Below are 57671 nucleotides of genomic sequence, written 5' to 3'. Positions count from 1 at the left end.
AAAAGCAAGCTGAAAGCCACTTTAAAGAACAGGTGGTTAACTGCCAAGATTACTGGTTAAACATGCGTAAAGAGCGTATGTCTTATGAGTGGATGATCGAAAAGCGCGAGAAGGAAAAGCAAATTGCGGAAGCCAAGCGCGAACAAAAGCAGATGGATGAGTTTTCTACCTTACTGTACAGCCGGAAACCGCAACGATTCTAAATGTTCTTACTCTCGATGTTGGCGTAGATTACATTTCTACCGATTCCAACAAGGTCACTTTGACGGAATCTTGCTCAATTAACTCAAACACTTTTGGTCGAATTTCTCGAATCCACCACTCGTTGTAGGTTTCGGCGTAAAGTGATTGGCGTGCTTGTTCACTGTCAAATTCGCGCAGCCAAACAAAGTAGTCATGTCCATCTTCGCCTGTATGAACATACGTGTTTAATACGCGCATGCCTTTGGAGCGTTGATAGGGAAGTAACTCGTCCTTCATCCACGTTAACCATTGCTCTGTTTTGCCAGTTTTGATTTTGTATTGGCGTAATTCTGTGACTTTCAAAGCGATTCCTTAAAGGTTGAGCGAGGTTTTTTATTTACTCCTCAACGACTCCGCAGTCAAATTAATAAAGTCACTAGATTTACGGCAAGTTTGATCTTTGTTCCATCCGTATCCCTTCTTTGCTCCGTCAGAAATTCCACACTATAGGTTGGCGTGATTTTTGCAATTTAACCGATAGTATCGGGTCTCATGACCCAAGTTTGCCGCCAATGAGCAATCCGACAGCGCCATGCTCAGCGCTGCCGATAACGAGAGTTTCTATATGAATGTGAATTTATCCAATGTTTCTGCAACCAGTAAGGTATCGGTTTCCGATTCTTCGAATAAAGTTGCTGCAGAAGACCCTGAAAGCAAAGGTTTTTTTGAAACCTTAGCAGGGGTGTTTACCGATTCACAAAAATCAGAAAAAGCCGTCGCAAAACCTGATGCGTCAGAAGCTTCGGCAGAAACCACAGATGACGCTGCAAAGGTAGCATCGGTAAGCTCAGAAGGTGAGAGCCAAGAAAAAGTCGTGGCAGACGGTGAAAAAACAACATCGTCAGAGTCCACCGATGCGCTGCTGACACATAATCAGTCAACGAAGTCGTCAGAGTGGGCAGATAATGAGCAAGCTGCCAATTCAGAAAAACCTGGCTCGGCAGCAACAGTGGCTGCGGTAAATTCGTCGGTAGACGGGCATGTTGTGAAAAGTGAAGACGGGTCTGAGTCTGTATCGGCTCCGGCTACATCATCAACGACAAGCCAAACTCAAAACGTAAAAGTTGCTGATACAGAACAAGCTCAAAGTGCTCATGTAAAAAACGCGATGGGAGAAGGTGAGCAACTTCTTGGTCGTATAGAACAGGCCAACCAGACTCTTAAACCTACTGAGTCTTCAGTTGATAGCGGCAAAGCCTTGCCACCAGAACTTAATGTTACACAAACAGGGAACGATAAGGCGCAAAGTGTACCACTCACTCCTGAGCAGCAGGCGATTCTTGCTGCTAAGTCTGTCCAGCAAGGGGAAGCAGTTTCTTCGACTGGTAATGAGAAGGTCGTATTCGATGCTAATGGTAAGCCTGTCGTCGTTGCTTCTAAAGACATGACTGAGCAACAAGCCTCAAACCTAGTGCAACAACAAACAAGTGCTCAAGCTCCTGCGCAAATTGATTGGAATTCACCTAGTGCGCAAGCTGCCCATACGGAAGCAACGGTGAATGCAACTACGCAAGCCGCAGTGAATGGTCAAGTCGTTGCGCAAGGCGTGCAACCTCAAACAATGCAAGGCGCTGAAGTATTTGCTGGTGCTGAAGCACTAACCGCTTCGGCTGCACTACAACAAGGCTTATCTGGTGACGCAGAAGCGGTACCTGTTAAACGAATTACGCTTGATGAATTACACATCATCGATACCAAACTGGCACAAGGTAAACCACTTTCAAAACAAGAAATTAATGTGATTGAAGGGTTAAAAACGGGTGAGTTGGTTGCGGATATTCCAGAACAAGATCTTGCTCAGTTTGTCGCCTTGCCAAGTGATGTTAAAGCTGCGATGGTGGAGCATCAGGTGGTCCACACTCCGACTCGTGTTGCAGCATCAGCAGTGGCGGCTCAGCAAGCACATCATATTGTTGCTCAGGACCCTAAACACGCAGCCGCACAAGCCACTGCGCAGCCAGCCGTGGCGACCAATGTTGATAAAGCTGCTATGCCAGAAGCTTTGGTTGCTGCAAGCATGAATCCGACCGCGCACGCAACATCAAGCGCAGAGTTAAGTAAGAAAGTTATGAACGCGAGCCTTGCGGCCGGTGCGCTAAAAGGAGCAAGCAGTAAACAAGATAAGCCAGAACCACAACATGGACTGGCGGGGCAACTTCAAGCAGCAGCAGGTCAACAAGGTGTGACGGCTCAGCAACAAGCGCGAGTGGATGCCGCTCAACAAGCCCAACTGCCTTTGCAGCTTACCAAAGAGCTCGCTAATGACCAGGTGGCAGAAAAAGTACAAATGATGATGTCGAAGAACTTGAAAAACCTCGATATTCGTCTTGACCCTCCTGAGTTAGGGCGCATGCAAATTCGCATGACAATGAACAACGATCTCGCTAACGTGCATTTTACAGTGGCGAATCCACAGGCACGTGATTTGATCGAACAGACAATGCCACGCCTTCGAGAGATGCTGGCACAACAAGGTATGCAGTTGGCGGATTCTTCTGTACAGCAGCAGAGCAGTGGACAGCAGCAAAGTGGTTACGCAAATGCTGAACAGAATGGTCAAGGCGGGCAAGGTCGTGGATTTTCTGGTCAGTCAGATGAAAACTTTGATGCCGACACGAATCTTGATTTGAATGTCGTTTCAAAGCGTGATGGAATTAGTTTTTACGCATAAAATAGCGGTCTAGAAAAAGCAGAACAATAAGAGACAGTAATGGCAGAAGAACAGTTACAAGGTGCGGATGCGCCTAAAGGAAAAAGTAAATTACTGATCATCATTATCGCAGTGGTGGTTTTGCTGGTTGGTGGTGGTGCCGCCGCTTTCTTCTTAATGGGCTCTGATGAGCCAGCGCAAGCGGAGCAGACCGAGCAAGCACAAGCGCAAACAGCGGCTGAGCCGATCGCTTATGTGAATATCGCGCAACCCTTTATTTTTAACGTGACGGGCGACCGTCGTGACAGACTGGTACAAATCAAAGCGCAATTGATGGTGCGTGGCAGTGAAAATGAGCAATTAGCTCGTTACCACTCTCCGTTGATTGAGAGTTCATTGTTGTCAACTTTTGCATCGGCAACCGTTGAGCAGCTTCGTTCCCCTACGGGACGTGTTGAGCTGCGTGACCGCGCTTCTGACGATATCAAAGCTGCACTCAATGCTGCTGTTGGTAAGCCAGTGATTGAAAAAGTACTGTTTACAGATTTTGTGATTCAATAGGTAAAACGTGACCGATCTATTAAGCCAAGACGAGATTGATGCGCTTCTGCATGGGGTTGACGATGTCGATGACGTTGATGAACCCATAGATAACGACACCGAAGGTGCCGTCAATTTCGATTTCTCGTCTCAAGACAGGATTGTACGTGGTCGAATGCCGACGCTCGAACTTATCAACGAGCGTTTTGCACGACACATGCGTATCAGCCTGTTTAACATGTTACGTAAAACCGCTGAGGTCTCGATTAACGGCGTACAGATGATGAAGTTTGGTGAATACCAAAATACTCTGTACGTTCCAACCAGTTTGAACATGGTGCGTTTCCGTCCACTAAAAGGTACGGCATTGATCACCATGGAAGCGCGTTTAGTCTTCATCTTGGTAGAAAACTTCTTTGGCGGTGATGGTCGCTTCCACGCCAAAATTGAAGGTCGTGAATTTACCCCAACTGAACGTCGCATCATCCAGCTTCTATTGAAGATTGTTTTCGAAGACTACAAAGAAGCATGGTCACCGGTCATGGGGGTGGAATTTGAATACCTTGATTCAGAAGTAAACCCAAGCATGGCGAACATTGTCAGCCCAACTGAAGTGATTGTCGTAAGCTCATTCCATATTGAAGTGGATGGCGGCGGTGGTGACTTCCATGTGGTGATGCCGTACTCAATGGTTGAGCCTATTCGAGAATTGCTCGATGCTGGTGTTCAATCTGACAAGATGGAAACCGACGTTCGTTGGAGCTCTGCACTGCGTGAAGAGATCATGGATTGTCCGGTTAACTTCCGCGTCAATCTGCTTGAGAAAGACATCTCCCTACGTGACTTGATGGAGTTGCAACCGGGTGATGTGATCCCGATTGAAATGCCAGAACATGCGACCATGTTCATCGAAGATTTACCGACTTACCGCGTGAAGATGGGACGCTCTGACGACAAGCTTGCGGTGCAAGTTTCTGAAGAAATTGAACGCCCACACGTAGTGAAAACCGATTTAGCCTTCTTAGGTAAAGACATTATGTCTGAGCTTGAGAATGACGACGATACAGACGATTAAGAAATCCTTACTCCCTAAGTCGCAACAGCTGCTAGTACTCACAACAGGGACAAAGCAAGCTCACAGTGCGCAAGTAAGGTTTAACACAGGACAGAAAAATGGAACCGAGTGACGATCAAAAGCTAGCAGACGAATGGGCAGCCGCTCTTGGCGAGGACCCGTCTGCGCCTTCAATTGATGTTGATGAAGTATTGGCAGCGCCACTGGAAGAGTTGAAAGACACCTCTAGCCCAATCTCTGATGATGAGCGTCGTAAACTCGACACCATCATGGATATCCCCGTGACTATTTCGATGGAAGTTGGTCGTTCGCAGATCAGCATCCGTAACCTATTGCAATTGAACCAAGGTTCGGTTGTGGAGTTGGACCGATTGGCTGGTGAGTCGCTCGATGTATTGGTTAACGGTACTTTGATTGCTCACGGTGAAGTCGTGGTCGTCAACGATAAGTTTGGTATTCGTCTTACTGACGTGATCAGCCAAACTGAACGCATTAAAAAGCTACGCTAATATGAGTAGTTCAATCAAAACTCGATTGAAGCAAATCACGGGAGCACTTGGCTTAATGCTAAGTGCTCCTTATGCATTTGCTGCCGCGCCAAGCAACTTAGATTTGGCGACGACACTGGGCTCTTTGGTGCTGGTTATTGGTGTGATTCTTCTGCTCGCTTGGATGCTAAAACGCATGCAAGTACCAGCATTGGGTCAACAAAAAGGGCTGCGTATTATTAGCCAGTTACCGGTTGGTACTAAAGAACGAATTGCGGTTGTTCAAGTAGGGGAAGAGCAGTTCTTGGTTGGTATTACTAGCCAATCCATTCAAACGCTTGCCAAACTTGAAACGCCACTGAAAGAGGAAGAGTTGGCCACCGGCGCTTTTGCTAGCCAGTTCAGCCAGCTAATAAAAAAACATGACAAAGGATAATTCAATCCGCCTGATGTTCAGCGTGTTTGTGCTGATGGTCGGAATGCTGTTTTCTTCACTTTCGTTTGCTCAGGCAGAAGAGTCGCCGTTGCCAGCTAACCTCTCTCAAGGTGACAGCGTGACCGTGAAAGCGATGGAAAGTGAATCAGGCTCAAGTCGCACTATGTCGGTGACCAATGGGGGCGGTATTCCTGCTTTCACTATGACCACCAACGCCGATGGCAGCGAAGATTACTCGGTTACCTTACAAATCCTTGCGTTGATGACGATGCTTGGCTTCTTGCCAGCGCTGGTGATCTTGATGACCTCGTTCACTCGCATTGTGGTCGTGATGTCGATCTTACGGCAAGCCATGGGTTTACAACAGACGCCTTCCAACCAAGTCATCATCGGTATTGCGCTCTTTCTTACCTTTTTTGTCATGTCACCGGTGTTAAATGAGATCAACGATAAAGCGGTTCAGCCTTATTTGAATGAACAAGTGACAGCGCGTGAAGCCTTTGATGCGGCTCAAGTGCCGATGAAAGCGTTCATGCTCAAGCAGACTCGAATCAAAGATTTGGAAACTTTCGTCAATATGTCTGGCGAAGAGGTGACAAACCCAGAAGATGTATCGATGGCGGTGTTGATTCCTGCTTTCATTACTTCTGAGCTTAAGACCGCTTTCCAAATTGGTTTCATGTTGTTCTTACCATTCTTGATCATCGACCTTGTTGTTGCGTCGGTGTTGATGGCAATGGGTATGATGATGCTATCACCAATGATCGTATCGCTACCATTTAAGCTGATGCTGTTTGTTCTGGTGGATGGGTGGAACCTGATATTGTCGACACTCGCCGGCAGTTTTGCCCTTTAGATTGGCGCAGAGAGAAGAGGGTAAGACATGACTCCTGAAATGTTTGTCGAGCTTTTCCGTGATGCACTTTGGATGGTGCTGATCATGGTCTGTGCCATTATTATCCCAAGCTTGCTTATCGGTCTTGTTGTCGCGATTTTCCAAGCGGCAACCTCTATCAACGAACAAACGTTGAGTTTCTTACCTCGTTTGATTGTGACTTTATTGGCGTTGATGTTATTTGGTCACTGGATGACGCAGATGTTGATGGAATATTTCTTCGGTCTGATTGAACGTCTTCCACAGGTGCTCTACTAGAGGCGCATATGGAGTATCCTACCGATATAGTCCTCGACTGGATCGCGAATTACTTCTGGCCCTACACACGTATCTCTGCCATGTTGATGGTGATGACGGTGACAGGGGCACGTTTTGTCTCGCCTCGAATTCGACTCTACCTCGGTTTAGCGATCACTTTTGCCGTTGCTCCGGCGATTCCAGCTGTGCCGCAGGATATTGAGCTGCTCTCTTTTCGTGGTTTCATGACCATTGCGGAACAAATCATAATTGGTGTTGCGATGGGCATGGTGACCCAGTTTATGATTCAAACCTTTGTTCTACTTGGTCAGATCTTGGGTATGCAATCGAGCTTGGGTTTTGCGTCCATGGTCGACCCAGCGAACGGCCAAAACACCCCTTTGCTTGGTCAGCTGTTCATGTTTTTAGCGACCATGTTCTTCCTTGCTACCGATGGGCATTTGAAAATGCTGCAATTGGTGGTGTTCAGTTTTAAAACCTTGCCGATAGGTTCTGGCTCGCTTAATGCGGTGGATTTTCGCGAAATGGCGGGCTGGCTTGGCATCATGTTTAAGACCGCTTTGAGTATGTCGTTGTCCGGCATTATCGCGCTGCTTACGATTAACTTATCATTTGGTGTAATGACCCGTGCCGCGCCTCAGTTGAATATCTTCTCGCTTGGTTTTGCGTTTGCCTTGATGGTCGGTTTATTGCTTTGTTGGTACATTTTGGCGGGTTTGTACAGTCATTATGAATTGTTCTGGGCAGTGGGTGAGGAGCAGATTTGTAACCTCATTCGCTTAGATTGCTAGGAGGCTGGATTGGCAGAGTCAGACGGTCAAGAACGCACCGAAGAAGCCACGCCCCGACGGTTACAACAAGCTAGAGAAAAGGGGCAGGTTGCTCGGTCTAAAGAGCTCGCATCAGCATCGGTATTGATTGTTGGTGCTATCGCCTTAATGTGGTTTGGCGAGTCTTTGGCACGCTCGTTGTTTTCCATTATGAGCCGCTTATTTGATCTCAAACGCGATGAGATTTTCGATACGGCTAAGTTGTTCGACATTGCATTTGGTGCGATGGGCGATCTGCTGTTTCCGCTTTTTCTTATCCTCATTACCTTGTTTATTGCTGCAATGATTGGCGCGGCTGGTGTGGGGGGCATTAGCTTTTCTGCTGAAGCGGCGATGCCAAAACTCTCCAAAATGAACCCGCTTAGCGGCTTAAAGCGTATGGTGGGCATGCAGAGTTGGGTAGAGCTTATCAAGTCCATCTTAAAAGTCGCACTTGTGACGGGAATGGCGATATACCTCATCCAAGCCTCACAAGCGGATTTGATTCAACTTAGTATGGACGTGTATCCGCAGAACATATTCCATGCGCTGGATATCTTGCTTAACTTTATTTTACTGATCAGTTGCTCGTTGCTTATCGTTGTTGCGATCGATATTCCGTTTCAGATTTGGCAGCACGCCGATCAACTAAAAATGACTAAGCAAGAAGTCAAAGACGAATACAAAGAGACCGAAGGTAAACCGGAGGTCAAAGGTCGTATTCGTATGCTGCAACGAGAAGCGGCTCAGCGTCGAATGATGGCTGATGTCCCTCAGGCGGACGTTATCATTACCAACCCGGAGCACTTTTCCGTCGCACTGCGTTATAAACAGAAAACCGACCGTGCGCCTGTAGTGATCGCCAAAGGTACCGACCATATGGCGATGAAGATTCGAGAAGTGGCGCGCGAACATGACATTACTATTGTTCCTGCTCCACCTTTGGCGCGTGCGCTTTACCACACCACAGAGTTGGAACAAGAAATCCCAGATGGACTGTTTACTGCCGTAGCACAAGTGCTCGCGTTTGTGTTCCAACTTAAGCAGTATCGCAAACGTGGCGGTCAACGACCTAAGATTCAAGATTATGACCTGCCTATCCCTCCTGAACATCGCCACTAATGAAAATAATTGCATTGATGGATTAGACAAAAATTCACATTAGATCAAAGGATTGTAATTTCTTTGAGCAACTAGTCATTATTTTGGCGTTAATCATGGTACACACATTGCTTATATCGCCCTAATCAACAACAATACCTAAACTTTTAGGCGAAAGCTGTCGCGTAATACTAATAGTATGTTTGTACTAACGTGATGCTCCAGACCGATTGAGACACCTCGCAGTATGAAGTTAAGCCTGCCTTTTGCAGATAAATTACCACGAATTCCACAGCGCTCCATGCCTGCCATTGGTGCGCCTGTTATGGTATTGGCCACCCTTGCAATGGTGGTACTACCCATACCAGCGTTTCTGTTGGATTTGTTCTTCACTTTTAACATCGCCTTAGCCATGGTGGTGTTGTTAGTGACCGTTTACACACGTCGTCCACTCGACTTTGCGGCTTTCCCAACGGTGCTGCTTATTGCAACCTTATTACGTCTGGCGTTGAACGTTGCATCTACTCGTGTGGTACTGCTTTATGGTCATGAAGGGGGTAACGCTGCGGGTAACGTTATCGAAGCGTTTGGTAACGTAGTTATCGGTGGTAACTACGCCGTCGGTCTTGTGGTCTTCCTCATCTTGATGATCATTAACTTTATGGTTGTTACCAAAGGTGCTGGTCGTATTTCTGAGGTAAGTGCTCGCTTTACCTTGGATGCCTTACCGGGTAAGCAGATGGCGATCGACGCGGACTTGAACGCTGGTTTGATTGACCAAGACCAAGCGCGTTTACGCCGTTTTGAAGTTACCAAAGAAGCCGATTTTTACGGTTCAATGGATGGTGCGTCAAAATTCGTAAAAGGTGATGCGATTGCAGGTATCTTAATCCTGTTTATCAACATCATTGGCGGTCTGTCGATTGGTATGGCGCAATACGGTTTGGGCTTCTCTGAAGCGATGCAAATCTACACCTTGCTGACCATTGGTGACGGCTTGGTAGCGCAAATTCCATCGCTATTACTTTCTATCGCAGCGGCGATGATGGTAACGCGTCAAAATACCGATGAAGATATGGGTGAGCAGCTGATTTTTCAGATGTTCGACAACCCAAAAGCATTGATGATTACTGCTGCTATCCTTGGCGTGATGGGTATCGTTCCGGGCATGCCGCACTTCTCGTTCTTGTCACTGGCGGCAATCGCGGGTGGTGGTGCCTATTGGCTGGACAAAAAACAGAAACAAAAAGCCAAAGAGCCAGCATTACCAGCGAAAGCTGAAGATGGCAGTGAGCCGATCTCTCAACGTGAACTGTCTTGGGATGATGTGCAACCCGTCGACATCATCGGTCTAGAAGTCGGGTACCGTTTGATTCCTTTGGTTGACCGTGACCAAGGCGGAGAGTTGCTAGAACGTGTAAAAGGGGTACGTAAGAAGCTTTCGCAAGATTTTGGTTTCTTGATCCCTGCGGTTCATATTCGTGACAACCTTGAGCTGACACCTAATAGCTATCGTATCACGCTAATGGGAGTTGCCGTTGGTGAGGCAGAAATTCGCCCAGACCAAGAGCTGGCGATTAACCCTGGACAGGTTTACGGCATGATCGAAGGTGAGCCAACCATGGACCCGGCATTTGGTCTGGAAGCGGTTTGGATTCGTGAAGAGCAGCGTGAACATGCTCAAGCGTTAGGTTACACGGTGGTTGACTCTTCAACCGTGCTAGCGACGCATTTAAGCCAATTGCTTACCAATAACGCGTCGCAATTGATTGGTCACGAAGAAGTACAGAACCTATTGGAAATGCTAGGGCGCAGTGCACCTAAGTTGGTTGAGAATTTTGTCCCAGACCAACTTCAGCTTGGTGTGGTAGTGAAAGTACTGCAAAACTTACTTAACGAAGCCATTCCGATTCGTGATATTCGAACCATTGTGCAAACCTTGGCGGAGTACTCAAGCAAGAGTCAAGAACCTGACATTTTGACTGCTGCCGTTCGTATCAGTTTGAAACGTCTAATTGTTCAGGAAATCAATGGTATAGAGCCAGAGTTACCAGTGATAACGCTTATACCTGAACTGGAACAAATATTGCATCAAACAATGCAGGCATCAGGTGGCGAATCTGCCGGTATCGAACCGGGATTGGCAGAGCGACTTCAGTCCTCTCTGAGCCAAGCGACACAAGAGCAAGAACTGAAAGGGGAACCTGCGGTTCTGCTGACATCTGGTGTATTGCGTTCAACACTGGCTAAGTTCGTTAAGAACACAATACCTAACCTCCGCGTACTGTCTTACCAAGAAATACCGGACGAGAAACAGATCAGAATTGTGCAAGCGGTGGGCAACTAAGCCCTTCGCATCATTAATGGATTCATAGTTTGAAAATTAAACGATTTTTTGCCAAAGACATGCGAACTGCGTTGCTCCAAGTGAAAGAAGAACTTGGCGCAGAAGCGGTGATCATGTCGAACAAGAAAGTGGCGGGCGGTGTAGAGATCGTTGCAGCGATTGACGGTGAGTCTAACGCAGCACCAACTTCACAAGCGCAATCGCTTCCTAACCGTGGCGCAGCTCAATCAAATCGTTATAGCGAACAACGTCAAATGCCGTCATCTGCTTCAGAGCGTTTCCAAGATCGCCGTTTAGATGATGACAGAATTAGCCTAAACGCGAACAAAGATAAATCAGGCTCAATGACGCAACGTTTCGCGAACATGCTCAAGCAATACAGCAGCGGTGCAGCCGAGTCAGATGACCATGTCGCAGAGAATGAAGATTCTTTGTCCGCATTGCTGCAGCGCCAAAATAAGCACCGTGAAAGCTATAACCAAGAGAAACCTGCGCCTTACCAACCAGACTCGCCACTGGCGAAACTGATTGCGCAAGACAACCGATTTGACCGCCCAACTCCTAAGTTGGATCCAACGCGCTATGACCGTCGCCGTCCATCGGATGAACGCGATGACTCTGCCGATGAGCTAGAGAACATGCGTGAAGAGATGACGTCGATTCGTCGTTTGTTGGAACATCAAGTGTCGGGTTTGATGTGGCAAGAGGTAGAACGCCGCGAGCCATTAAGAGCAATGCTGATTAAGCGTTTGGAGCGTATGGGTGTTTCACCTGAACTTGCCGACCAAATGGCTTGCTACATTCCAGAAGATACGAAACCAGCGCGAGCGTGGAAAGCACTGCTGTCTCTTGTGGCGGATCAGATCAACATTCCGAAACAAGACATTCTGAAGCGTGGCGGTGTCGTCGCATTACTTGGTCCAACTGGAGTGGGTAAAACGACTACGGTGGCTAAGTTAGCGGCACGTGCGGCAATGGAGTTTGGTGCCGATAATGTTGCCCTTGTGACAACGGACACATATCGTATAGGTGCACATGAGCAGCTCTCAATTTATGGAAGAATTATGGGTTGTCCTGTAAGAGTTGCTAAAGATTCTAACGAGTTAGCCGATGTTATATATCAGCTACGAAACAGAAGACTGATTTTGGTCGATACGGCAGGGATGGGGCAACGAGACGTAAGACTCTCTGAGCAGCTCGATACCTTAATGCAAGAAAGCGGAGAAGTGATTCACAGCTACCTTGTTTTGCCAGCTACTGCACAACGTCGAGTTCTGCAGGAAACTCTGGATCACTTCCGACGCATTCCGCTGTCGGGTTGTATTTTGACTAAGCTTGACGAGTCGTTAAGTCTAGGCGAATTCATCAGCGTGGTGATTCAGAACGCGATGCCAGTGGCATACATTGCCAACGGTCAGCGCGTACCAGAAGACATTGTGATAGCACAACCAAAATACATGATTGCGAAAGCAAATGAACTGTTAGAGAAGTCGACAGAGAACGAACCTCACTTTTGGAATAGTGATAACGAAGGACTCTAGCGCGGCGGACTACTATGACTGAGAATATGATACACGATCAAGCAAGCGGCCTCCGTCGCTTAACACAACCATCATTGACTAAAGTAATCGCTGTTACTGGCGGCAAAGGTGGTGTGGGTAAATCAAACGTAACACTGGGTCTGGCGATCTGCATGGCACGCCAAGGCAAAAAAGTGATGGTTCTCGACGCAGATTTAGGTCTAGCTAATGTGGACGTTATGCTCGGAATTCGTTCAAAACGTAACCTAGGGCATGTCCTTGCGGGTGAATGTGAGCTAAAAGATGCGATTGTTGAAGGCCCTTATGGTATAAAGATAGTCCCTGCAACTTCTGGCACACAAAGCATGACTGAGCTGTCTCACGCTCAACATGCTGGACTCATCCGTGCATTTGGTAGTCTTGAAGAGGAAATGGACGTACTGTTGATTGATACAGCTGCGGGCATTTCTGACATGGTGATTAGCTTTTCACGAGCAGCTCAAGATGTTGTGGTTGTGGTTTGCGATGAGCCAACTTCAATCACTGATGCATATGCATTAATCAAGCTGTTGAGTAAAGAACACCAGGTTCAGCGCTTCAAAGTTGTTGCAAATATGGTCAGAAGCTACCGTGAAGGCAGAGAATTATTCGCAAAGTTGACTCTAGTCACAGAGCGCTTCTTGAATGTCAGCCTTGAACTCGTAGCATGTATTCCATTGGATGACAAAGTACGTCAAGCCGTGAAAAGACAGAAGATCGTTGTGGACGCATTCCCACGTTCTCCTGCGGCTTTAGCGATCAGCTCATTAGCGAACAAAGCACTAACGTGGCCACTACCTAAAACACCAAGTGGACACCTAGAGTTTTTTGTGGAAAGGTTGCTAAATCGTACTGAATTCGCAGAGGACCCTTTTGGTGAATAAAGCGATTACCTATAACCAACATGGCAAATTTAATAGCCAGCAGGCGTTCATTGAACGTTACTCGGTGTTGGTTAAGCGTATTGCTCACCACCTGTTAGGCCGTTTACCGCCGAGTGTTCAGGTAGAGGATTTAATTCAGGCCGGCATGATCGGTCTTATCGAAGCTCAGCAGAATTATGATGGTTCTAAAGGTGCGAGCTTTGAAACTTATGCGGGTATCCGTATTCGCGGTGCAATGTTAGATGACATTCGCAAAGGCGACTGGGTACCTCGTTCTGTTCATAAGAACAATCGCGAAATTAACCAAGCGATCGCAGAGCTGGAAGGTGTACTAAATCGCGACCCATCTGATGCTGAAGTAGCAGCGCATCTTGGTATGACACTAGACCAATATCATAGTGCTCTTACCGATATAAACTGTTCAAAATTAGTGGGAATTGAAGATTTAGGCGTCTCTGATGATGTGATTTCACCGGCTGATGAGACCGATGACAGCAATCCGTTTAAGGGCGTAGCTGATGAATCGTTCAGAAAAGCACTGGTTGAATCAATAAAACAGCTTCCAGAGCGTGAAGCTTTAGTACTTTCGCTTTATTATGACGAAGAACTCAATTTGAAAGAGATTGGCGATGTGTTGGGTGTGAGCGAATCTCGCGTAAGCCAAATACTGAGTCAAGCGATGCAACGTTTACGCACCAAGCTCAGTGCGTGGACACAAAATGACTAAACACACTGATTTTACGATTCAGTGGAGGCAATTTTGAATAAAAACATGAAGATCCTTATTGTTGATGATTTCTCAACAATGCGCCGTATTGTTAAAAACCTGCTTCGTGACTTGGGTTTCAATAACACTCAAGAAGCGGACGATGGTTTAACTGCATTACCTATGCTGAAAAAAGGTGACTTCGACTTTGTTGTAACCGACTGGAACATGCCAGGTATGCAAGGCATCGACTTGCTGAAACACATCCGTGCTGATGCTGAACTGAAGCACTTGCCTGTGCTAATGATCACAGCGGAAGCAAAGCGTGAGCAGATCATCGAAGCAGCGCAAGCAGGCGTTAACGGCTACATCGTTAAGCCATTTACAGCTGCAACGCTTAAAGAAAAATTAGATAAAATTTTCGAACGTTTATAACTCTCTCTTTCTCTTTGTTAATCGAGTCATCACTTCTAATACCTACTACTAAAGGGTGGCTCGCTTGACGTTTAAAAAGCGATAAGAAAGAACTAAACGTAAAAAAGGGTCTATTCAGGATGATCTCACTAGAGCAGGCGAAGTCGCTCGTTCAGATGCTAGAAAACGGGGAACAGGACCAAGCCAATGAGCTTGTTGCCTCGATATATGAAAGCGATGGGAATCCGATGCTAAAAGAAATCGGAACATTAACCCGCGACCTTCATGATTCACTTAAGCACTTCAACATCGATCAACGCATGACAGAAATTGCGAAAGCAGAAATCCCGGACGCAAGGGACCGTCTGCAATACGTGATTGATAAAACTGAGTTGGCAGCGAATAAAACGATGGATGCGGTTGATTGCTGCTTACCTATCGCCGACAACCTGCATGAGTGCCTTCAACAAGTTCGCCCTCAGTGGAACGAACTCATGCACGGACGCATCGAATTAAGCGATTTCAAAGCACTTTGCCACCGTATCGATGGGCTGTTAGTTCAAGTCGAAGGTGATAGCACTGAATTGCGTGGTCAGTTGACCGAAATTCTTATGGCACAAGACTTCCAAGATTTAACGGGTCAAATCATTCGCCGCGTGATCACGCTTGTCAATGAAGTGGAAGATCGCCTGGTTGAGATCTTGACCGTGTTTTCTGGAAATAAACCAGAAGAACAGACTCAAGTTTTGCCAGAACCGTCAGATAAAAAGATTAAACAATCAAGCGAAGCAGAAGGCCCGATTCTTCACCCTGAACTCAGGGAAGATGCGGTTTCATCGCAGGACGAAGTCGACGACTTGTTGTCCAGTCTTGGATTTTAAAGGTAACGTATGAGCTACGATTTAGACGAAGATATTCTTCAGGACTTTCTAATTGAGGCTGGGGAAATTCTTGAGCTGCTGTCTGAGCAGTTGGTTGAACTGGAAAATAATCCAGAAGACAAAGATCTCCTAAACGCGATTTTCCGCGGCTTTCACACTGTAAAAGGTGGTGCAGGCTTCCTATCATTGGCAGAGCTGGTTGACACTTGTCACGGTGCTGAGAACGTGTTCGACGTATTGCGAAACGGTCAGCGTTCAGTCACGCCAAGTTTGATGGACACCATGCTAAAAGCGCTTGATACGGTTAACCATCAGTTCCAAGCGGTTCAAGACCGTGAACCACTGGATGCAGCCGACCCTGCACTGTTGGAAGAACTTCATCGTTTATGCAAACCTGAGTCTGAAGACGAAGTCGTTGCGGCGGTTGAAGTGCCAGTTGCTGAGCCAGAACCAGTTATTCCAGAGCCAGTTATCGAACAACCAGCAGCGTCAGTAGAAGCAGCACCTTCTAGCGTGGGTTCTGTTGATGAAATCACTCAAGACGAGTTTGAGAAACTGCTGGATGAGTTACACGGTAAAGGTTCTGCTCCGGGTGCATCTGCGCCAGCAGCACCAGTGGCTCCAACGCCAGTAAGTGCACCTTCATTAGACAGTGGTGATATCACTGATGATGAATTTGAACGTCTTCTTGACGAGCTGCATGGCGTAGGTAAGAGCCCATCGGCATCAGAAGTGGCACCAGTAGAAACGCCTAAAGCGCCAGAGCCTGCTGCTCCTACTGCGTCAGCATCAACTGACGGCGATCTGATGACCGATGAAGAGTTTGAAAAACTTCTCGACGAATTACATGGTTCGGGTAAAGGTCCATCTATCGAAGAGTTAGATTTTGCGACTAAACCAGCATCAGAAAATATTACGCCTGAAGCGCCAAAAGCAGCTCCAGCACCTCAGCCTGCTCCAGTAGCGGCTGCGCCTTCTCCAGCGCCAGCTCCGGCACCTAAGCCAGAAGCAAAACCGGTTGCAGTAAAAGAAGAAGCAAAAGCAGCAGCGCCTGCGGTTAAGAAACCACAAGCAGAAGCCACAGTGCGTGTTGATACTTCAACTCTAGACACCATCATGAACATGGTGGGTGAGCTTGTATTGGTGCGTAACCGTCTACTAAGTCTTGGTTTAAATAGCAACGACGAAGAAATGTCGAAAGCAGTAGCAAACCTAGATGTTGTTACCGCAGACCTTCAAGGTGCGGTAATGAAAACGCGTATGCAGCCAATCAAGAAAGTGTTTGGTCGCTTCCCACGCGTTGTTCGTGACTTGGCGCGTAACCTAAATAAAGACATCGTGCTTGAAATGCGCGGTGAAGAAACCGATCTTGATAAAAACCTAGTAGAAGCACTTGCAGATCCATTGATCCACTTGGTGCGTAACTCGGTTGACCATGGTATCGAAATGCCAGACGACCGCGCGAAAGCGGGTAAATCTCGTACTGGTAAAGTGATTCTGTCTGCATCGCAAGAAGGTGACCATATTGAACTGGCTATCGTTGACGATGGCGGCGGTATGGATCCCAATAAACTCCGTGGTATCGCAGTAAAACGCGGCATGATGGATGAAGACGCAGCAGCACGCTTGTCGGATAAAGAGTGTTTCAACCTCATTTTTGCACCAGGCTTCTCGAGCAAAGAGAAGATTTCTGATATCTCTGGTCGTGGTGTAGGTATGGACGTGGTTAAGACGGCGATCAACACCTTGAACGGTTCTATCGATATCGATTCAGAATTAGGTAAAGGCACTAAGATCACCATCAAAGTACCACTGACGCTTGCGATCCTACCAACACTAATGGTTGGTGTTGGCGGTCATCCGTTCGCACTGCCTCTTGCATCGGTTAATGAAATCTTCCACTTAGATCTTAGCCGTACCAACGTTGTTGATGGTCAACTAACCATTATCGTACGTGATAAGTCTATCCCACTGTTCTACCTACAAAACTGGTTAGCTTCTAAGTCGCCACGTGTAGAAGAGCGCATTGGTCATGGTCATGTTGTTATCGTTCAAATTGGTAGCCAACGTGTCGGCTTTGTGGTGGATACATTGATTGGTCAAGAAGAAGTGGTTATCAAACCACTGGATAACCTATTGCAAGGCACGCCAGGTATGGCAGGTGCAACGATTACCAGTGACGGTCACATCGCATTGATTCTTGATGTGCCAGATCTACTTAAGCAATACGCTGCAGCTTCGCGCATTTAAGCGAAGCTGGAGTTTAAAAAAGGAATAAGATGGCGATTAAAGTACTAGTCGTTGATGATTCGAGTTTTTTCCGTCGTCGCGTTAGCGAAATCATCAACTCAGAATCGCGCCTAGAAGTGATAGACGTTGCGGTTAATGGCAGAGAGGCGGTTGAGAAAGCCAAAACTCTAAAACCTGACGTCATCACTATGGATATTGAAATGCCAGTCATGGACGGTATTACTGCCGTGCGTGAAATTATGGCTACGTCTCCTACGCCAATCCTAATGTTTTCGTCCCTGACTCATGATGGGGCGAAGGCTACGCTTGACGCACTAGACGCTGGTGCATTGGACTTCTTACCGAAGAAATTTGAAGATATTGCTCGTAACCGTGATGAAGCGGTATCGCTACTCCAACAACGTGTCATTCAAATTGCTTCTAAGCGCGCATTTATGCGTCGCCCAATGGCGAAACCTGCTGCGACTGCACCGAGCTCAACAACTCGTCCATTAGCATCACGCAATACTGCGCCTGCCGCAGCAACTGCAAGTCGCCCTGTGGCAGCAAAATACCGCGCTTCAGGTAAGAAATATCAGTTAACAGCTATCGGTACTTCCACTGGTGGTCCTGTTGCTCTGCAAAAAATTCTGACTCGTTTACCCGTAAACTATCCGCACCCAATCGTGTTGATCCAACATATGCCAGCTACTTTTACTGCTGCTTTTGCAAGTCGTTTAAATACGCTTTGTAAGATCCAAGTAAAAGAAGCTCAAGATGGTGATGTATTGCAAGCTGGCGTTGCCTATTTGGCGCCAGGCGGTAAGCAAATGATGATCGACGGTCGTGCAGGTGCTGCTCGTCTGCGCATTATCGATGGCGGCGACCGCATGAACTACAAACCTTGTGTGGATGTTACGTTTGGCTCTGCTGCAAAAGTATACGGTGACAAAGTATTGTCGATGGTACTGACAGGTATGGGGGCTGACGGTCGTGAAGGCGCACGCATGTTGAAATCAGCAGGCTCAACAATTTGGGCTCAAGATGAAGACAGTTGTGTGGTTTACGGTATGCCACAAGCGGTTGCGAAAGCGGGCATCTCTACAGAAGATTTACCTCTCGACCGCATTGCGGAACGCATGTTGGTAGAAGTGGGCTTAGCGTAGGAAAGATCATGATCGTTTGGAGTGTTGCTAACCAAAAAGGTGGGGTAGGGAAAACGACATCAACTGTGACGTTGGCTGGGCTATTGAGCCAAAAAGGTCATCGTGTATTGATGGTTGATACAGACCCTCATGCGTCACTGACGACTTACCTTGGTTATGATCCGGATGCAGTAACGTCGAGCTTGTTTGATTTGTTCCAATTGAAGACGTTTTCACGTGAGACAGTAAAGCCGTTAATCGTCGAGACTGAACTTGAAGGAATGGACATCATCCCGGCACATATGTCACTTGCAACGCTTGACCGTGTGATGGGAAACCGCAGCGGCATGGGCTTGATCTTAAAACGAGCGCTTCAAGCCGTAGCAGAAGATTATGACTATGTGTTGATCGACTGCCCGCCAATTCTTGGCGTAATGATGGTCAATGCGCTAGCCGCGAGTGATCGTATCCTGATCCCTGTTCAAACTGAGTTCTTAGCGATGAAAGGTCTTGAGCGTATGATGCGCACTTTGACCATTATGCAGAAGTCTCGTCCAGGTGGCTTTAAAGTGACGATCGTACCAACCATGTACGATAAGCGCACAAGAGCTTCGTTGCAGACACTGACTCAGCTTAAGAAAGATTATCCGAATCAGGTATGGACTTCTGCGGTGCCGATTGACACGAAATTCCGTGATGCAAGCTTAAAGCATTTACCAGCATCACACTTTGCTTCTGGTAGTCGTGGTGTGTTTGCTTACAAGCAACTGCTGATTTACTTGGAGAGGTTGGCGTTCGATGAGCAATAACGACGTACTTTCCAGTGAACAGGCGCTTGATGATTACTTCAGCGCATTACTTGGCGAAGAGGTCGAGGTCATTGAGCAAGAGGAAGAGCTTGACTTACTCGCTCAAGAACTATCATCTGCAGAGCCAGAGCCAGAGCCAGAGCCAGAGCCAGAGCCAGAGCCAGAGCCAGAGCCAGAGCCAGAGCCAGAGCCAGAGCCAGAGCCAGAGCCAAAATTACAAATACAATACGCGGAACCAGAGTCGTACCAATACAGCGATACTTACTCACCTGAGTTAGAAGCGCCTAATTTGGAAGACGTTCAACGATTGTTAAGCCAGCTGGAATCCACCAATGTAGTGGCTGAGTTGGATATCGATGACATTTTGGATCAAAACACGATTGATATCGCAGCCGAAGCTAAATCAATCGAACCAGAAATTGAAATCGAAGCTGCGGCAGTTGCCGTGGATGAAATTCAAGAGTGGGATATCGAAGAAGAATTGATTCCTGCTGTTGAGACCGAGCAGCCAGAACCAGTTTGGACTCAACCTGAAACTGAAGCGTTTGAGCCTGAAGTTGACGTTGAAGCCGATGTGGAAGTCGAACAGCACATTGAGACAGAAGCCGAACTGGAAACGGAAACAGGCTCACTGTTGCCAAACACTTGGGAAAGCACGCAACGTAGCGAAGATTTTCAGGTGCTGTACTTTGATGTTAATGGTGTGACGTTTGCCGTTCCACTTGATGAGCTCGGTGGTATCCATCAAATTACGGAACTGAACCATTTGATTGGTCGTCCTGCATGGTACCTAGGTTTGCAAACCAGTCGTGAGCAACAATTTGATGTTGTCGACACTGCGAGGTGGGTGATGGCTGATAAGCTTCATGACGAAGAGTACAAAGATAACTACCAATACGTCGTTATGCTTGGTGAAAGCATGTGGGGGTTGGCAAGTAACCAATTAATGGGTACTGAGACACTCAATATCGACAAAGTCCGTTGGCGTGAACAAGCAGGTAAGCGCCCTTGGCTAGCGGGCATGGTGAAAGAAAAAATGTGTGCTTTAATTCATGTCCAAGCACTTATAGACATGCTAAACGCTGGTTTAGATGTAAAATCACTGAATTAGATTTTTGGTCGGGAACGACAATTACGAGGATTAACTATGTCTCAAGCTTTTGAAGTAGAAGTGAAGAAAGATACATCGAACGACGAAGTTCTTCAGTGGGTGACGTTCCAACTAGAAGAAGAAACGTACGGCATTAATGTAATGCAAGTTCGCGAAGTTCTTCGCTACACAGAAATCGCTCCGGTTCCAGGTGCGCCAGATTACGTACTGGGTATTATCAACCTACGTGGTAATGTCGTAACGGTTATCGATACACGTTCACGTTTTGGTTTGATGGAAGGTGAAGTTACTGACAACACTCGCATCATCGTGATTGAGTCTGAGCGTCAAGTTATCGGTATCTTAGTAGATAGCGTCGCTGAAGTTGTTTACCTACGTTCTTCTGAGATCGACACTACGCCTTCTGTAGGTACGGACGAAAGCGCGAAATTCATCCAGGGTGTAAGCAACCGTGATGGCAAGCTACTTATTCTTGTTGATCTGAACAAGCTGCTAACTGATGACGAATGGGATGAGATGGCTCACCTATAATTGGCTGATGAATCATGGCTGACGAAACCTTCCTATCTTTACCGCTCTTAGTGGGCGGTCTAGCATTTGCCTTCTTGATTTTGCTTTTGTTGCAAATTCGCGTTCGTGCGGGTCTGCAAAAGCAAATGGACCAGCAGCGTGCGCAAGCACGTCACGCAGAAAAAGAAGTGCAAAAGCTAAACAAGCAATTGTTGGAAGTGCGTTCAGTGGTCGTTGGTTTAGGTCAAAAGGTCACTGAGCAACAAGATGTGATTCAACATCTTAATGAGCGCATTCGTGAACTTGAGCACGCAGATACCGATGGTCGTTTGTACAGCCGTGCTTCTAAAATGGTTCAACTTGGCGCTGACATCAATGAGTTGATTGAAGAGTGTGAATTGCCAAAAGCAGAAGCAGAATTGATGCTTTCTCTGCAGAAAAAACTGGCAGGTCAAGAGAAGATCCCTCCACTTAGCGGTCAACCATCAGATGATCCGACATACCCACCTCGTGGACGACGTCGATAAAGAATGAAAAAAGAAGCTTCGGCTTCTTTTTTTATTTTTAAAATAAAAACTTATAATCACTTATGGTTATTTTTATTAAAATGTGACTATAAGTTAACAAAAACTCACGAACTTACATACATCATCGCTTTCTTATCCTGTTTTGTCACAACTAAGCTGTGCTAATATAGCGACTCGTTCATTTTTTAGTTGAAGCCCTATGTTAGAAGTCTCTAACCTAACTGCGATCCGTGATGACAGGGTCCTGTTTGAAAACCTGCAATTCGAAATTAAACCTGGAGAGTTGGTCCAGATTGAAGGACGTAACGGTACAGGCAAAACCACATTGCTGCGTATTGTGACAGGGTTAGGGGACAGAGAAGAAGGCATCATCAAATGGAAAGGCGAAGAGGTTGAAAAGTCTCGTGATGTTTTCCATCAGGACCTTTTGTTCCTAGGGCATCAAACTGGCGTTAAACGCGAACTTACTGCGTTTGAAAACCTGCGCTTTTACCAATCTATCCATAATAATCGTTCCTCAGATGAAGAAATCTTTGCTGCTTTAACCCAAGTGGGTCTTGCAGGCAGAGAAGATGTGCCTGTAGCACAACTTTCTGCAGGACAGCAGCGTCGCGTTGCATTGGCAAGACTGTGGCTAAGTAATCAAATTTTATGGATTTTGGACGAACCGTTAACTGCAATCGATAAGCAAGGTGTGAAGGTGCTTGAATCGTTGTTTGCAAATCATGCAGACAATGGTGGCATTGTGATTTTAACGACACACCAAGATATGTTTGCAGACAGCCCGAAACTTAGAAAAATAAAACTGGGTGACTAATATGATTTCGGCAATGTCGACCATTATCCGCCGCGAGCTTTTGATTGCATTTCGCCGTCAAGCAGACATCTTGAACCCTTTGTGGTTTTTCATCATTGTTATCACACTTTTCCCTCTTAGCATCGGTCCAGAGCCTAATTTGTTAGCACGTATTGCAGCAGGCATTGTTTGGGTTGCTGCGTTGCTATCCGCCTTATTATCATTAGAACGTCTATTCCGTGATGATTATCAAGATGGTGCGCTTGAGCAAATGATGCTAATGCCGATCCCACTGCAACTTGTTGTGATTTCCAAGGTCATAGCTCACTGGTTGTTAACGGGATTGCCTCTGATCTTAATCAGTCCATTGTTGGCGATTCTATTATCTCTTGATTTTAATACTTGGCTGTCTGTTGTACTGACATTGGTCATCGGTACACCGACGTTGAGTTTTATCGGTGCTATTGGTGTAGCACTGACTGTTGGGTTACAAAAAGGCGGCGTTCTTTTAAGTTTGCTAATTCTCCCGCTTTACATCCCAATTCTAATTTTCGCTACGTCCGCGATTGATGCCGCAGCACTGGGTATGGCGTATAACGGGCAATTAGCGATTTTAGGCGCAATGTTGATGGGGGCTGTCACTCTCACACCATTCGCCATCAGCGCAGCATTGAGAGTTAGTGTTAACTAACTCAGTAAAGTGCGCGTTTAGCGACGTTTGATCAAAGAATTATTATTAAAGCACTGCTACGGTCTCGACCCTCTGGACAGTGTCCCTGAAGTAAGAGTGAGAACTTAACATGTGGAAATGGCTACATCCTTATGCCAAGCCAGAAGCAGCTTATCACCTGAGCGGTAAGTTTCTTCCTTGGTTTTCTGTATTGGCCCTCGTATGCCTATCGGTTGGTACCGTCTGGGGGCTCGCATTTGCACCTTCGGATTACCAGCAAGGCGATAGTTTCCGAATCATTTACATCCACGTACCTTCGGCTATTTGGTCTATGGGCGTGTACATGTCGATGGCTATAGCTGCATTTATCGGCTTGGTTTGGCAAGTACGTCTATCTGACATGGCAGCACTGGCCATGGCGCCTATTGGTGCGGTATTCACCTTTATTGCTCTGTTAACGGGTGCCGTTTGGGGTAAACCTATGTGGGGCACTTGGTGGGTATGGGATGCTCGTCTAACCTCTGAACTTATTCTTCTATTCTTATACCTTGGTGTTATTGCACTTTACCACGCGTTTGACGATCAAAAGACAGCGGCAAAAGCGGCGGGTATTTTGGCAATCGTTGGTGTGGTCAACCTACCGATTATCCACTTCTCTGTTGAGTGGTGGAATACGCTTCACCAAGGCGCGACAATCACCAAATTTGAAAAACCATCCATCTCATCCAATATGCTTTGGCCGTTGCTGCTAAACATTTTTGGTTTTGCGTTCTTCTTTGGCGCGGTAACGATGGTGCGCTTCCGTAACGAAATTATCAGCAAAGAGAGTCATCGCCCTTGGGTGCAAAAACTCGCGGCTGAAAAAACTCAGTGAGGTAATTGAATATGCATTTTGAATCTCTGAGCGAACTCTTTGCCATGGGTGGCTACGCAGGTTACGTATGGAGCGCGTTTGGTATTACTTTCTTATCTATGATCATTCTTTTAATTTCGAGTATCCGCCGTGGGGATGCGTTGTTAAAAGAAGTGAAAGCGAAAATTGATCGTCAAGCGCGAGTCGACGCGGCGAAGAATATGGAGAACACGTTATGAACCCGAGACGTAAAAAGAGGCTAGGCATCGTTCTGGCGATCTTTATCGGTATTAGTGCAACCATCGGTTTGATGCTTTATGCGTTGAACCAAAATATGGATCTATTCTACACGCCGACGGAATTGGTAAATGGTAAACCTGACGGTACTAAACCAGAAGTTGGTCAGCGTTTGCGTATCGGCGGCATGGTGGTTGTAGGCTCAGTTCGCCGTGACCCAGAGTCACTAAAAGTGAGCTTTGATCTGCACGACGTGGGCCCTAAAGTGACGATCGTGTACGAAGGTATTCTTCCTGATTTGTTCCGCGAAGGTCAGGGTATTGTTGCTCAAGGTGTTCTTGAAGACGCAACAACCGTAAAAGCTTTTGAAGTGTTGGCAAAACACGATGAAGAGTACATGCCACCTGAAATTGCAGAAGCAATGAAGAAGACTCACGAGCCTCTGCAGTACACATCAGAACAGAAACAAGGAAGCGGCCAATGATTGCTGAAATCGGTCACTTTGCCCTCATACTTTCGCTAGCAATGGCATTGTTGCTAAGCATATTGCCGTTATGGGGCGCATCAAATAACAACACTATGCTGATGAACACAGCACGACCACTTTCATGGTCGATGTTCGTCATGCTGTTTTTCTCATTTGCGATTTTATGTTGGGGATTCTACACCAACGACTTTACGCTCCAATACGTTGCAAGTAACTCAAATAGCCAACTGCCTTGGTACTACCGCTTAACGGCTGTTTGGGGCGCGCACGAAGGCTCACTACTGCTTTGGGTACTTATCCAAGCTGCGTGGACAGTCGCGGTCGCTACTTTCAGTCGTGGTATGCCACAAGAATCCGTTGCGCGTGTACTTGCTGTTATGGGCATGATCTCAGTGGGCTTCCTACTATTTATCATCCTGACTTCGAACCCGTTCCTGCGCACTTTGCCGTTCTTCCCGGTAGATGGTCGTGACTTGAACCCGCTTCTTCAAGACCCAGGTTTGATTGTTCACCCACCTATGCTTTACATGGGGTACGTAGGCTTCTCGGTTGCCTTCTCGTTCGCGATTGCGTCTTTGATGACTGGTCGTCTTGATACGGCTTGGGCTCGTTGGTCTCGTCCTTGGACAACCGCTGCTTGGGTATTCCTAACACTAGGTATCGCACTAGGTTCTTGGTGGGCATATTACGAACTTGGCTGGGGTGGCTGGTGGTTCTGGGATCCAGTAGAAAACGCATCATTCATGCCTTGGCTAGCGGGTACAGCACTGATGCACTCTCTAGCGGTAACCGAAAAACGCGGTACATTTAAAGCGTGGACGGTACTTCTTGCTATCTCTGCATTCTCTTTGAGTTTGTTAGGTACCTTCTTAGTGCGTTCCGGTATTTTGGTATCGGTACATGCGTTCGCGTCTGATCCATCACGCGGTATGTTTATCCTAGGTTTCCTAGTCTTTGTTATCGGCGGCTCACTCCTGCTATTCGCAGTGAAAGGGGCAGCGGTTCGCGTACGTGGTAATTTCGATTTGGTGTCGCGTGAGAACGCGCTGCTTGCTAACAACGTGCTTCTGATTGCTGCGCTAGTCGTAGTATTGGTTGGTACCTTGTTACCATTGGTTCACAAACAAATTGGTCTTGGTTCAGTATCTATCGGTGCACCATTCTTCGACATGCTGTTTGCGTGGTTGATGATGCCGTTCGCCTTCCTACTAGGTATTGGTCCTATGATTCGTTGGAAGCGCGACAATCTATCTAAGCTTATTAAGCCAATGATTGTTTCTGGTGTGCTTGCTTTCGCACTAGGTGCTGTGTGTGTATTCCTGTTCGCCGATTTCTTCTCAGCGATGGCTTACATCGGTTGGGTAATGGCAATCTGGATCATTGCAATGCATGGCTTTGAACTGTACGAGCGTGCTACTCACCGTCACAGCTTCGGCGAAGGTGTTCGTAAACTTCAACGTAGCCACTGGGCAATGATGCTTGGTCACATTGGTCTAGCCGTTACTGTGATTGGTATTGCGATGGTGCAAAACTACAGTATCGAACGTGACGTGCGTTTGGCTCCGGGTGAGCACTTCAAGATTTACGGTTATGATTTCTACTTCTCAGGTCTACGTGACAAAGATGGTCCAAACTACGATGGTTACATCGCGGACTTTGAAATCACGAATGATGGTAAGTATGTGAACACGTTGCACGCTGAAAAACGTTTCTACCGTACAGCGAAGTCGATGATGACTGAAGCGGCAATCGACCGCGGTATCACTCGCGACCTATATATTGCGATGGGTGAACGTCTAGAAGATAACCGTTCTTGGGCGGTTCGTATTTACTACAAACCATTCGTTCGTTGGATCTGGGCTGGTTCATTGATCATGTCTTTGGGTGGTGCGCTTGCTATCTCTGATAGACGTTACCGCTTCCGCAAAACGGCTAAGAAAGGCGATAAGTCAAAGCTAGCGGAGCAGGAGGCAAAATAAATGAATAAGAAAGTCTTATTTATCCCGTTGGTAGCTTTCATGGTATTGGCGGGTATCTTCGCAACTCAGTTGGTTCGAAACCAAGAGGGTGACGATCCAACAAAACTTGAGTCAGTACTGGTTGGTAAGCCAGTACCTGAGTTCCATCTAGAGGATTTAGCTGAACCTGGTAAACAGTACGATCAGTCGATCTTTAAAGGCGAACCACTGTTGCTTAACGTTTGGGCGACTTGGTGTCCGACTTGTTACGCTGAACATAAGTACCTCAATGAGCTTGCAGGGAAAGGTGTGAAGATCATCGGCATGAACTACAAAGATGATCGCAATAAAGCGGTAGGTTGGCTGAACGATTTGGGTAACCCATACCTGATCAGCTTGTTTGATGGTAGTGGCATGCTAGGTCTAGACCTTGGTGTGTACGGTGCACCAGAGACATTTATCATCGATGCAAACGGTGTGATCCGTTACCGTCATGTTGGTGATGTAAACCCTCGCAACTGGGCGGAAACGTTGGAGCCGCTGTACACCAAGTTGGTTGAGGAGGCGAAGCAATGAGAAAGTTTTTCTTAGCGGCTTTTGCTGCGATGACATTTTCTCTTGCTGCTCATGCAGCGATTGAAGTGTATGAGTTTGACAATCTAGAACAAGAACAGCAGTTCAAAGAGCTTGGTCATACTCTTCGTTGTCCTAAATGTCAGAACAACACCATCTCTGATTCGAATGCAGAATTGGCTCAAGACTTACGCCATAAGGTGTACGAAATGACCAAAGAAGGTAAGTCGAAAGATGAGATCGTGGACTACATGATTGCTCGTTACGGCAACTTCGTAACGTACAATCCTCCGTTTACTTTTGCTACTGCAATTCTGTGGCTAGGCCCACTAGCAGTGGTATTAGGTGGCTTTGGTTTAATCGTGCTGCGTAGCCGAAAATCAAAAGCAAAAGCAGTTCAAGCAAGTAACGAACAATGGGACGAAGAAAAAGAAGCGCGTCTCAAATCATTGCTTGATGAAGAGAACAACGGAGATAAGAAGTAATGACACTATTTTGGGTTTCTACCGTTGTTCTTACGCTGATAGCTTGTGTCTTAGTTGCACTGCCGCTGCTTAAGCAAAAAGCCAACAACGATGAAGTGTTACGTGATGAGCTTAACAAAGCGTTCTATAAAGACCGCCTATCTGAGCTTGCTGAAGAAACAGACGAAGGTCTAGTCGAGAGCCAAGATGATTTGATTTCTGATCTGAAGCAATCTCTTCTGGACGATATCCCTGGTGATAAAAAGCAAAAGGAAACACATGTTTCTCCGATTGCTGTTTTGATCCCATCAGTGATTTTGACAGTGGTATTGAGCTACGGTCTTTACTACAAGTTTGGCGCATCTCAAGACGTTGTGAAGTGGCAGGAAGTAAACGATAACCTTCCTGAACTTTCTAAAAAGCTAATGTCTGCAGCATCTGAGCCACTCAGTGATGATGAAATGGCTGATCTCTCTTTGGCTCTGCGCACACGCCTGCATTACCAACCTGAAGACTCAACCGGTTGGTTGCTATTAGGTCGTATTGCTTTGGCGAACCGAGATGTGACGACTTCCATTGATGCAATGGAAAAAGCGTACAAGCTAGAACCAAAAGATCCAGATGTTCAACTTGGTTACGCACAAGCTCTGATGCTTTCCCAAGACGAGATGGATCAAGCTACGGCTCGTTCTCTGCTTGGTAAACTGATGCAACAAGATTACGTTGACCTACGTGTCTTCTCTCTACTTGCGTTTGATGCATTTGAGCGCCAAGATTTCCCAGCCGCGATTAAGTATTGGGGTATCATGCAACAAATGATCGGTCCTGAAGATAGCCGCTATGAAATGCTAGGTCGCAGTATCGAAAGTGCACGTAAGCAAATGGGTGAAGCGGTTTCTCCAGACAAGAGTGTGGCAGTGACTATTAACGTAGCTCCAGAAGCTCAACTTGATCCAAATGCGGTATTGATTGTGTCAGTACATCGCGCAGATGGTTCTCCGATGCCTGTCGCGGCAGCTCGCTACCCATTAGGTATATTCCCTCGTACAGTTGTACTAGATGATGGTAATGCGATGATGGACGGTCAGAAGCTATCTTCTCTAGATAAGTTGATGGTTCGCGTTCGTGTTGACTCGGATGGTAACGTTGCAACTCGTGACCAAGATTGGCATGGTGAAAGCCAAGTCGTTGATTTTGGTCAGCCAGTAGAAGTGATGATCGATAAACAGTATCAATAATTCATGAACGTCTCTAATAATTGACACTTAAGGATTGTTAGGACGGTTTTGTGGTATGACTACCAACTATCGAGTAGAATAATAAAGGCCAGCACATGCTGGCCTTTACTTATATACCCAAATGACTTTTTCCAAAGTACTAAACGTACGTAAAACACAGGTCATTTAGGGGTATTAATCGTCGTTATGGAACGTAGAATGTATAACAAGGGTAAATCCATCTTCTTGTTGCTGTTCGCTGTTGGACTGGTTGGCTGTTCAACTGCACCCGAGGAAGCGGTAACAGAAGAAAACGAAACTAATCAAACAACTTCTGATGTTTATGACCCATTGGAAAGTTTCAACCGCACAATGTGGGAACTGAACTACGATTATCTTGACCCGTATTTAGTTCGCCCAGTGTCTCTTGCGTATGTTGATTACACGCCTGTGCCAATTCGCTCTGGTATTGCTAACTTCCTAGCTAACTTAGACGAACCTGCGAGTGTGGTGAATAACCTAGTTATGGGAAATGGCACTAAAGCCGTTGATCACTTTAACCGCTTCTGGATTAATTCGACATTCGGTATCTTAGGTCTGTTTGACGTTGCAACGGCTGCTGGTATCACCAAGTACGACAACAAAGAGTTTAGTAGTGTGGTTGGTCACTATGGTGTAGGTAACGGTCCATATTTTATGGTACCGGGCTACGGTCCATATACATTGCGTGAAGTGACAGACACTGTGGATGGTATGTACTTGCCACTTTCATACCTAAACTTCTGGGCAGGCTTAGGTAAATGGGCGCTGGAAGGTATGGAAAAACGTGCTCTGTTAGTACCACAAGAAGCACAGCTTGAAGCATCGCCTGATCCATATGTATTAACTCGTGACGTTTACATTCAACGTCAAAACTTTAAAGCAGAAATCAGTACGATTGATGAAGTAGATGCGGAAGAAGAAGCGTACTTAGATGAGTATTTAGAAGAAGACTTTTAATCGCTTTATACAGAAAAACAAAAAGGCTTGGTGAAAACCAAGCCTTTCTTTTTATCGGTAACTTTCTTTTATCGATAAATAGCGTTCAGATTAGAACTTGTAGTTCGCTTGAACACCGATTAGCCATACGTTACCTGTTGTTTCACCGACAAATTTACCACCAACATCTTCCGCTTTGTCGTCAGACTCGTAACCGCGAGACTCGGTGATCGGTGCATCTTTTGCGATAATGTAAGTAAAGCCAGCATCTAAGCTGAAGTTTTTAGTCCAATCGTAAGTTGCACCAATGCTTAACCATGTGCGGTCGGTTTCTGGAATAGTGATAGTACGGTTCTTGTCACTCACAGCAGAAGTGTCGTACGCAATACCTGTACGAAGTGCTAGTTTTGGCTGAAGCTGGTAAGTTGCACCAACAGCGAAGCGGTAGTTATCTTCCCAGTTTTCAACTTTAACCATTTGGGTGCCAGCAGTCTCCATATGAGCTTCAAGCTTTTCAAAAGAGCTCCAATCGGTCCAGTTGATGCTTGCATGCAATGCCAATTGGTCAGTTAGTTGGTGGAAACTTGCTAATTCCGCTGTCGCAGGCAAACTTAGGTTCATGTAGCCGTTATCACGAGATTTTAGACCAAAGCCTAGACCTTCTGCGTAACCTTCTAGTTTTAGATCAACTTCTGACTTGTAGGTGAAACCAATACGGTTATCTTGGTTAATCTGCCAAGCTGTACCAACTTGCCAACCCCATGCGGTATCGTCACCTTCCATGTATTTTAGTGTTGTGCCCTGAGGTACGCTTATAGGACCTAATGTCGGGTGTACAGCCACGACATTGTTTTTTGGAGCTGTCGCACCAAAGCTACCTTCACCCATGATGTAACGAATACCACCACCAATGCTTAAAGCATCATTTAGTTTGTATGCAGCGTTTAGGTTTGCTTCCATCGTGGTTACGCTTGCTTCGTTACCAAAATGAGACGCACCAAAGTCTTTACCTAGATCTGTTTCCATACCGTAGTTGGTACCGAACGCTAGGCCAAGCGCGAATTTCTCGTTGTATTGGTGAGAAAGGTAGAAGTTTGGAATGATCGCATCGTGAGCGAAGTCGTCTGAAGATGCAGGGATATCCTTACCATAGAAATTTACATTGCCTTCTACATCAATGTTTGGGTTTACATAGATAGCACCAACAGACACTTGTGTGCCTTCTAGGTAAGTTAGCATAGCTGGGTTACGCCATTGTGCACTTGCGTTATCAGCCATTGCCGCTTCACCAGCGTATGCACGACCTAGACCAGTCGCAGAGTATTCTGCAAGTTGGAAACCTGCTGCGTTTGCAACGCCTGAAGTACTAAGTAGACCGAATGCCACTGCTGTTGATAGGAGAGTCTTGTTGGTTTTCATTGTAATGTTCGCTGAGTTATTTATAACGTGGGGCGAAAGTTTACGTCTAGAGTTATTACTTTAAAAATGAAAAGCCAATAAAACAGTGTTTTCAGGTAAATTATCTATATATTTTAATCTATGCAGAATATCTAACTAACTGTAATGGCGGTGTGAAAAAAACTCAGCGAACACTTGTGAGTCATAATTGTGAGTTTTGATTACACGTGTGCGCCCAAATTGGGTGAATGTAAAACGATAGATAAGAAAAAAGGCTGGAATTCCAGCCTTTTATATAGAGAGTGTTTATATTAGCTTGCTACGTGATGCTTAGAAGCTGCGGCTGTATTGTAAGCCGAATAGGATAGCATCTGCATGCGTTGTCGCTGACAATGATGAAATGTTTTCTGGTCCAGTTAAAGGGTTGCCCGGTACATGTGCTGGGTTTGGTGTTGACTCATTAACTTTCACATCTTTACCCATCAAGTAAGTAAAGCCGAAGTCGACGTTAGACTTGCTATCGATATGGTATGTGAAACCTGCAGAGAACCATTGACGGTCTGAGTCAGGTACTGATACTGAAGTTAGTGAATCTTGAGCACTTGTGTCGTACATGTAACCAGTACGAAGTGTCCAGCTATTGTTTAGGTAGTAAGTACCACCGATTGAGTAGTGCCAGCCATCTTGCCATGCATACTGCTTGTCGTAGCTTGAGCCAAGTGGAGAACCTTTAAGGTTGCGGAACTCAATTTGGTCAAAGTCGCTCCAACCAATGTATTGGATAGAGTAGTGAACTGCAAACTTAGTGTCGGTGATTTTGTGGAAACCTGAGAACTCAGCCATATCTGGTAGAGGCAATGTGATCTTCTGACCTTTGTCGTCTTCTGCTTCCATTTCTGGGCTGTAGCGGTAAGACAAACCAAAACGGTTGTTCTCATCTAATTCATACACAGTGCCTAGGTTGAAGCCTACAGCCCAACCATCAGCTTTATCTACGTCTACAAGTGTACCAAGCATGCCATGTTCACGCTTCATCGTACCTTCACCATAGATTAGGTCCAGACCAGCACCAAAGCTCCATTGATCGTTTAGGCGGTAAGAACCCGCAACGCCGAAGTTTGCACTTTTAACGTCGGTAAGACCGCCGTATTCTTTTGCAACAAAACTATCACCGAATTCTGTTTTAGTACCAAAGTTAGAGTATGCGTTTACACCCCATGCAAACTTGTCGTTAACTGGCACGATAAGGTGGATATTTGGTGCAATAGAAGTATCGCCAGCATCGTCATAGTTTGAAGCGGTTGGTGGAACTAACCCTTGTGTAGCTTGACATGCGGTCCCACAGTATTTCGCATCTTTTACTTCAATCATTGAAGTAATGCTTTCAAAGCCTACTGACAGTTCCATTTTGTCAAATAGAGCCATTGCCGCAGGGTTGCGAGCCATTACAGAAGCGTTATCTGCAATTACCGCATCACCGGCGAATGCACGACCGATACCAGTCGCTGATTGTGCGTTTAGCTGGAAACCAGCCGCCATTGCTTGACCAGATGCCATTGCAACCGTCACTGCTAGGAGAGTCTTTTTAAACAGACGCGTATTCTGAGTCATTTTTTATTCCTTATTAGTTTCGTCTCTTTGGACGATAAGTTGAGCTTTTGCTCAGTGGCGCAGATAGTAGTATTAAGAGTGGACCATACAAATCCGACCATTGGATAAATTTGAATAAAAATTGCAGAAATGATGTCTAAATGTCGGGAAATTGCATCTAAAGTGCATAATTTAGAGTTTTGACTCTAAACTCAATAGTTAGCGTGAATGCTTTTTGTATTATTCATAAAAAAAAAGCCGCTAAATTTCGAAATTTAGCGGCTTTTTAGTAGCTAGTAGTGTCGTTTCGCTGAAGTTATTACATCGGCTCCATCATTGGAGCAAGTTTTGCTGCAATCGCATCGATGTCTTCACCGCTGTTACCAACAAGAATCATGCTGGCTTTACCCACAGGCTTCACAACACCGCTCATACCATCTTTATCAAAATCGACTTTCTGGTCGCTCTTCACGTCAGTAACAAACATGGTTACTTTGCCTTCTTTACCTTGAAAAACCATATGAAGGGCGTTTGACTCACCAAAGCCGCAATGGTTTAAGTAGTAAACATGGTACGGAAAGCTACCGTTAAGTTGATAATGGAACGGCATCATTTTCGCGTTTACTTGCTTGCTTGAAACATCCTCATCGAGGTTGCGTACAAATGACTCTTCCGCCACCACGTGTTTCATTGCGGTATCTGCTAGGCTCGCTTGAGCTGGAGAGACAATAACGTTCCCCCAGTTGATTTGACCTACCAATAAACCAGCAGTAAAAGCAACCGATGCAGCCAACGCCATTGCTTTGCGAGCAAAGTTCGGTCTAACCACATTATCGTTATCAAGCGCATTCGACGTTTGATTAAACAGAATTTTGTCGGCTAGATCTTCAGGCACATCCACATTCATGGCTTGCTTGATTTTAAGGTCGAGATCCAAAACGTCATCAACAAACTTACTGTTAGCGTCGTTCTCAGCTAAAGCTTGAAGAATCTCTTCATCCTTCTGTTTTGGATCCGACAAAATACGACGACGAAATTCTAAATCATCCATTTTTTTGTCCTCTCTGAGTATCTTGAGAATCCAACATCTCTTTTAATTGATTACGGGCGCGGAAAAGGCGCGTCATTACAGTGTTCTTGTTTAGATCAAGAATGCTGCCGATTTCTTCTCCACTGAAACCACCAACAACTTGAAGAAACAAAGGCTCACGGTATTCGACGTCAAGCTTCATTATCTGAGCTTGTAGCCATTCCTGCTGATGATGTGGGTCATCGCTAACTTTAGCATCATTGCCGTAGTCATCGATATCAACCAAATCAAATTGTTTACGCTCGAAGCGGCGCGCGTTTTCTCGTCTCAATATAGTAATAAGCCAAGATTTTGCTGCCTTTTCATCTTGAAGACTATCCAGTGACTTCCATGCGCGCAAACAGGTTTCTTGAACCAAATCTTCTGCAATCGCCTTGTCTTTGCATAACCAGTAAGCGTAGCGATACAAGTCTCTGTGATAGCCCCGAACAAGAGCTTCGTATTTTCTTTGTCTGTCCATATCAGAGTTGACCGGACTGTTGGAATTTTTCTTTCCAAACATTTTAAATATTGCCACAGGAGCCTCCATCTTGCTCTGTGAGGTCATATATACCGATTGTATTTATGAACGATCCGACTACATCGAGATGTAGTGTCGCAGCAGCACAATATACTTCTTCAATGATCAAGCACTTATTTGAAGTGATGATAAATTATTCTATATAGTTTTAATAAGCGTTTTCATGCAACTATTTTAGAGTGATCAAGACTCTTTCGTACTTTGATACGTTCAGAAACTATAAAATCACCATAAAATTGATCTATTTCAAAATCTGATGCAGTGAAGGGGCTATAGTACATCTTGTCATCTAGTTAGTCATTGACGACTAACATGTTGAGCAAGATGACACTTCCTTTTGAAGGCTGACTTTACTTTCTCCTAATCAGGAAACTGATTAATTTTACAATTGGCGTATGTTAATTGTTTTATAGATATTCCGACCACACAGTTTTGTGTGGTTTTTTTTTGCTTCAATTTTACCTTCCGCACACTTCTCTTCATTTTAACTCACTATAGTTAATCATTCTTAATCGCCTAAGAATCAATGAACTAGAGCAATAGATCTACTCGCTTCACGTTTATTTAAACGCATGTTTGATAAATTTAACAAACTGATTACAATGCATCAGGTCAGACCTCTTGTATTTAAGGAGAAACAATGGGCAAGCAGGAAGTGAAAACACGCCACGGTGAACGTGTTGCTATTGTCGCAGGGCTACGAACCCCCTTTGCTCGTCAAAGCACTGAGTTCAGCCAGGTGCCAGCGGTCGATTTAGGCAAAATGGTAGTGAGCGAAATGCTTGCTCGCACAGACATCGATCCGAAACTCATCGAACAAGTGGTATTTGGACAAGTAGTTCAAATGCCAGAAGCGCCAAACATTGCTCGTGAAATTGTGCTTGGCACAGGAATGCACATCCATACTGATGCCTACAGCGTTACTCGCGCGTGCGCGACTAGCTTCCAAGCTGCAGTTAACGTTGCTGAGAGCATTATGGCGGGCAGCATTGATGTTGGTATCGCGGGTGGTGCGGACTCTTCATCGGTTTTACCAATTGGTGTTTCTAAGAAACTTGCCGCGAACTTGCTTGCGCTAAGTAAAACCAAAACGCTGGGTCAAAAGCTCAACATTCTCAAAAAACTCAGCTTTAAAGATTTAATGCCAGTACCGCCTGCGGTAGCTGAGTACTCGACTGGGCTTTCAATGGGTCAAACTGCTGAGCAAATGGCGAAGTCACACGGCATTACTCGTGCAGAACAAGACGCTTTGGCGCACCGTTCTCACTCTCTAGCTTCGCAAGCTTGGAAAGACGGCAAAATCCAAGACGAAGTGATGACGGCTTTCCCAGAACCTTACAAAAAGTGGATCTCTGAAGATAACAACATTCGTCATGATTCGACATTAGAAGGCTACGCAAAACTGCGTCCGGCTTTCGACCGTCAATACGGCAGCGTAACAGCGGCGAACAGTACACCATTAACCGATGGTGGTGCGGCGGTGATGCTAATGCGTGAAGGCAAAGCGAAAGAGCTTGGTATGGAAATACTTGGCTACATTCGCGGTTATGCATTCTCAGCCATTGGTGTGGAAATGGACATGCTAATGGGACCAACATACGCGACAGCAAAAGTGTTGGAGAACACAGGTCTAGAACTTTCAGACCTAACGCTTATCGATATGCACGAAGCCTTTGCTGCTCAAGCATTGGCGAACGTGAAGATGTTTGCTTCTGATAAATTTGCCCAAGAAAACCTAGGTCGCTCGAAAGCGATAGGTGAGATCGACATGGATAAGTTCAACGTCCTTGGCGGTTCAATTGCCTATGGTCACCCATTTGCCGCAACTGGCGCACGTATGATGACGCAAACGCTGCGTGAGCTTAAACGTCGTGGCGGTGGTCTTGCGTTGAATACCGCATGTGCCGCAGGTGGCCTTGGTGCAGCAATGATTTTGGAGGTTGAGTAATGAGCGAGCAAAAAGCATTTAGTCTAAAGATTGATGAGCAGAACATTGCTTGGCTAGCCATCGATGTGCCAAATGAGAAAATGAACACGCTGCAAGCGGCGTTTGCAGATGAGATGAAAGAGATCTTCGCTCAATTAAAAGACACCAGCGGCGTGAAAGGGGTGATCATTCATTCCCTAAAACCAGATAACTTTGTTGCCGGTGCCGATGTTCGTATGCTTGAAGCGTGCACAACGGCGAGTGAAGCTGAAGCATTAGCTAAGCAGGGGCAAGAGTTATTCCAGCAACTGTCTGATCTGCCTTATCCAGTTGTTGCTGCGATTCACGGTCCATGTTTAGGCGGTGGTTTAGAGCTTGCGTTAGCGTGTGACTACCGTGTGTGTACCGATTCCGATAAAACACGTCTTGGTTTGCCTGAAGTGCAACTTGGTTTGTTGCCTGGTTCTGGTGGTACTCAGCGCCTTCCTCGTCTGATTGGTCTGTTGCCTTCGTTAGACCTCATCCTTACAGGTAAACAACTGCGTGCCAAGAAAGCGAAAAAACTTGGCGTTGTTGATGCGTGTGTACCAGAGACGATTCTTCTTGATGTAGCTAAGCAGCTTATCGAAAAAGGGAAGAACAAAGGTAAGAAGAAGCAATCGACAAAAGAGAAGTTGATGTCGGGCAGTGGTTTAGGTCGTAAGTTTGTGTTTGAGCAAGCCGCGAAGAAAACCAATGAGAAGACCCGCGGTAACTATCCAGCAACGGTTGCGATTCTCGAAGTCATTCAGCACGGTCTTGAAAAAGGCTTTGCTCAAGGTCAAGAGCTTGAAGCGAAGCGCTTTGGCGAATTGGTGATGAGCTCGGAATCGAAAGCACTGCGCTCTATTTTCTTTGCTACCACTGAAATGAAGAAAGAAAACGGTGCGGAAGCCGAGCCAGCAGCTGTCAACAGAGTTGGCGTGTTGGGTGGTGGTCTAATGGGGGCAGGCATCAGCCATGTATCTGTTGCGAAGGCGAAAGTGCCAGTACGTATTAAAGACGTCAGCAATGATGGCGTGCTTAACGCGTTGAACTACAACTATAAGTTGTTCGAAAAGCAGCGTAAGCGCCGTATTATCTCTAAAGCGGGCCTGCAATCGAAAATGCTGCAACTGTCTGGAGGCGTTGATTTCACAAGCTTCAATCATATTGATGTGGTTATTGAAGCGGTGTTTGAAGATCTTGACCTTAAACAGACGATGGTTGCGGATATTGAAGCGAATGCAAAACCAGAGACCATCTTTGCGACCAACACGTCTTCGTTACCAATTCACAAAATTGCAGAAAAAGCAGAGCGTCCAGAAAACATCGTCGGTCTGCACTACTTCAGTCCGGTAGAAAAAATGCCACTGGTGGAAGTGATTCCTCATGAAACTACGTCAGAAGAGACCATTTCTACGGTTGTTGCACTTGCTAAGAAACAGGGCAAGACACCAATCGTCGTGAAAGATAAAGCGGGCTTCTATGTAAACCGCATTCTTGCGCCTTACATGAACGAAGCTGCGCACATCTTGCTGGCAAATGAGCCAATCGAACAACTTGATGGTGCGCTGCTTGATTTTGGTTTCCCAGTTGGTCCTATCACATTGTTGGATGAAGTCGGTGTTGATATCGGTGCTAAGATCATGCCGATCTTGGTTAACGAATTAGGCGAACGATTTAAAGGTCCAGACGTATTCGACACACTACTGAATGACGGTCGAAAAGGTCGTAAGAGTGGGAAAGGCTTCTACACCTACAAAGGTAAGAAGAAAGAAGTCGATAAGTCCGTGTACAAGCTATTGAACCTGACGCCAGAATCTAAGCTGAGCGACAACGACATTGCATTGCGTTGTGTACTGCCAATGCTAAACGAAGCGGTTCGCTGTTTAGACGACGGTATTATCCGTTCTCCACGCGATGGTGATATCGGCGCGATCTTTGGTATTGGTTTCCCACCATTCTTAGGTGGTCCATTCCGTTACATGGATCAATTCGGTTTGAAAGAACTGGTTGAGAAAATGAACGAGTTTGCATCGAAATACGGTGATCGTTACGCGCCATGTGATGGCTTACTCACTCGTGCGGGTGAAGGTCGTAACTTCTACGATTAATGGCTAGCGCCAAAAATAGAAAGGCTTGCATGACGCAAGCCTTTTTTGTTTCTGAAAGAGTGGCAATTGACAGAGAATCAGTCGTCATTCTTGCCTTTGTTCTTTCCTTTTCCTTTGTCGTTTCCATGACCTTTACCCGGGTTGTCGTCGCCATGGATACTGGCATTGCCTTTACCTTTTCCTTTGTCGTGTTTGCCAGAACAGTCGTCTGACTTAATTGATACGTTATCGCCATCAAGGCGCAAACAGTCTTCACTTAGCTCGAAATCATCACCTTTAATGGTGATATCAGCGTAAGCAGCAGGTGCCAGTGGCATTAGTACAGCAGCAAGTAAAAGTAGCTTTTTCATGTAACCCTCGTGTTTGCGTATTTATTGAACAAGGTAATTACAGCATAAACGAAATGACTACTTTTACCATTTCATGCCATTCTTGTATTTGAGCTTTTACCCGAGACCGAAGTCTTTCGGGCGCAGTTGAAACTCTTCTATCGAGCCAATCTCTAAGCCAAGATTGATTCGCGGCGCGTCTTCATGGGCGATGCCTTGTGAATGCATCACCAAACGATTAGCAGTACGAGGTTTAAGCTCATTGACCACAAAGCGAATCATATCGGTGCGGGTCAATTCTTTAAGCTCTTCCAACACTTTTTCACGCTGATTAAAGTCGGTGTCTTTGTTGCCAATTGCTACCCATAGGCGCTGCGCTCTTCCGCGCAATGTGGTGTCAGGCGTTGCAATCTGGTTCCATAATCCGCGCTTACTGCTGTGCCATTGGTATTCATTGAGCTCTAACAACACCATGTAGAACGCATTTAAAAACTCATCGATTGAGGTAACCAGTTCGGCTGGTGCAGCATTCGGTGACTGCACGTAAAGCACAATCCCCGGATGACGGTTAAGCGGCATATTGCCCGTGCCAACCATGTAACCTAACTGTTGTTTAGTTCGGATCTCATGGAAGAAGGTTGCCGACATCAAGTGATTCGCTAACGAGTAAAGTGCAATATTACGAGGCGAGATGTCTTCGCATTGATGATAAATCACTACAGCTGAGTCTTGTTGGTTACAGTTCACTTCGCGTTGGAAACTGCCGTTTTCACCCAGCATGACGAGTGGGCGAAGCGCTTCTTCGTAACGTTGTTCTTTTACGCGAAGTGCGTCTTTCAATGTGTTTGCCATGTCATGAGCTTGCTGACGCTGCCAATCGCCATAAACGAACATCTCAACGTGTAGCTCAGCCAGAATCGATTCAACGAACACTGACAGCTCATCCACTTCAATCTCTTCCAATGCTTCAACCAAAGTTGCAAATGGAGGATTGTTCGGTTGGAGCAAGCCTGTTAGTGCATTAAAAAGCTGTGAAATAGGACGATCTTGTGATGAATTTCGCCAATTACGTAACAGTTGCTGCTTAATGGTCTCAAAGCGAGCAGGGCTGAACTCACGCGCTGCAAAGCGATGCAGAATCATTTCCAGCAGCTGTGGCAGTTTCTGGCTAAAACCCGATAGGGTAAGCGTGACACCGCCTTGGTGAGCATACATGTTGTAACCCATACCTGCGATTTCAGCTTGATAAGTCTCTTTGGCTAGAGAGTCGAGGAACATCTCAACACATAGACGCGTTTTCACGATGTTTTTCGGTGATGCTACCGCGTGTGAACTATCGATGGCGACGTAAACGACACCTTTTGGTACTCGGAATTCATCGTCTTGCAAGTGCCATAATCGGAAGCCTTCTACATCTTCCACCAACTCCGGCAATGAGCCACCGTTTTCAAACGGTTTTGGATCGAGTTCGTAGCAAATGTATGGGTTCTTTTCTGGGAGAACGAATTGCCAACTTGGGTCGATTTGTTGATAGAAACGGCGCTGCTCTTCGCTAAACGGCGTTACCGAGTAAGGCGTGAAGTACCACTCTGCGGTTTGGTTGTATTCCAAGCCTTTCGCTATCAATGTAACGCGAACGTTTTCAACCGAAAGATATTGAAGTAATGAGCGTTGAAGCACTTCATCATAGCCGGCCATTTTGTAGTCGCCATAAACCGTGTCTTCCGGTTGATAGTGCTGCATATTGATCACCAAATGGCTGACCAAATCCATTGGGCGCGATGGCTCTTGGAAGCGAAAAGCAGATTCCAACACCGCTTGTTTTTCCAAGTAGCGCCACTCATCCATACCGTCTTGTTTGATCATGGACAGATATTGGAATACCGCTTGAACGATGTCATCGATATGGTCCAAGCCGTTTGGCGTCAGTGTGCAACTTACGGTGAAATCGCGGTAGTTACTGCCACTCGCACCGCCGCCTGCGGAGAGGGAAGTAATCCAGCCTTTCTCTTTGAGTTGAAGCATCAGACTGCCTTCACCCTCGTAACCCAACAAGTGAGCAAAGTAGGAGAGGGGCTTCACGCTATAGTGCGCGTCCATTCCCGGCATTGGGAACGTGAGAATCAGTTTACGGAACTCTTTAATTGGCTCGACTTGAACCAGGATGCCTGTGCTTTCTTCAGTGCCAATAGGCACATCGATCGACTTGCCACGTAGTTGGTGATTTGGAATGTCGGCAAACATGGTTTCTACCCATGCTTGCTGCTCATCAAGAGATTGCGGACCAAACAAAGTCAGCGTCATCAAGTCAGCAGAATATTGAGAGTGGTGAAATTCAACTATCTCGTCGCGGATGGATTTGCCATCGCGATCGCCAAGTGTATCTAAGTTACCGACAGAAAATTTTGAAAATGGGTGCTCTGGGTTGATGACTTCTTTGTTGACTTGATACAGACGGCGAGAATCGTCATTCAGCTTGAGCTTGTATTCGGAATCGACCGCTTGGCGCTCTTTGTCTAACGCTTCTTCGTTAAACAGTGGTGCGGTAAAGAATTGGCTGAAGCGATCAAGCGCGGTTTCAAAAGCAGTTGGTGTGACATCGAAGAAGAAACAGGTGTGCTCGGTGCCCGTCCAAGCGTTGTTGGTGCCACCATGTTGACTAATATAACTTTGAAACTCGCCCACTTTAGGGTATTTTTCCGTACCCAAAAAAAGCATGTGTTCTAGATAGTGTGCCAGACCTTGGCGATCCATCGGATCATCGAAGTGTCCAACGTTTACTGCTAGGGCTGCTGCCGACTGTTGAGCCGTGTCGGAATGAATCAGCAACACGCGCAGGGCATTACTCAATGTAATGTAGCGGTATTGATTTGAATCGTTTGGACTTAGGTGCACGATGCGTCTCCAGATTTCGCATTACAGTAATTATGATCCCCGAGCGGGGAGGCGCAAAGTTTGCGCTTCGACAAATACTGCTTGCCGCATTTTTGTTATTCGTAAGAGTACTGCATAAGCCCATCAGCAAATTGCTATGGGGTTCGAGCTATTTGAAGGAATGCACTGAGTTCATAACTTCATCGTAGAATGTGATGAACTGAGTATATTCTTTTTAATAGATTGTTAAGAAAGTCGCTATCTTTAGCAAGCGAATTGGTATAATGAACCGATAATTATATCAGTATTTTTGTTTCGACATTATTAAAGTTAGCCCGCTATCCGTATAAAGATAGCAGTCAACCTTTTGGTAGCGTTAGCTATCCCTAGGAAATAACATGAAAATATTTATCTTGCGTCACGGTGAAGCAGAGCATTTTGCGAACACCGACGCGGAAAGACAACTGACCCCAAGAGGCAGAACTGAATCGGAAGCAGTTGCCCGAGCATGTAAAGAGCAAGGTTTTGCTCAATTCGACAAAGTACTGGTGAGCCCGTACATTCGAGCGCAGCAAACTTGGCAAGAAATCAGCGCACACTTTTCGGCTAAGAGCATCGAAACGTGTGAAGACATCACGCCTTACGGTCAATCCGACCAAGTGTTTGATTTCGCTAATGCGTTGATTGAAGTTGAGAAGCTTGAATCTCTTTTGCTTGTGTCGCACTTGCCGCTGGTGGGCTACCTTACCTCGGAATTTGTGAAAGACATGACGCCGCCAATGTTCCCGACATCTGGCTTGGTGTGCATCGAATTTGATCCGCAAACACAACGCGGTGAAGTGCTTTGGCATATCACGCCATAGAGCACCACCTCTCGGGATGATGGCTCGAGAAAAACAAAAAGGCAGGGTTAACCTGCCTTTGTCGTTCTTGCTCGTTCGAGAAGTACTTCTCGAAGTCGGTGAGTTATTTTTCTGGAATAGACAGTAGCACCAGTAGGGCACCATCGCCGCCAAACTCTAGAGGCGCTTGGTGGAATGCCATTACGTCTGGGTGTTGAGCTAACCAAAGCGGCGCTTTCTGCTTCAGAATGTGCTTACCGATGCCGTGTTGTACACACGCACAGTGGATTTCGTTTTTCACGCAGTACGCGATCATCGCACCGAGTTCTCGCTTGGCTTCTTGCTGTGTCATACCGTGCATGTCTAGGAAAACGTCAGGCACGTACACGCCACGACGAAGACGTTTCACTTCATAAGTGGACACATCGTCACGCGCATAACGAGTTGGTCCCTCTTCATTAAGAAGCGGAACAAACTCATCAGAAAAGTAAAACTCAGAATCACTCGCTTCACGGTTTGAGCGTGTGATTTCTTTTTGCTTAGTATTTTTTTTTGGTTGCTGGATTATGGTATCCTGTCGCAACTTTTTTACGCCCTGTACTGCATCCTTAAACAAGGCGAAATCGTCATCGTGTTCGGTGTCTTTTTTGCTCATTAGGTAAACAATTTCATTTTTACAATTTATGGCAGTATTGTAGCGCTTTTCGGAGGCAATTTTGGATAAGATTTTTGTAGAAGAGGCGGTATCGGAGCTCCATACCCTTCAAGATATGATTCGTTGGACGGTAAGCCGCTTTAACGCCGCTAACCTGTTTTACGGTCATGGCACTGATAATGCGTGGGATGAAGCGGTTCAGCTTATCCTGCCAACATTATACTTGCCGATTGATGTGCCTCCGCACGTATTGAACTCTCGCCTTACGACAAGCGAGCGTCTGCGTATCGTTGAGCGCGTAGTAAAACGCATCAACGAGCGTACACCAACTGCATACCTAACGAACAAAGCATGGTTCTGCGGTCTTGAGTTCTTCGTTGATGAGCGTGTACTTGTGCCACGTTCTCCAATCGGCGAATTGATTCAAGCGGAATTCCAACCTTGGTTGGTGGAAGAGCCTACGCGCATCATGGACCTATGTACGGGTTCTGGTTGTATCGCGATTGCTTGTGCGCACGCTTTCCCTGAAGCAGAAGTTGATGCGATCGACATCTCTACAGACGCTCTACAAGTGGCTGAGCAAAACGTACAAGATCACGGCATGGAGCAACAAGTGTTCCCAATCCGCTCTGACTTGTTCCGCGATCTTCCAAAAGAGAAATACAACCTGATCGTGTCTAACCCACCTTACGTGGATGAAGAAGACATGAACAGCCTGCCAGACGAGTTCACGCACGAGCCTGAACTAGGTCTAGCTGCTGGCACTGACGGTCTAAAACTGGTTCGCCGTATTCTTGCTAACGCACCAGACTACCTCACAGACGACGGTATTCTTGTGTGTGAAGTTGGTAACTCAATGGTTCACATGATGGAACAGTACCCACAAATTCCATTCACTTGGATTGAGTTCGAGAACGGTGGTCACGGCGTATTCATGCTAACGCGTGACCAATTGGTTGAGTGTGCAGAAGAGTTCAAACTGTACAAAGACTAAGTCTGTCGAAATAAACCATTCGAATAAACAATGAAAACACCGAGCCCAGTGCTCGGTGTTTTTTTATCCGCTTCGCACTGAGCTTGGAAAATTTCGGCTGTTTTGTTTTTTCCACCAAATCGGGCTTTACATCAAAACGTAATACCGCCACTATGATTCCACGAAGAATTGAAAAGCAGTTGCGCTCATGGAGAGCGTGGCGACAAGAACTTGAGGAAGTAATGGCAGGAAACAGTATCGGACAACATTTCCGAGTAACGACATTCGGAGAAAGTCACGGTATCGCACTAGGATGTATCGTAGACGGATGCCCTCCAGGTTTGGAAATCACTGAGGCAGATCTGCAAACGGATCTCGACCGTCGCCGTCCTGGCACATCACGTTACACTACCCAACGTCGTGAACCGGACGAAGTAAAAATTCTTTCTGGCGTTTTTGAAGGTAAAACCACAGGTACTTCAATTGGTCTGATGATCGAGAACACAGACCAACGTTCTAAAGACTACTCAGACATCAAAGACAAGTTCCGTCCAGGACACGCTGATTACACTTACCACCAAAAATACGGTGTGCGCGACTATCGAGGTGGCGGTCGTTCGTCTGCTCGTGAAACGGCAATGCGTGTGGCGGCTGGTGCAATCGCTAAGAAATACCTAAAAGACGAGTTCGGTGTAGAAATCCGCGCTTACTTGTCGCAAATGGGTGACGTTTCAATCGATAAAGTGGATTGGAATGAAATCGAAAACAACGCGTTCTTCTGCCCAGATGCAGACAAAGTGGAAGCGTTTGATCAACTTATCCGTGATCTGAAAAAAGAAGGCGACTCTATCGGCGCTAAAATTCAGGTCGTGGCAACCAACGTGCCTGTTGGTCTTGGTGAGCCTGTATTTGATCGTTTGGATGCAGACATCGCGCACGCGTTAATGAGCATCAATGCAGTGAAAGGCGTGGAAATCGGTGACGGTTTTGATGTGGTAAACCAAAAAGGCAGCGAGCACCGTGATACGCTTTCACCAGAAGGCTTTGGTAGTAACCACGCGGGCGGCATTCTTGGCGGTATCTCTACTGGTCAAGAGATTGTTGCAAACATCGCGCTTAAGCCAACCTCAAGCATTACGGTGCCAGGTGAGACTATCACTAAAGAGGGTGAACCAACTCAGTTGATCACTAAAGGTCGTCATGACCCTTGTGTGGGTATCCGTGCGGTGCCTATCGCAGAAGCGATGCTTGCTATTGTCGTTATGGACCATTTGCTACGCCACCGTGGTCAAAACCATGGCGTACAAACCGAGACTCCAAAGATTTAAGTTTGAAGCTTAACTCGATAGAAACACAAAAGGCTGCTCAATGAGCAGCCTTTTTCATGTCTTTTAATAGGTTTCTATTTGAATCAGTGAATCGACCCTTCGGTTTCCAAGTGGAATGAAGGCAAGCGCCATTTAAAGCGTACTGCCGCCATACGCAACATGTAACCAGTAATCAGAGTCACAATCGTCGCGGTTACGTCCGGTACGTTGAACTCAAGTAACGCTAGGTACAAACCTGATGCGATAAGTGCTACAGAGGCGTAAAGCTCTTCATGCAGCACAAGCGGCGTTTGACGACAAATCAAATCACGTAGCAGACCACCAAATACGCCAGTTACAAGTGCTGACACCATACAAATGCCAGGGTGTAAGCCCATGCCAATCGCTACCTTGGTGCCGATGATGCTAAATACGATCAAGCCTAGCGCATCCAAACGAATGAACAGACCTTTCAGCTTGATTACCCACTTCGCCAAGCCAGTTGTCAGTACACCCGCAACGCATGTAATTGCTAAGAATTCAGGATTCTTTACCCAACCTAATGGGTAGTGACCTAGCAAAATGTCGCGTACTGTACCGCCGCCGATTGCCGTTGCACTGGCTACCAACATAACACCAAACCAATCCATTTTTCTTCGACCAGCACTCAATGCACCAGTCATGGCTTCAGCCGTGATACCAATGATATACAACACACTTAGCAGCATAAGGGGACACTCAAATAAAAGGGCTCTGTTATGTCCTTGAGATTAAGGAAAACAGCAGCAAAACTTACCAACAAGATCTAAGCCTTGGGGATAGGCTTAAATCCAAAAAGAATCTCGCTTTAAGTAGCGTTGAAGTCGCCATCATTAAGCGTAAAAATAAGGCGTGAGTGTAGTGGGAAATGTGATCTGTGACGAATGAGAAATTGTATGGAGAAAGCGACTTTCAGATTAACTCAGCTAATAACCAAACATGTTGTGTGGCTTTACCTGTGTAAGAAAAACAGCGACAATGCGCACCGCATATCAATTTGAAGTACAGAATCGATGATGAATCACGAATATCAAGACCTTATCACCATCTTCAACGACACGTTTCTTGAGTCTTTTAATACCAAATTAGAACTTGGTGGTGATGAGCCTATCTACTTACCAGCTGACGAAGCGCACCCACATCATCGGATTATTTTTGCTCGTGGCTTTTACGCGTCAGCACTACACGAGATTGCCCATTGGTGTGTGGCAGGACCAGAGCGCCGCTTGCTAGAAGATTTTGGTTACTGGTACGAGCCAGATGGTCGTACAGCAGAGGTTCAAGCTGAGTTCGAAAAAGTTGAAGTTCGCCCCCAAGCTTATGAGTGGATTCTAGCGAAAAGTGCTGACTTCCCTTTTAACGTTAGTTGTGACAATCTACACGGCGATTTTGAACCAGATCGTCTTGGTTTTATGCACAAAGTGCACAATGAAGTAATGGGTATTTTAGAAAACGGTCTTCCGCCTCGTGTACAAATGCTATCGGATGCGTTGCGTGCCTTTTACCAAACCAAGCCGCTGGAAACGTCTGACTTTATCGTTAAATAACCTCAGAGAAGCTCCATGATTATTGAATTTGAAGAAAAACTACTAGAACTGATTGATGCACGCATTGAAACCGCATCGGATGATGAATTGTTTGCTGGTGGTTATTTACGTGGTCACATTTCTCTGTCTGCGGCGGCGTGTGAAGAAGAAGGCATTAACGATGTGGCTGAGTTGAAATCTCGCATCGAAAACAGTCTTGAGGAAGCGCGTTCAGAATTAACACCAGCAGACCGCGTGATTGTTAACGACCTTTGGCAAGAGCTTCAAGCACAAGCTTAAGCCGCCATCAGTTTTTATAAGCTTCGACAGGTTGCGCTAAACCTCTGGTTGAAGCAAAAAGAGTTGAATTAAACTCCTTCGAAATTTTCGAATCTCTCCTTAAAATTTTTGTGGTTGTAGCACACTCGTTCACCTCTTACTCTTGTTAGTACAAAACGTGAACAAAGGACTACAACCATGAAAATTATCGCATTCGGCGCTTCTACTAGCTCTACCTCTATTAATAAAACTCTCGCGACTTACGCAGCCAATCTTGTTGAAGGTGCAGACGTGCAAGTGTTAGATCTCAATAGCTACGATGTTCCTTTGTTCAGCGAAGACAAAGAGAAGGAAATTGGTCAGGCAGAGGGCGCAAAAGCGTTTCTTGCTGACATCGCAACAGCAGACGCTTTGGTGATTTCTTTTGCTGAGCATAATGGCTCTTACCCAGCAGCGTATAAGAATTTATTCGATTGGGCGACACGCATCGAGCGTAACGTATTCCAAAATAAACCAGCGGTGTACTTAGCGACTTCACCAGGTCCTGGTGGTGCACAAACGGTACTCGCTGCGGCGACAGGCTCTGCACCTTACTTTGGTGCGGAAGTGAAAGCATCGCAATCTATTCCAAGCTTCTACGATAACTTTGATTTAGAAGCGGGCAAGTTCCGTAATGCGGAACTTGCAGATCAAGTGAAAGCAGCAGTGGCGACATTGAATTAAGGTCTCTCTTTTGTGTCATTAACCGAGAGATTCCCGACTACACTCCTTCGTCGTTATTGGGAATGACGAGGGAGTTTTCGTTTAGAAGGTCGCTGAATGAATTGCTCCTGTTCGCTGTTAAAGTTAATGACTTAAATTCGAACATTCCCTAGAAGGAAGAATGATTGAGTAGGGGATCTTTTTTGTGTAATGAATCGAGAGATCCCCCAACTGTATTCGTTCGTCTTTAACAGGAATAGCAACAGACTTTTGCTTTCAGCGAAATACTAAAAGCAAATTACACCTCAGTAATTGCCTTCCCTTTACGTAGCTTTCTTACCCACATACGGCTAGGATGCAGCTCAGTCAGGACATCAACAGGCAGTGGTAACGGATCGCCACAGATTTGTGATGCCAACACTTCTGCCATTAGAGGTGCTGAGCTCAAACCACGAGAGCCTAAACCTAGGAAACAGAATAGGTTAGGGAACTGGTGAATCGCGTCAACGTCTTGCTCTTGTTGATTTTGCAGATCCGCATATTGCGTTTTGATGGTTTCAAAGTCGCCTACGTTCCCTACAAACGGAAGGTGGTCACGGCTAACACAGCGAATACCTTGGCGTGACAAGTTACCAGAGGTATCCACCTCTTTCGTCCAAGTTTGGTTCGGCAGGCACTTCACCAATTTCTCAGCGTTGTCTTTTTGCGCATCCTCGTCAAACTCGTAATCGAGGTGGCTGCGGTCGTAGCTTGCACCGATGCACAAGTGCTGATTATTCGGGTTAACAGGTGTCATGTAACCGTCGTAACACAGTACCGTTTTCAGCTTGGACAAAGTTTCTGTCGCTGGTGCGTGGCTAACTTGACCTTTTACCTGACCCATTGGTAAATCAGCGGTTTGGCTTAGTGTTTGGAACTCACTGCCATTAGCAACCACTACAGTTGAATGTTCAAAGCTTTGACCGTTCGCTTTCAATATCCAAACCTTGCGCGATTCGTCCCAAGTGAGCGACTCGACTTGATGCTCGAACTTCGCTTCAAAAAGTTCTGTTTTATCCAATTGAGCTATCAAGCCTCGCGTGAGTTCAGCAGGGCATAACCAACCGCCAAGAGGATAGTGAACCGATGCCATATCAATCGGCAAGCCTATCTTCTCTGCGGTCTCTTCAGCAGATAGTTTATGAATTAACTCTGGTGTGAAATTGCCAGCAAGCATTTTCTCTAATTTATCTGCAGATTTGTCATCCCACATCAGCTGAGTAATGCCGCACCAATCGTGATCAAATTGGATATCTTGCGCTGCTTGGTCAACAAACTGACGGGCAAACAAAAAGCCCGGAGCGAATACACGAGAAACGCCTTTGTGTGGACCATTTAATAATGGGTACACTGCGCCTTGGCGGTTGCCTGATGCGCCTTCTGCAGGTTGAGCGTCTTTGCAGTAAAGCGTGATATTTTGACCGCGACGAATCAGCGTTTTAGCCAAAGCCGCGCTAGCGATACCGCCACCAATAATCGCGATGGAATCATGATTGGTCGAGGCAGTGCGGTTAAACCAAGGTAGGTGGTTTGAATGCGCTTCACGCTGCTCCATCGAACCTGCAATCATTTCACGTTTGGTGCCGAAGCCTTTGACTTTTTTCATTGCAAAGCCCGCTTCGTTTAAGCCGCGACGCACAAAACCCGCTGCCGTAAAGGTTGCGACCGTACAATCCTGTTTCGCCAATTTTGCCATGCCGTTGAATAGGTTTTGGTTCCACATTTCTGGGTTTTTGCTCGGTGCAAAACCATCTAAGAACCAAGCATCAATCAAGCCTTGCTCTTCATAAGGAACAAGCGGCATGCAGTCTTTGATATCGCCAAACCAAAGATCGAGTGTGATAGCGCCGTCTTCTAAAACAATGCGATGACACTCAGGCACTGCTGCTGGATAGTGCTGTTGCAGTTTTTCGGCAAACTCTGCCAATTCTGGCCATGATTGATGCGCTTTTTCTAAATCAGCTTTGCTTAGTGGGTACTTCTCAAAGCTAACAAAATGCAATTCTTTTAGGGTTGCCTCTGGATATTCGCGACGAAATTCGGTAAACCATTGCCACACGGCTAAGAAGTTCAACCCTGTGCCAAATCCGGTTTCACCAATAACAAAACGTCTTTGGTCAAATTCCTGCCATCTTTCTGGTAGATGATTTTGTTTGAGGAACACGTAACGCGTCTCTTCGAGACCGTTTACGTTGGAGAAATAAACATCATCAAATTGGTCAGAAACCGGTGTACCAGCTTCGTTCCAACCAAGTTCTGCGTTTTTAATCGAAGTCATAATGGTGCAAATATGTGATTTGGCGCGGTTAGAATTCGGCGATTGTACGAATTTCTGGGAAAGCTGACCACTTTTGTTGACTATCTTAGTTATTATCTAGCGGATTTTTGAATTATAGGAATGTCATAATGAAACGAGTCGTAATCACCGGTATGGGTATTGTTTCAAGTATCGGTAACAACGTCGAAGAAGTTCTAGCGTCTCTTAAAGCGGGCAAATCTGGCATCACTGCGTCTGAGCAGTTTAAAGAAAACGGTCTGCGTTCGCAGGTATGGGGTGATCTGAAAATCAACCCAGCAGAATTTATTGACCGTAAGCAGATGCGCTTTATGGGTGATGCGGCTGCTTATGCATACCTATCAATGCAGCAGGCAATTGAAGACGCTGGTCTATCTGAAGAACAAGTTTCAAACGATCGTACAGGTATCGTTGCTGGTTCTGGTGGTGCTTCTGCATTAAACCAAACAGTAGCAACTGACACGATGCGTGCAAAAGGCGTAAAACGCGTAGGTCCATACATGGTTCCACGTACTATGTCGTCAACAGTATCAGCGTGTCTTGCAACACCATTTAAGATTCGTGGCGTGAACTACTCAATGAGCTCAGCTTGTGCAACGTCTGCACACTGTATCGGTCACGCGATGGAGCTTATCCAACTTGGTAAACAAGACATCGTTTTTGCAGGTGGTGGTGAAGAGCTAGATTGGTCTCAAACTATGATGTTTGATGCGATGGGCGCACTATCAACTAAATACAACGAAACACCAGACAAAGCATCTCGTACTTACGATGCAGACCGTGACGGTTTCGTAATCTCTGGTGGCGGCGGCATGCTAGTTATCGAAGAACTAGAGCACGCTCTAGCTCGTGGCGCGAAAATCTACGGTGAGATCGTAGGTTACGGTGCGACTTCTGATGGCTACGACATGGTAGCACCATCAGGTGAAGGCGCCGTTCGTTGTATGAAGATGGCAATGCAAGATGTTGATGCTATCGACTACATCAATACCCACGGCACTTCTACTCCAGTAGGTGACGTGAAAGAGCTAGGCGCTATCCAAGAACTATTCGGTGATAACAGCCCAGCAATCTCTGCGACAAAAGCAATGACAGGTCACGCACTAGGTGCAGCTGGCGTTCACGAAGCGATTTACTCAACGCTAATGCTAGACAACAACTTCATTGCCCCAAGTGTGAACATCTCTAACTTGGATGAAGCAGCACAAGGTCTAGATATCGTAACGGAAGCTCGTGAAGCTGAGTTAACGACGGTTATGTCAAACAGCTTTGGTTTTGGTGGTACAAACGCGACATTGGTAATCAAAAAGTACCAAGCGTAAGCGACTCAAAGCTAACTGAATTTGTTGGTCGGAATGTCACTATGGTTTCTCAAATGGTGTCAACGGACCGACAAACCAGTTTCCAGAGCTTGATCAGTCAAACTGATCGAACAGACGCAGACTCTATCCCAAGGAGAGCGGGATAGGATCCTTTTGTTCTGGAACTTTGCCCGGCTAATTTAGCCGGGCTTTTTCTTTTCTGAAACCTGTTTAGGAAAGTCACTTGGGTATAGTTGTTGAGATTTTTCAAGAAAAGGGCACAATCGCTTTAGCTTCGCATCTTGCGAATAAACGAACTCATACAAATGGATGTTAAACGCTGGCGCTATGAAAATTATTGTTGATGAAAATATGCCGTACGCTGAAGAGCTATTCAGCCAACTCGGTGAAGTGATTCTAAAACCTGGTCGTACACTAACCGCCGATGATTTAGTCGATGTCGACGCGCTAATGATTCGCTCAGTTACCAAAGTAAACGCAGAACTGATCAGCAAAGCAAACAAGCTGAAGTTCGTTGGTACAGCAACCGCAGGTATGGATCATGTTGATCAAGCGCTATTGCAAGAGAAAGGTATTTTCTTCACCGCAGCACCTGGTTGTAACAAAGTTGGTGTTGCCGAGTACGCGTTCAGTGTCATGATGGTGCTAGCACAACAACAAGGCTTCTCAGTTTTCGATAAAACCGTTGGTATTATTGGCGCGGGTCAAGTCGGTAGCTACCTTGAAAAATGTTTGAAAGGCATGGGCATAAACGTGCTCATCAATGATCCATTTAAACAAGAAGAGGGTGATTCTCGCAGCTTCACTCCGCTAGCCGAGCTGATCGAACGTTCTGACATCATTACGCTGCATACGCCTATCACTAAAGATGGTCCACATCCAACGCATCACCTGATTGATGAGGCAGTGCTAAATGGTCTTCGTAGCGATCAAATTCTTATCAATGCCGCGCGCGGTCCGGTCGTTGACAACCAAGCGCTAAAGCAACGTTTACTGAAAAACGACGGCTTTACAGCGGCACTCGATGTGTTTGAGTTTGAACCAGAGGTTGATATGGAGCTTCTGCCTCTGCTAGCATTCGCAACCCCTCATGTTGCAGGCTATGGTCTGGAAGGGAAAGCTCGCGGTACAACAATGATTTTCAACAGCTACTGTGAGTTCTTAAATAACGAATTACGTGCGCATGCCAGCGATTTACTGCCAACCGCGCCTGTTCCTACTATGGTATTGGACAGAGCATGGGATGAAGCAACGCTGCACAACATCACGCAGTTAATCTATGATGTGCGTAAAGATGACGCTCTTTTCCGCCGCGAAATCAGTAAGCCAGGCTCTTTTGACCTGATGCGTAAAAACTACTGGGATCGCCGCGAGTACAGCGCTGTCACGCTAATGGGTAACGAAACATGCAATCTTGCACCATTAGCAGAACTAGGTTTTCAGGTTGAGGTAAGTCAATGAGCCAGCAATACAATGTTGCCGTATTAGGTGCGACCGGTGCGGTCGGTGAAACAATTTTGGAAGTGCTTCAAGAGCGCAAATTCCCGGTAGGTGAAATCTTCCTACTTGCGAGTGAGCGTAGTGAAGGCAAGACTTACCGCTTCAATGGTAAAACGGTACGTGTTCAAAACGTAGAAGAATTCGATTGGTCTCAAGCTCACATCGCACTGTTCTCTGCTGGTGGCGAACTGTCAGCAAAATGGGCACCAATTGCCGCTGATGAAGGCGTTATCGTTATCGATAACACGTCGAACTTCCGTTACGAATATGACATTCCTTTGGTTGTGCCAGAAGTAAACCCAGAAGCGATTGCAGAATTTCGTAACCGCAATATCATTGCAAACCCGAACTGTTCAACCATCCAAATGCTGGTGGCACTAAAACCAATTCATGATGCAGTGGGCATTGAACGTATTAACGTTTCAACTTACCAATCTGTATCGGGTGCAGGTAAAGCAGGTATTGATGAGCTAGCAGGTCAAACAGCGAAGCTGCTAAATGGTCTACCTGCTGACAAGAAGCAATTCTCTCAACAGATCGCGTTTAACTGTATTCCACAAATCGACCAGATGATGGAAAACGGCTACACCAAAGAAGAAATGAAAATGGTGTGGGAAACGCAAAAGATCTTTAACGACCCATCAATCACAGTAAACCCAACTTGTGTACGCGTACCTGTATTCTATGGTCACGCAGAAGCGGTTCATATTGAGACTCGCTCACCAATCGATGCACAAGAAGTGATTAACTTACTTGAGCAAACAGATGGTATTGAAGTATTCCACGGTGAAGACTTCCCAACACAAGTTCGTGATGCGGGCGGCAAAGACCATGTAATGGTTGGTCGTATTCGTAACGATATCAGTCATCACAGTGGCGTGAACCTATGGGTTGTTGCCGATAATGTTCGTAAAGGCGCAGCAACCAACGCAGTTCAAATTGCAGAAGTTCTGATTCGCGATTACTACTAAGTCGACCACGTTAAGAACCTTAAAGCCTCGCACTATGCGAGGCTTTTTTGTTCGAATAGCGTAAAATTGTGTGAGATTAGTACGAATATGGTGAGAGCCACACATTTTTTACCCTCAAAGCTATAGTTTTGAGGGCTATATCCGATATATTTAACCGATCACTATTTCAAATTGTTACTAGCACCAAACTGAGCCTTCTATGCGTCAAAATTATAAGCGTTTGTTAGCAGCCCTTGTGCTGATGAGCGCGACTCAGACATCGTCATTGGTTCAAGCCGAAGGTATTCGTCTTGTAGGACCCTCTGGTGAAGTGCAAGCGTCTCCGAGCTTTGCTGAGGAGATTGAACGAGCGTTGCCCGCTCCACCTAAAAATGACCAACCGTCGCGCTTCTTTGGCCCGACAGGTCAAAATGAGACTTTATGGTCGATCGCTTCTCAATTGCGACCTTCTCGAAATGTTTCCGTACAACAAACGCTGCTCGCCATCTATAGAATCAACCCTCAAGCGTTTGATAAACAGAATATCCACGAACTGATTCCTGGTAGTCGATTACGTGTCCCTTCTCTGGAGCAAGTGCAAAGCGCAACAACTGCGCAAGCTGTTGCCATTATGAAAGCGCATGAAGCTCGACTCACTCAGCCAAAAGCAACGCCTACTCAACCTGTAAAACCGAAAGTTGAGCCGCCAAAACCAGTGGTTGAAACCGCAAAGCCAGATCCAAAACCAGAGGCTGCGAAACCAGAAGCTCCGAAACCAGAGCTGGTAAAAGTGGTAAAACCTGAGACGCCAGTGCCTGCAGTGACCACCTCACCAGAAGGCGAGAAGCAAGTCAGTGCGCTGAAAGACAAGCTACAAGGCTCGCAAAGTGAATTGGAGTCTTTGGAAGAGAAGAATCATCGCCTGCGTTTGATGCTTTCTGAAGTACAAAGCGAAGTTGAAACGCTGAAAACATCGTTGAATGACGAAGAGCGTATTCGCTCAGAAGTTGAAAAATTGTTAGCTGAAGAGCGTCAGCGTGTTGCCGAGCAACAGCGTATGCAGCCAAGTACGATGGATAAAATTCTATCGAATGGCTGGCTTGTTGGTCTTGCTGCGTTGATTCCGGGTGCGTTAATCGCCTTGTTAGTCGTGATGATGCTTGGTCGTCGCTCGAAAGCGAAAGAGGAAGAAGCGGCTGCGCAAGAGCAGCAAAGTACAGATCCTCTTGCTGCGCCAATTGGTTTAGCAGCTGCGGATGAATTAGACGAAGAGCTGAGCCTTGATGACGACTTGTTCGGAGATGATGACGAAGCTGAAAACCTATTCGAACAAGAAGAACAGCAAACTGAAGAAGAGGATGTCTTCGGGAACCTTGATGATGACGAGCTTGACTTCAATCTTGAAGGTGATGATGGCGAGGACCCATTTGCTGGCATCGGTGACGATGGCGATTTAGACGTTGGCTTTGATGAATTTGATTCCTCTAGTAATGGCATCAAGGTTAATGGCGAAGAAAAAGCCCTGGGTCTTGAAGAAATGGAGCGCGCCTTGGATGAGGTGGCACCTGAACTTGAAGTGCTAGATGACGATGATGCTGGCTTCGATCTTTCTGACGAAGATGGTTCTGATGCGATGTCTGATGATGCTTTTGCTGAATTACTCGCAGCTGATGAACCGGCAGAAGAGCTGCAAACAGATGGCGTCGACCAAGCAATGTTGGACGACTTGTTTGCTGACCTAGATGGTGATGATCTCAATCTGGACGTTGAAGAAGATAAGCCAGCTGTAACTGAGAACGCATTTTCAGCTGGTGAAGCAACGGACGATGACATCGATAAACTGCTAGCACAATACGAGCAACCAACATCAAGCGAATCAGATGATGATGTATTTGATGAACTTGAGGCGCTTTCCGGTCTAACAGAAAACGACTCAAGTGAAGATGACGCATCGGCGCTTCTTGATGAGTTGATCGGCGAAGATGATGGTGAGTCCCTTAACGAGCTTGACCCTCTTGAAGAGCTAGAGGATATCGCGGGCTTGAGCGAAGAGCCTGCGATCGACGAAGACAGTACCGATTTACTCGATGAGTTGATTGGCTTTGATGATGAGGACTCATCCGACGATGACTTTGATCCGCTTGATGAGCTAGAAAAACTATCAGGTTTCGAGAATGACGATGCTCTGGCAGACATTGATGAAAATAGCGTTGATTTGTTGGACGAGCTGTTAGATGACGATAACGAAGAATCGCACAGCGAACCGAACAGTGAAATTGACCCATTTGATGATCTAATTCGTGAAGATGACGAACCAGAGAACATTCAAGATGATGAAGACCTGCTTGCCTCGCTTGGTTTTGATGATTTAGAGCCTGTAGAAGAGGAAGCGTTAACTTCGACTCCTCAACCTACTGCTGGCGTCGAATCAACATTAGATTTAGAAGATGAAAAAGCAGCACTTGGATTAGATTCCGGTTTGGATATAGATGCGCTGCTTAGTGACAACCAACCAGAGGCTGAAAGTCAGCCTCAGACTGAGCCTCTAAGCACAGAAGCTGAAGCCGAGCAGTCTGAATCCGATGTTAATTTCAACAGCAATGATTTCTTTGGTGACCTAGAAGATGCTTCACCAAAGCATGACCCGTTAATGACGGAGCTAGATGATCTCTTCGATACCGACAGCGAAGCTCTAAAACCTGCAGAGCAAGAAGGTGCGGACTTTGCTGCAGAGCTTGACGCATTGATTGGCGGTGAAACGGAATTCGCGGATGAGGCGGAGCTTGAATCCGAGCCAGAAACATCAGTTGAAGAACCAGCGGTGGAAGAAGAATCTGTTGAGCAGCTTGATACAGCAGAGCTTCAATCAGACGACGTGCCACAAGTGAACCAAGCTGAAAGTGAATCTATTGCAACTTCTGATATTGAAGAAGAGCCTGCTTTCACTCCGACACCGAACACAGTTGAAAATGAATTTGGTATTCCTCAAGAGGAAGATTGGCTAGTTGATGATATTGAGCCTGAGGGCAAAACAGAGCAAGAGCCAGTCGCAGCTAACTCAACTGCATCTAATATCGATGAAGAAGAGTTCAACCTAGACGATTTAGAACTTCCTGAATTCAGCGAAGAAGATGCGCTAGCGTCAATGGCAGAAGAGCCAGCGTTAGCGGAATCGGAAATGGCTGAACCTGAAGCGCCAGTTGCGGACGCAGAAGAAGAGTTCAACCTCGACGACTTAGAGCTTCCTGAATTCAGCGAAGAAGATGCGCTAGCGTCAATGGCAGAGGAGCCAGCGCTAACAGAATCGGAAACAGCCGATGTTGAAGCGCCAGTTGCGGACGCGGAAGAAGAGTTCAACTTTGATGAATTAGAGCTTCCTGAGTTCAGCGAAGAAGATGCGCTAGCATCAATGGCAGAAGAGCCTGCGCAAACAGAATCGGAAATGGCTGAGCCTGAAGCACCAGTTGCGGACGCAGAAGAAGAGTTCAACCTCGACGACTTAGAACTTCCTGAATTCAGCGAAGAAGA

At 46.1% G+C, this 57671-nt stretch carries 54 protein-coding genes (1 of these 54 running past the window's edge); 44 read left to right on the top strand and 10 right to left on the bottom strand.

The window, feature by feature from the left end; genetic code table 11:
- Positions 1 to 203, top strand: partial view of a flagellar export protein FliJ gene (fliJ, locus tag MHO32_RS18015; protein ID WP_005448369.1) — the end only. It extends 241 nt beyond the left edge of the window; the window shows 203 of its 444 coding nt (coding positions 242–444); its start codon lies beyond the left edge, outside the window; the stop codon is at positions 201 to 203.
- A 28-nt stretch (positions 204 to 231) separates the two neighbouring features.
- Here the strand turns inward: fliJ and MHO32_RS18010 are convergent, their stop codons facing one another.
- Complete coding sequence (locus tag MHO32_RS18010) at positions 232 to 546, bottom strand: NIPSNAP family protein (RefSeq protein WP_005448370.1); 315 nt, start codon at positions 544 to 546, stop codon at positions 232 to 234.
- Positions 547 to 808: 262 nt separating this feature from the next.
- Between MHO32_RS18010 and MHO32_RS18005 the strand changes: the two genes are divergently transcribed.
- From MHO32_RS18005 to MHO32_RS17855, 31 genes are all read left to right on the top strand, one after another.
- Positions 809 to 2914, top strand: coding sequence for a flagellar hook-length control protein FliK (locus tag MHO32_RS18005; RefSeq protein ID WP_239213289.1), 2106 nt, complete (start codon positions 809 to 811; stop codon positions 2912 to 2914).
- A 39-nt stretch (positions 2915 to 2953) separates the two neighbouring features.
- Complete coding sequence (fliL, locus tag MHO32_RS18000; RefSeq protein ID WP_009696009.1) at positions 2954 to 3454, top strand: flagellar basal body-associated protein FliL; 501 nt, start codon at positions 2954 to 2956, stop codon at positions 3452 to 3454.
- Positions 3455 to 3461: 7 nt separating this feature from the next.
- Complete coding sequence (gene fliM, locus MHO32_RS17995) at positions 3462 to 4508, top strand: flagellar motor switch protein FliM (protein WP_005448375.1); 1047 nt, start codon at positions 3462 to 3464, stop codon at positions 4506 to 4508.
- A gap of 98 nt (positions 4509 to 4606) precedes the next feature.
- Positions 4607 to 5017, top strand: a complete 411-nt coding sequence (gene fliN, locus MHO32_RS17990) for a flagellar motor switch protein FliN (RefSeq protein ID WP_005448377.1) — start codon at positions 4607 to 4609, stop codon at positions 5015 to 5017.
- A 1-nt stretch (position 5018) separates the two neighbouring features.
- Positions 5019 to 5432: a flagellar biosynthetic protein FliO gene (gene fliO / locus MHO32_RS17985; protein WP_005448379.1), complete on the top strand. Its 414-nt coding sequence runs from the start codon at positions 5019 to 5021 to the stop codon at positions 5430 to 5432.
- Entirely contained in the window at positions 5419 to 6288 is an 870-nt protein-coding gene (fliP, locus tag MHO32_RS17980) for a flagellar type III secretion system pore protein FliP (protein ID WP_239213287.1), read from the top strand. Before fliO ends, fliP begins: the two co-directional genes overlap by 14 nt.
- A gap of 27 nt (positions 6289 to 6315) precedes the next feature.
- A complete protein-coding gene (gene fliQ / locus MHO32_RS17975) occupies positions 6316 to 6585 on the top strand; it encodes a flagellar biosynthesis protein FliQ (RefSeq protein WP_005433008.1) in 270 nt (89 codons plus the stop codon).
- An 8-nt stretch (positions 6586 to 6593) separates the two neighbouring features.
- The gene (gene fliR / locus MHO32_RS17970; RefSeq protein ID WP_005448385.1) at positions 6594 to 7376 is read left to right on the top strand and encodes a flagellar biosynthetic protein FliR; all 783 of its coding nucleotides are present in this window, start codon (positions 6594 to 6596) and stop codon (positions 7374 to 7376) included.
- A 9-nt stretch (positions 7377 to 7385) separates the two neighbouring features.
- Positions 7386 to 8516 carry a flagellar biosynthesis protein FlhB gene (gene flhB, locus MHO32_RS17965; RefSeq protein WP_005448387.1) on the top strand — a complete coding sequence of 377 codons (1131 nt, stop codon included), beginning with the start codon at positions 7386 to 7388 and terminating at the stop codon, positions 8514 to 8516.
- Positions 8517 to 8742: 226 nt separating this feature from the next.
- Positions 8743 to 10842, top strand: coding sequence for a flagellar biosynthesis protein FlhA (flhA, locus tag MHO32_RS17960; RefSeq protein WP_005448388.1), 2100 nt, complete (start codon positions 8743 to 8745; stop codon positions 10840 to 10842).
- A 29-nt stretch (positions 10843 to 10871) separates the two neighbouring features.
- Complete coding sequence (gene flhF, locus MHO32_RS17955; RefSeq protein WP_005448389.1) at positions 10872 to 12383, top strand: flagellar biosynthesis protein FlhF; 1512 nt, start codon at positions 10872 to 10874, stop codon at positions 12381 to 12383.
- 14 nt (positions 12384 to 12397) lie between these two features.
- Entirely contained in the window at positions 12398 to 13285 is an 888-nt protein-coding gene (locus tag MHO32_RS17950) for a MinD/ParA family protein (RefSeq protein ID WP_009696006.1), read from the top strand.
- The gene (locus tag MHO32_RS17945) at positions 13278 to 14012 is read left to right on the top strand and encodes an RNA polymerase sigma factor FliA (RefSeq protein WP_005448391.1); all 735 of its coding nucleotides are present in this window, start codon (positions 13278 to 13280) and stop codon (positions 14010 to 14012) included. The genes MHO32_RS17950 and MHO32_RS17945 overlap by 8 nt, the downstream gene beginning before the upstream one ends.
- A 45-nt stretch (positions 14013 to 14057) precedes the next feature.
- Positions 14058 to 14426 (top strand): chemotaxis response regulator CheY, encoded by a 369-nt coding sequence (cheY, locus tag MHO32_RS17940; RefSeq protein ID WP_017635949.1) that lies wholly within the window; start codon positions 14058 to 14060, stop codon positions 14424 to 14426.
- Positions 14427 to 14545: 119 nt separating this feature from the next.
- Positions 14546 to 15286: a protein phosphatase CheZ gene (locus tag MHO32_RS17935; RefSeq protein WP_005448392.1), complete on the top strand. Its 741-nt coding sequence runs from the start codon at positions 14546 to 14548 to the stop codon at positions 15284 to 15286.
- A gap of 9 nt (positions 15287 to 15295) precedes the next feature.
- Positions 15296 to 17536 (top strand): chemotaxis protein CheA, encoded by a 2241-nt coding sequence (locus MHO32_RS17930; RefSeq protein ID WP_239213285.1) that lies wholly within the window; start codon positions 15296 to 15298, stop codon positions 17534 to 17536.
- A gap of 29 nt (positions 17537 to 17565) precedes the next feature.
- Complete coding sequence (locus MHO32_RS17925) at positions 17566 to 18681, top strand: protein-glutamate methylesterase/protein-glutamine glutaminase (RefSeq protein ID WP_005448394.1); 1116 nt, start codon at positions 17566 to 17568, stop codon at positions 18679 to 18681.
- 8 nt (positions 18682 to 18689) lie between these two features.
- Complete coding sequence (locus tag MHO32_RS17920) at positions 18690 to 19469, top strand: ParA family protein (protein ID WP_005448395.1); 780 nt, start codon at positions 18690 to 18692, stop codon at positions 19467 to 19469.
- Positions 19459 to 20580 carry a chemotaxis protein CheW gene (locus tag MHO32_RS17915; RefSeq protein WP_239213283.1) on the top strand — a complete coding sequence of 374 codons (1122 nt, stop codon included), beginning with the start codon at positions 19459 to 19461 and terminating at the stop codon, positions 20578 to 20580. The genes MHO32_RS17920 and MHO32_RS17915 overlap by 11 nt, the downstream gene beginning before the upstream one ends.
- Before the next feature lie 36 nt (positions 20581 to 20616).
- Positions 20617 to 21111 carry a chemotaxis protein CheW gene (locus MHO32_RS17910; RefSeq protein ID WP_005438733.1) on the top strand — a complete coding sequence of 165 codons (495 nt, stop codon included), beginning with the start codon at positions 20617 to 20619 and terminating at the stop codon, positions 21109 to 21111.
- A 14-nt stretch (positions 21112 to 21125) separates the two neighbouring features.
- On the top strand, positions 21126 to 21617 hold the full coding sequence (locus MHO32_RS17905; protein WP_005447967.1) for a DUF2802 domain-containing protein: 492 nt from the start codon (positions 21126 to 21128) through the stop codon (positions 21615 to 21617).
- Positions 21618 to 21816: 199 nt separating this feature from the next.
- A complete protein-coding gene (gene ccmA, locus MHO32_RS17900; protein WP_005447968.1) occupies positions 21817 to 22434 on the top strand; it encodes a cytochrome c biogenesis heme-transporting ATPase CcmA in 618 nt (205 codons plus the stop codon).
- Between the two features lies 1 nt (position 22435).
- Positions 22436 to 23104 (top strand): heme exporter protein CcmB, encoded by a 669-nt coding sequence (ccmB, locus tag MHO32_RS17895; RefSeq protein WP_005447970.1) that lies wholly within the window; start codon positions 22436 to 22438, stop codon positions 23102 to 23104.
- 109 nt (positions 23105 to 23213) lie between these two features.
- A complete protein-coding gene (locus MHO32_RS17890; protein ID WP_005447972.1) occupies positions 23214 to 23957 on the top strand; it encodes a heme ABC transporter permease in 744 nt (247 codons plus the stop codon).
- A gap of 11 nt (positions 23958 to 23968) precedes the next feature.
- Positions 23969 to 24175: a heme exporter protein CcmD gene (gene ccmD, locus MHO32_RS17885; RefSeq protein ID WP_005447974.1), complete on the top strand. Its 207-nt coding sequence runs from the start codon at positions 23969 to 23971 to the stop codon at positions 24173 to 24175.
- On the top strand, positions 24172 to 24657 hold the full coding sequence (gene ccmE, locus MHO32_RS17880; protein WP_005447975.1) for a cytochrome c maturation protein CcmE: 486 nt from the start codon (positions 24172 to 24174) through the stop codon (positions 24655 to 24657). Before ccmD ends, ccmE begins: the two co-directional genes overlap by 4 nt.
- Entirely contained in the window at positions 24654 to 26639 is a 1986-nt protein-coding gene (locus MHO32_RS17875) for a heme lyase CcmF/NrfE family subunit (RefSeq protein WP_005447977.1), read from the top strand. The genes ccmE and MHO32_RS17875 overlap by 4 nt, the downstream gene beginning before the upstream one ends.
- A complete protein-coding gene (locus MHO32_RS17870) occupies positions 26640 to 27194 on the top strand; it encodes a DsbE family thiol:disulfide interchange protein (protein ID WP_005447979.1) in 555 nt (184 codons plus the stop codon).
- A complete protein-coding gene (locus MHO32_RS17865) occupies positions 27191 to 27676 on the top strand; it encodes a cytochrome c-type biogenesis protein (protein WP_005447981.1) in 486 nt (161 codons plus the stop codon). The genes MHO32_RS17870 and MHO32_RS17865 overlap by 4 nt, the downstream gene beginning before the upstream one ends.
- Positions 27676 to 28893, top strand: coding sequence for a c-type cytochrome biogenesis protein CcmI (gene ccmI / locus MHO32_RS17860; protein WP_239213281.1), 1218 nt, complete (start codon positions 27676 to 27678; stop codon positions 28891 to 28893). The genes MHO32_RS17865 and ccmI overlap by 1 nt, the downstream gene beginning before the upstream one ends.
- Before the next feature lie 198 nt (positions 28894 to 29091).
- On the top strand, positions 29092 to 29871 hold the full coding sequence (locus MHO32_RS17855; protein WP_239213295.1) for an MlaA family lipoprotein: 780 nt from the start codon (positions 29092 to 29094) through the stop codon (positions 29869 to 29871).
- 90 nt (positions 29872 to 29961) lie between these two features.
- Here the strand turns inward: MHO32_RS17855 and MHO32_RS17850 are convergent, their stop codons facing one another.
- The 4 genes from MHO32_RS17850 to MHO32_RS17835 form a co-directional block, all read right to left on the bottom strand.
- The gene (locus tag MHO32_RS17850) at positions 29962 to 31269 is read right to left on the bottom strand and encodes an outer membrane protein transport protein (RefSeq protein ID WP_005447992.1); all 1308 of its coding nucleotides are present in this window, start codon (positions 31267 to 31269) and stop codon (positions 29962 to 29964) included.
- Positions 31270 to 31578: 309 nt separating this feature from the next.
- On the bottom strand, positions 31579 to 32859 hold the full coding sequence (locus tag MHO32_RS17845) for an outer membrane protein transport protein (protein ID WP_199450424.1): 1281 nt from the start codon (positions 32857 to 32859) through the stop codon (positions 31579 to 31581).
- A 298-nt stretch (positions 32860 to 33157) separates the two neighbouring features.
- A complete protein-coding gene (locus MHO32_RS17840; protein WP_005447994.1) occupies positions 33158 to 33889 on the bottom strand; it encodes a DUF3379 domain-containing protein in 732 nt (243 codons plus the stop codon).
- Positions 33882 to 34457: a sigma-70 family RNA polymerase sigma factor gene (locus MHO32_RS17835; protein WP_026000239.1), complete on the bottom strand. Its 576-nt coding sequence runs from the start codon at positions 34455 to 34457 to the stop codon at positions 33882 to 33884. Before MHO32_RS17835 ends, MHO32_RS17840 begins: the two co-directional genes overlap by 8 nt.
- 631 nt (positions 34458 to 35088) lie before the next feature.
- Here MHO32_RS17835 and fadI point away from each other — a divergent pair.
- Positions 35089 to 36396 (top strand): acetyl-CoA C-acyltransferase FadI, encoded by a 1308-nt coding sequence (gene fadI / locus MHO32_RS17830; protein ID WP_005433092.1) that lies wholly within the window; start codon positions 35089 to 35091, stop codon positions 36394 to 36396.
- Positions 36396 to 38510 (top strand): fatty acid oxidation complex subunit alpha FadJ, encoded by a 2115-nt coding sequence (fadJ, locus tag MHO32_RS17825; RefSeq protein ID WP_029790285.1) that lies wholly within the window; start codon positions 36396 to 36398, stop codon positions 38508 to 38510. Before fadI ends, fadJ begins: the two co-directional genes overlap by 1 nt.
- A gap of 77 nt (positions 38511 to 38587) precedes the next feature.
- Here the strand turns inward: fadJ and MHO32_RS17820 are convergent, their stop codons facing one another.
- On the bottom strand, positions 38588 to 38860 hold the full coding sequence (locus tag MHO32_RS17820) for a hypothetical protein (protein ID WP_005447997.1): 273 nt from the start codon (positions 38858 to 38860) through the stop codon (positions 38588 to 38590).
- Positions 38861 to 38956: 96 nt separating this feature from the next.
- The gene (locus MHO32_RS17815; protein ID WP_017189321.1) at positions 38957 to 41734 is read right to left on the bottom strand and encodes an insulinase family protein; all 2778 of its coding nucleotides are present in this window, start codon (positions 41732 to 41734) and stop codon (positions 38957 to 38959) included.
- A gap of 377 nt (positions 41735 to 42111) precedes the next feature.
- Between MHO32_RS17815 and sixA the strand changes: the two genes are divergently transcribed.
- Positions 42112 to 42576, top strand: coding sequence for a phosphohistidine phosphatase SixA (sixA, locus tag MHO32_RS17810; RefSeq protein ID WP_038898829.1), 465 nt, complete (start codon positions 42112 to 42114; stop codon positions 42574 to 42576).
- Between the two features lie 103 nt (positions 42577 to 42679).
- Here sixA and smrB read toward each other — a convergent pair whose 3' ends face one another.
- Positions 42680 to 43210 (bottom strand): endonuclease SmrB, encoded by a 531-nt coding sequence (smrB, locus tag MHO32_RS17805; RefSeq protein ID WP_009698558.1) that lies wholly within the window; start codon positions 43208 to 43210, stop codon positions 42680 to 42682.
- Between the two features lie 61 nt (positions 43211 to 43271).
- Between smrB and prmB the strand changes: the two genes are divergently transcribed.
- Together prmB and aroC are read left to right on the top strand one after the other, a co-directional pair.
- On the top strand, positions 43272 to 44204 hold the full coding sequence (gene prmB / locus MHO32_RS17800) for a 50S ribosomal protein L3 N(5)-glutamine methyltransferase (protein WP_005433096.1): 933 nt from the start codon (positions 43272 to 43274) through the stop codon (positions 44202 to 44204).
- 221 nt (positions 44205 to 44425) lie between these two features.
- Complete coding sequence (aroC, locus tag MHO32_RS17795) at positions 44426 to 45511, top strand: chorismate synthase (protein ID WP_005448015.1); 1086 nt, start codon at positions 44426 to 44428, stop codon at positions 45509 to 45511.
- An 83-nt stretch (positions 45512 to 45594) separates the two neighbouring features.
- Here aroC and MHO32_RS17790 read toward each other — a convergent pair whose 3' ends face one another.
- Positions 45595 to 46218: a trimeric intracellular cation channel family protein gene (locus MHO32_RS17790; RefSeq protein ID WP_005433103.1), complete on the bottom strand. Its 624-nt coding sequence runs from the start codon at positions 46216 to 46218 to the stop codon at positions 45595 to 45597.
- Between the two features lie 327 nt (positions 46219 to 46545).
- Here MHO32_RS17790 and MHO32_RS17785 point away from each other — a divergent pair, with 327 nt between their 5' ends.
- From MHO32_RS17785 to MHO32_RS17775, 3 genes are all read left to right on the top strand, one after another.
- A complete protein-coding gene (locus MHO32_RS17785; protein WP_005448017.1) occupies positions 46546 to 47076 on the top strand; it encodes an elongation factor P hydroxylase in 531 nt (176 codons plus the stop codon).
- A 15-nt stretch (positions 47077 to 47091) separates the two neighbouring features.
- The gene (locus MHO32_RS17780) at positions 47092 to 47355 is read left to right on the top strand and encodes a YfcL family protein (protein ID WP_005448019.1); all 264 of its coding nucleotides are present in this window, start codon (positions 47092 to 47094) and stop codon (positions 47353 to 47355) included.
- A 177-nt stretch (positions 47356 to 47532) separates the two neighbouring features.
- Entirely contained in the window at positions 47533 to 48057 is a 525-nt protein-coding gene (locus tag MHO32_RS17775) for an NADPH-dependent FMN reductase (RefSeq protein WP_005448020.1), read from the top strand.
- Between the two features lie 277 nt (positions 48058 to 48334).
- On the opposite strand, the gene mnmC is transcribed toward MHO32_RS17775, so the two are convergent.
- A complete protein-coding gene (mnmC, locus tag MHO32_RS17770) occupies positions 48335 to 50353 on the bottom strand; it encodes a bifunctional tRNA (5-methylaminomethyl-2-thiouridine)(34)-methyltransferase MnmD/FAD-dependent 5-carboxymethylaminomethyl-2-thiouridine(34) oxidoreductase MnmC (RefSeq protein WP_017817811.1) in 2019 nt (672 codons plus the stop codon).
- 128 nt (positions 50354 to 50481) lie between these two features.
- On the opposite strand from mnmC, the gene fabB reads away from it, so the two are divergent.
- From fabB to MHO32_RS17750, 4 genes are all read left to right on the top strand, one after another.
- Positions 50482 to 51693: a beta-ketoacyl-ACP synthase I gene (fabB, locus tag MHO32_RS17765; RefSeq protein WP_005448024.1), complete on the top strand. Its 1212-nt coding sequence runs from the start codon at positions 50482 to 50484 to the stop codon at positions 51691 to 51693.
- Positions 51694 to 52020: 327 nt separating this feature from the next.
- A complete protein-coding gene (locus MHO32_RS17760; protein ID WP_005448026.1) occupies positions 52021 to 53154 on the top strand; it encodes a 4-phosphoerythronate dehydrogenase in 1134 nt (377 codons plus the stop codon).
- A complete protein-coding gene (locus MHO32_RS17755) occupies positions 53151 to 54164 on the top strand; it encodes an aspartate-semialdehyde dehydrogenase (protein WP_005448028.1) in 1014 nt (337 codons plus the stop codon). Before MHO32_RS17760 ends, MHO32_RS17755 begins: the two co-directional genes overlap by 4 nt.
- Positions 54165 to 54363: 199 nt before the next feature.
- On the top strand, positions 54364 to 57671 hold a 3308-nt coding region (locus MHO32_RS17750), incomplete at its 3' end, for a FimV/HubP family polar landmark protein (RefSeq protein WP_239213279.1).

Origin of the sequence: Vibrio sp. MMH1-50 (genome assembly GCF_022347645.1) — a bacterium.
Taxonomy (GTDB): Bacteria; Pseudomonadota; Gammaproteobacteria; order Enterobacterales; family Vibrionaceae; genus Vibrio; species Vibrio harveyi.
Note: the sequence above shows the minus strand (reverse complement) of the source record. Positions and strands in the feature narration are given on the sequence as shown.

What these genes read in the sequence shown, in the direction of transcription:
- fliO (WP_005448379.1), top strand. Translation starts at nt 5,019, where the DNA reads ATGAGTAGTTCAATCAAAACTCGATTGAAGCAAATCACGGGAGCACTT.
- cheY (WP_017635949.1), top strand. Translation starts at nt 14,058, where the DNA reads ATGAAGATCCTTATTGTTGATGATTTCTCAACAATGCGCCGTATTGTT.
- mnmC (WP_017817811.1), bottom strand. Translation starts at nt 50,353, where the DNA reads ATGACTTCGATTAAAAACGCAGAACTTGGTTGGAACGAAGCTGGTACA.
- MHO32_RS17910 (WP_005438733.1), top strand. Translation starts at nt 20,617, where the DNA reads ATGTCTCAAGCTTTTGAAGTAGAAGTGAAGAAAGATACATCGAACGAC.
- MHO32_RS17755 (WP_005448028.1), top strand. Translation starts at nt 53,151, where the DNA reads ATGAGCCAGCAATACAATGTTGCCGTATTAGGTGCGACCGGTGCGGTC.
- fliQ (WP_005433008.1), top strand. Translation starts at nt 6,316, where the DNA reads ATGACTCCTGAAATGTTTGTCGAGCTTTTCCGTGATGCACTTTGGATG.
- fliR (WP_005448385.1), top strand. Translation starts at nt 6,594, where the DNA reads ATGGAGTATCCTACCGATATAGTCCTCGACTGGATCGCGAATTACTTC.
- ccmI (WP_239213281.1), top strand. Translation starts at nt 27,676, where the DNA reads ATGACACTATTTTGGGTTTCTACCGTTGTTCTTACGCTGATAGCTTGT.
- MHO32_RS17820 (WP_005447997.1), bottom strand. Translation starts at nt 38,860, where the DNA reads ATGAAAAAGCTACTTTTACTTGCTGCTGTACTAATGCCACTGGCACCT.
- MHO32_RS17855 (WP_239213295.1), top strand. Translation starts at nt 29,092, where the DNA reads ATGTATAACAAGGGTAAATCCATCTTCTTGTTGCTGTTCGCTGTTGGA.
- MHO32_RS17785 (WP_005448017.1), top strand. Translation starts at nt 46,546, where the DNA reads ATGAATCACGAATATCAAGACCTTATCACCATCTTCAACGACACGTTT.
- fliP (WP_239213287.1), top strand. Translation starts at nt 5,419, where the DNA reads ATGACAAAGGATAATTCAATCCGCCTGATGTTCAGCGTGTTTGTGCTG.
- ccmA (WP_005447968.1), top strand. Translation starts at nt 21,817, where the DNA reads ATGTTAGAAGTCTCTAACCTAACTGCGATCCGTGATGACAGGGTCCTG.
- sixA (WP_038898829.1), top strand. Translation starts at nt 42,112, where the DNA reads ATGAAAATATTTATCTTGCGTCACGGTGAAGCAGAGCATTTTGCGAAC.
- MHO32_RS17760 (WP_005448026.1), top strand. Translation starts at nt 52,021, where the DNA reads ATGAAAATTATTGTTGATGAAAATATGCCGTACGCTGAAGAGCTATTC.
- aroC (WP_005448015.1), top strand. Translation starts at nt 44,426, where the DNA reads ATGGCAGGAAACAGTATCGGACAACATTTCCGAGTAACGACATTCGGA.
- fadI (WP_005433092.1), top strand. Translation starts at nt 35,089, where the DNA reads ATGGGCAAGCAGGAAGTGAAAACACGCCACGGTGAACGTGTTGCTATT.
- MHO32_RS17775 (WP_005448020.1), top strand. Translation starts at nt 47,533, where the DNA reads ATGAAAATTATCGCATTCGGCGCTTCTACTAGCTCTACCTCTATTAAT.
- MHO32_RS17850 (WP_005447992.1), bottom strand. Translation starts at nt 31,269, where the DNA reads ATGAAAACCAACAAGACTCTCCTATCAACAGCAGTGGCATTCGGTCTA.
- MHO32_RS17950 (WP_009696006.1), top strand. Translation starts at nt 12,398, where the DNA reads ATGACTGAGAATATGATACACGATCAAGCAAGCGGCCTCCGTCGCTTA.
- MHO32_RS17915 (WP_239213283.1), top strand. Translation starts at nt 19,459, where the DNA reads ATGAGCAATAACGACGTACTTTCCAGTGAACAGGCGCTTGATGATTAC.
- fliN (WP_005448377.1), top strand. Translation starts at nt 4,607, where the DNA reads ATGGAACCGAGTGACGATCAAAAGCTAGCAGACGAATGGGCAGCCGCT.
- MHO32_RS17845 (WP_199450424.1), bottom strand. Translation starts at nt 32,859, where the DNA reads ATGACTCAGAATACGCGTCTGTTTAAAAAGACTCTCCTAGCAGTGACG.
- MHO32_RS17930 (WP_239213285.1), top strand. Translation starts at nt 15,296, where the DNA reads ATGAGCTACGATTTAGACGAAGATATTCTTCAGGACTTTCTAATTGAG.
- fabB (WP_005448024.1), top strand. Translation starts at nt 50,482, where the DNA reads ATGAAACGAGTCGTAATCACCGGTATGGGTATTGTTTCAAGTATCGGT.
- ccmD (WP_005447974.1), top strand. Translation starts at nt 23,969, where the DNA reads ATGCATTTTGAATCTCTGAGCGAACTCTTTGCCATGGGTGGCTACGCA.
- MHO32_RS17935 (WP_005448392.1), top strand. Translation starts at nt 14,546, where the DNA reads ATGATCTCACTAGAGCAGGCGAAGTCGCTCGTTCAGATGCTAGAAAAC.
- MHO32_RS17925 (WP_005448394.1), top strand. Translation starts at nt 17,566, where the DNA reads ATGGCGATTAAAGTACTAGTCGTTGATGATTCGAGTTTTTTCCGTCGT.
- MHO32_RS17780 (WP_005448019.1), top strand. Translation starts at nt 47,092, where the DNA reads ATGATTATTGAATTTGAAGAAAAACTACTAGAACTGATTGATGCACGC.
- MHO32_RS17875 (WP_005447977.1), top strand. Translation starts at nt 24,654, where the DNA reads ATGATTGCTGAAATCGGTCACTTTGCCCTCATACTTTCGCTAGCAATG.
- flhA (WP_005448388.1), top strand. Translation starts at nt 8,743, where the DNA reads ATGAAGTTAAGCCTGCCTTTTGCAGATAAATTACCACGAATTCCACAG.
- fadJ (WP_029790285.1), top strand. Translation starts at nt 36,396, where the DNA reads ATGAGCGAGCAAAAAGCATTTAGTCTAAAGATTGATGAGCAGAACATT.
- smrB (WP_009698558.1), bottom strand. Translation starts at nt 43,210, where the DNA reads ATGAGCAAAAAAGACACCGAACACGATGACGATTTCGCCTTGTTTAAG.
- MHO32_RS18005 (WP_239213289.1), top strand. Translation starts at nt 809, where the DNA reads ATGAATGTGAATTTATCCAATGTTTCTGCAACCAGTAAGGTATCGGTT.
- MHO32_RS17905 (WP_005447967.1), top strand. Translation starts at nt 21,126, where the DNA reads ATGGCTGACGAAACCTTCCTATCTTTACCGCTCTTAGTGGGCGGTCTA.
- MHO32_RS17835 (WP_026000239.1), bottom strand. Translation starts at nt 34,457, where the DNA reads ATGGAGGCTCCTGTGGCAATATTTAAAATGTTTGGAAAGAAAAATTCC.
- ccmE (WP_005447975.1), top strand. Translation starts at nt 24,172, where the DNA reads ATGAACCCGAGACGTAAAAAGAGGCTAGGCATCGTTCTGGCGATCTTT.
- MHO32_RS17790 (WP_005433103.1), bottom strand. Translation starts at nt 46,218, where the DNA reads ATGCTGCTAAGTGTGTTGTATATCATTGGTATCACGGCTGAAGCCATG.
- MHO32_RS17870 (WP_005447979.1), top strand. Translation starts at nt 26,640, where the DNA reads ATGAATAAGAAAGTCTTATTTATCCCGTTGGTAGCTTTCATGGTATTG.
- MHO32_RS17865 (WP_005447981.1), top strand. Translation starts at nt 27,191, where the DNA reads ATGAGAAAGTTTTTCTTAGCGGCTTTTGCTGCGATGACATTTTCTCTT.
- MHO32_RS17920 (WP_005448395.1), top strand. Translation starts at nt 18,690, where the DNA reads ATGATCGTTTGGAGTGTTGCTAACCAAAAAGGTGGGGTAGGGAAAACG.
- MHO32_RS17890 (WP_005447972.1), top strand. Translation starts at nt 23,214, where the DNA reads ATGTGGAAATGGCTACATCCTTATGCCAAGCCAGAAGCAGCTTATCAC.
- fliL (WP_009696009.1), top strand. Translation starts at nt 2,954, where the DNA reads ATGGCAGAAGAACAGTTACAAGGTGCGGATGCGCCTAAAGGAAAAAGT.
- MHO32_RS17840 (WP_005447994.1), bottom strand. Translation starts at nt 33,889, where the DNA reads ATGGATGATTTAGAATTTCGTCGTCGTATTTTGTCGGATCCAAAACAG.
- ccmB (WP_005447970.1), top strand. Translation starts at nt 22,436, where the DNA reads ATGATTTCGGCAATGTCGACCATTATCCGCCGCGAGCTTTTGATTGCA.